This is a genomic window from Treponema sp. OMZ 805, from assembly GCF_050937395.1.
Lineage (GTDB): Bacteria > Spirochaetota > Spirochaetia > Treponematales > Treponemataceae > Treponema.
The window spans coordinates 1-57,671 of record NZ_JACCLP010000004.1; the positions used below are offsets into that span (position 1 = coordinate 1).

Below are 57,671 nucleotides of genomic sequence, written 5' to 3' on the forward strand. Positions count from 1 at the left end.
AGAGCGTCAGATTGCGGATCTGAAGGTCGGCGGTTCGAGCCCGCCTAGTCTCATGCTACTGGAGAGATGCGAGAGCGGTCGAATCGGGCGGTCTCGAAAACCGTTGTACCGCAAGGTACCGGGGGTTCGAATCCCCCTCTCTCCGTTTTTAACGGAGCAACGCAGCCAAGCATCTTCTTTATGCACTTTCCGAAACACCCTGAAAATTTCAATACTTTCAGGTGCTTTCAACACTTTGGAGAGATGTCCGAGTGGTCGAAGGTACACGATTGGAAGTCGTGTGTGCCCGAAAGGGTACCGAGGGTTCGAATCCCTCTCTCTCCGTACCGGGACCTATGCAAAGAAGGTTTTTCAAACCCCGTCAGATCCGGAAGGAAGCAGCGGTAGATTAATTCTTCTTGTGCCGTAGTGCTCCCGGTTTTTTTATGTCCGCTCTAAGTTTCCTCTCTCGGTAGATACAAATCGCACAATCAGGTGGTTGGGCAAGCATTTGAATTGCAGTCAGAACTGCCAAGGATGGCAGTGGTGCTAAACGGAAACCGGTTTTTAAAAAACCGGCAACCAAGGAATTGACACGGATGGCAATTCCTTGGCGTTACTCTGCTTGAACAGCCACCTGATTTTACGGGAAGATATAAACAAGCGTCTGATGCGTTTACCTTCCTTCCCGTAGCTTGTACATTTAGACCGATAACAGTATGATAGCGGCTGCTTCATAACACTTTTAATGATAGGAGTAATAATGAACGAACATAAATTATTTACCTCGGAATCGGTCGGAGAAGGCCATCCCGATAAACTTTGTGATCAAATTTCTGATGCAGTGTTGGATGCCTGTTTGCGCGACGACCCTAAAAGTCATGTTGCATGCGAAACGTTTGCTTCAACCGCGCTCATTCTTATCGGTGGAGAAATTACCACCAGTACCTTTGTTGATATACAGCAAACAGCCCGCAATATTGCACGGGAAATCGGCTATACCGATTCTGCATTCGGACTTGACTGCAATTCTATGGCTGTTTTAAGCATGATTCACGCTCAGTCCCCCGACATTGCACAGGGGGTCAACGGTACCGGCCTCAGCGAGTATCAGAACCAAATGGGCGCAGGGGACCAGGGGATGATGTTCGGCTATGCGTGTAAAGAAACGCCGGAATTGATGCCTGCCCCTATCATGTATGCGCATAAGCTGCTGCGCAAGGCTTCGCAGCTGCGTAAGTCAAAAGAGATCGATTGGCTGCGTCCCGATGCAAAGAGTCAGGTAACGGTAGAATATGAAGGCGATAAACCCGTGCGTATCGATACGGTCGTTATTTCTCATCAGCACGACCCTGCAATTTCTTATGCTTCACTAAAAGAAGCGATTATCGAAAATATCGTCAAACCCGTCCTTGAACCGACCGGTTTACTAGATGCAAAAACTAAATTCTTTATTAACCCTACCGGACGCTTTGTTATCGGTGGTCCGTTCGGCGACACCGGTTTAACGGGGCGGAAGATTATTGTAGATACCTATGGTGGTATGGGTAGGCACGGCGGGGGCGCCTTTTCCGGTAAAGACCCGACCAAGGTAGACCGCTCAGCTGCATATATGGCGCGCTATGTTGCAAAGAATATCGTTGCTGCCGATCTTGCCGAACGGTGCGAATTGCAGCTCGCTTACGCTATCGGTGTACCGTTCCCCGTGTCGATTCGGGTAGATTCATTCGGTACTGCAAAAGTGTCGGAAGGTGCAATCGAACAAGCCGTTCAGCAGGTATTCGACCTCAGTCCTGCCGGTATCATTAAAACACTCGATTTGTGCAAACCCATATATCAAGCGACTGCCGCCTACGGACACTTCGGCCGCCCTGAATTCAACTGGGAAAAAACCGATAAAGTTGACGCTTTAAAAGCTGCTATAAAATAGTAACAACATGCATATCCTGCTGCGGGGCGTTCTTGCTTTTGTTTTCACTTCTTTAATGTGTACTGCTTGCAGCGATACCCTGTCGTCGGTATCGCTTGCCTTGCCGACGGATATGCAGAAAGCTGCAACCTCACCGGTTGCTTCCGAGCAGCTTATCCGCGTTGTACCGCTCAAGGCGTTAAATAAAAATGCCCGTACCGGTATAATACGCAACCCTGAAAAATCCGATGTTATGTATTTCGCCTTTGAAAAAAGCCCCGAAATGCTCGGTTTAACCGGTTCCGGCTTGTATGCGCTTGAGCTGGAGTTTGAACCGCCCCTGCCCGCCGCAAAATTGAGCGGCACAGCGCCTATAAACACAAGCGCTATTCAACCGGATTCTGCCGAATTTGCCGTAGGTTTACTGTATGCAAGCGATTTTTCCGCCTCTGGAAAATTGAAAGGAACCGTCATGCCGCAACATCCCGTTACGGCGCAGATACTGCCGCACGGAACCTTTACCGTCAGCATCGGCTTTGCAGGTACAGCAATAGGAACAGCGAATATTAGGGGATTTATGGTTTCAGCACAATCGGCTTTGAAACTGAAAAGCGCGGCAATCGTCCCCGTTCGGTATGGCTGGTTAAAGAAAAGCAGTACCGGATTATGGTATGGCGCCACCGCTGACGGGGACAATATCCCGACTGAATTATGTACCGGTACGGGCATCCCCTTGCGCACGGAGTTGCCGAAACCGTCAGCCGTTATACATACCGAAAATACCGTTATAGAGGCGGGATATGCCGGAAAAGGCGGTAGGGACTCTATCGTTATCCATTTTGGCGAGGACTTACCGGCTACACCCGCGGCGGAACAAAAACAACCGCGCCTTTCGTTCCAATGCAGCGGCAAACGCATATCCGTATACCGTGCACCGAATATATCTCACCTTACGCTTGACGGCTGCCTCTTTCCCGATGCTGTTTTTAGCATTGAACAAACTGATGAACAACCCCGCGCGGAAAGGTTATCCAATACGGATATGCTTCCTGACACGAGTGGACAGGCAGATATGGATGAAGCCGATAATGAGGCAGACACGACACCGACAGTCTGCGGCATTACCGCCGAATATTACACACCGGCACTGCTCACCCCCATCACAGCCGATCCGGGGCTTATTTTGCATTGGCCGCAGGCACAATGGCGGCAACCGTCTTACGAACTGTTTGCATGGGAACAGTTTCCTTCGGTACTGATTTTCGACTTTACCGACTATGCAGTGCAGGATGCCTATCTTAAACGACTCTCGTTCTTTGCGGAAAAAAAAGGCTTTACGGGGAAACTCCTCTCCGATGAAATGAGTCATTCTCTTCACGGGTTTAATGCCCACGACTATCGGGCCGAAACGCTTGCAGCCTTTTTTCAAAAAGCCGAAGAGGAAACTTTCCCGTTAAATACATCGGAGCTGCATTTACGTAAAATTCTATTCCATAACGGCATTATTGTCCGCACGGAAACCGGCATTGAAGCAGGAAGCGGCGCAATCGTATCCATAAGCCGCCAATCTCCGGCTTATCTCCGCTACCGCTTCATTACCCACGAATGCCTGCATGGTATTTATTTTACGAAAGAAAGCTTCCGTGATACGGTAACGGAAGTTTTCCGGCAGACAGATCCGCGCGCTGTGCTTTTTTTGCGCCGTTATTTTGAAATATATCCGTCGCTGCAATATAACACTGATGATGACTACTTGCTTCAAAACGAATTTATGGCTTACATCCTCCAGCAAGGCAGTGATTCTCTTCAACAATATTTTATACAGCTTTCATGGTTCCATTTAATGAATGCGGCTGAACCGGTACTTTGCAGATACATCCGCAAAACCAAGGCAGCAGGTTTTATGCAGGCTGCTGCGCAAATGGACTCTTTTCTATATACAACATGGGGAATAAAAGGCGGGAGAATTCATTTAGTCAATATAGAATCTTTATAAAAAATAAAATATCAATGAAACGTTTTATACCTTTCATTGTTTATCTGTTTACTTTCATTCCTCTGAGGAGGGTACCATGAACTTTGAAGCGATCCTTAATCAATGGGAAATACAAACTCAGCATCCTTACGGGAAAAAAAGGATGCAAAGCGATGCAAAAAATCCGATAGCCATAGCATATACGGCTGAAAATACCCAAACTTTAAATCCGATGGATTATTGGTTGCGGCGCTACGGTGTCTATGATAAAGATTCTAATGGTTCTGAAGATAGTACTCAGACTGATACTCTTGCCGAAAAACGGCGGTTACGGGCAATGCGCCCGCAAGCAGAAATCGACTTACACGGCATGACACTTGAAGAAGCCTACAGTGCACTGGTTACTTTTTTCGAAGATTCCGTTCGCAGAGAGTATCAAAAAATTCTCATCATCCACGGGAAAGGGAATCATTCTCAAAATGGACCTGTATTAGCGCGGTTCGTACAAAAGTTTTTGGAAACAAATATCCATGCCGGTGAAACGGGACACCCCAAAGGACGCGACGGAGGGACAGGGTCGACGTGGGTAATACTAAAGTATTAACAGGATAAACGCATCAGGGCATTTATTTAACAACCCCGCGGAAAAAATTGATACTGTTCAACCAGAGTTGAACCTCTTCGCGGTTCAAATGGTCTCACAGTCTCAATTTTTCAGCGGTTTTTATCTACTATACCTGATGCGGTTGCCCGTCTGCCCCCAAAAAATGTGCGAAATTTTAAGCAAAATTTCGCACAGAAGGAAGGCAACCGCTGGAAATATTTTTAATGCGTTTGCCTTGAGTAGGCTTATTGCCATAATAGTTAAAAAGAATTACAATCAGCAATTATTATGGATACCCAGTCGGATATTGTAGCTAGGGAAAAGGACAATCCCCTCGCTCGGCATGCTTTAGTAATGCAGATAGCGCTCTATGCCGGAGAGCTTCTTATTCGGAACGGAGCAGAGATGTACCGCGCCGAGGAAACGATTGTGCGGATAAGCGAAGCGGGAGGCATCCACGATATTACTCCGTTTGTTACGCCCACCGTACTGTTTATTGCAAACGGTGACGGCGAAAACGTACTCTATACAAAAAATATAAAAAAACGGAGCAACAATATTGCTAAAATTACATTAGTGAGTGATTTTTCCCGTAATTTTGTGGAAGGTCGTATTGATATATCCGAAGCAATGGATTGCTTACGCAAAATAGATCAATACAAAGGTTATCCATACAGGTTTGTTCTCTTTGCTGCCGGTATCGGATGCGGTCTTTTTGCGGTCTTAGTAGGCGGAAAATTCGGAGATTTTGTCGCAGCATTTTTTGCCTCATATATTGCCGTTTTTATCAGCGATAAAATAATGGCTCGTTCCCGTACCGTTTTTACCGGTAATTTTGTTGCAAGTATGTTTGTGGGAATTATTTCCATTATATCCTTTGAAATTAAATTAGTTGATAATCTTGACAATATCATCGTCGGCGCCGCACTTGCCCTTGTTCCCGGCGTTGCATTTACCGCAGGAATTAGAGACTTTATTTCAGGCGATTTACTCTCCGGAATCGCACGTATCGGAGAGGCGGTTCTTGTTGCAATTGCCATTGCGTTCGGTGTCGGTAGTATTTTAATGCTCTACTCGATTCTAGGAGGACTGTGATGCCGATTTATGCCCATACCATACTCTCCTTTATCAGCTGTCTCGGTTTTGGCGTTCTTTTTAATGTCCAAAAGCGTACATTGTTGCTTGCTGCGGTAAACGGCGCAATCGGTTGGACAATATTATTAGTTCTTGATATCCCGCAAGTCAGCTATATTTTTGCAAATTTGCTTTCTGCGATAGTGGTCGGTCTCCTTGCGGAACTTTTTGCCGTTATTCAAAAAACTCCTGCAACCTCTTTTATTGTTGTCGGTATTATCCCTTTAGTACCCGGTTTCCGCGTTTACCGCTCAATGCTTTTTTTTGTGCGGGGCGATCTGGACAAGGGGCTTGCGGAGGGTGTCCATTCGTGCTTTATGGCAGTCGCGATAGCAGTTGGCATCATTCTTTCCACTTCTGTTGTTCGCATGATTCGGCGGCCTATCAAAAACTATATAAGGAAGAAAATATAGTAGAAAAACCTCTAAAAACCTTGAGTGTTCGAGAGATGCCCTAGTCTAAATAGTGCAGTACTAAAAAGCCGATTAAACGCAGTACGTGTTTAATCGGCTTTTTGCTTTTGACGGTTACAAGCTTTTTACTTTATCGCTTCCGCAAGGTTATCTGTCTTTAAAAGGCGAATATTGTTTGCCGTATCTTGTACGAGCAAGCCTTTTTCCGTAACGCTTATTGCCGTGTACGGAAGAACGGTTACCGTCGATTTTGCTTGCATTTCGAGATTATCGTTGAAGCGTGCAAGGTAATACTTCCCCGATTGCTCAATGACCGCATAGTAGCTGCCATCAACCTGTATTAAAAGACTCTGCTCTGCAACGGGAACGGTAGCCTGCTTGGTCATTTCAAGCGTGCGGGGGTTAATGCCAATCAGTGTAATCATCTGATTTCCGGATTTTGAACCGGCAATCGCGATAAGCGAATCTGCTCCTTCGATAAGAACACGTCCACGCACGGTATTGAGCGACGAGGTTTTCAGCGGTTTTTCCGTTTTAAGGTCGAGCAATACCACTTCCGAAAGCATCGAGCCGGAGTCAACTACTTTCAACACCGTGCAGGGTAATGCGGAAGCAAAGGCCGCTTCATCCTGAGCCTTTCGTTCAGCTCGTTTTTCTTCAATGATTTTCCGAGTATCTGCGGCAACATCCTTCCGATCGCTTTGTGCTTCCTGCTCTTTTGTATCGGCAAACTGCTTTTCAGAAGAAGCTTCCCGTTCTTTATCTTGGGCTTGCTTTAAGGCTTCATCAGAAGCTTTCTGTTTTGTGTCCGCTTCTTTCTGTTTTGCCGTTGCTTCCTGACCAGCTTTTTTGGCTGCATTTGCTTTTTCGGCGGCAGCTTTATCTTTATTGCTTGCTTCTTGTTTATTCTTTGCGGCTTCCTGCTGTTTTTTTGCGGCTTCTTCAGCAGCTTTACGGTCATTCGGATTCTTTTGAGCCTGCTTCTGTGCTGCTGTAGCCTCTTTTTCGGATTGAGCAGCTTTTTTCTTTGCCGTTTCCGCATCTTTTCGGGCTTTTTCCGCATCCTGTTTTGATTGAGCTGCAGCTGTTTTTGATTTATCGGCTTCTTTTTGTGCGGCCGCAGCTTCATTTCGTTTGGCGTCAGCGTCTTTCCGAGCTGCAGCAGCATTCTTCTGTGCGACATCTGCACGGTCGCGGGCAGCGCTGCTTTCTCGTTCTTTCAAATCGATCATGTCTTTGCGGGTAGCAATATCTTTACTATCCTGCTCACGCATTTTATTGACAACGTTTTTATCGGAAATGGAACCGGTATCGATCGCGCTTAACGTACCGCTGTATTTCTGATCGGAAAGCGGGATAACAATCTGCGTTTTTCCCGGCCATTCATCATAGCGCAGTGCAAGACCGGCTTTATCGGCAGTCAAATTCTTGACAACAACCGCTTTATACTTACTTTTGAACATATTCATATCACCGCGGTATACAGCGTTATAGATCGTTACAAAATGAGCAATTGTTTTTGCATCTTTTTCGGAATATCCGTAAGCGCGTCGTAAATAACCGGCGATAATAACTCGTAAGTTGTTGATATGATCGACTTTCGCTCCGCTTCCGATAATCATGATATCGGCATCGAGACCGGTTTTCACCGACGGATCAACTGCATGGATAACGGCGTAGCGGTTCATCTCGCCGGCGCGTCCGCGTTGAGCAGCTCCGCCGAGCGATTCTCCGATTTCGGCGATTGCCCGCAGCGTATCGATTTCGGCATGAGGCCCTGTGTAGTTGATAAATTCAATCGGCGTATTTTCGGCCTGCTTCAGTTCATTTTGATCGACCTCTATCGAAAAAGCCATGCTCATAAAGGCAAATGTACAGAGGCATACAAGCGCTATTCTTTTCATTGAACAACCCCTTTCTATGAAGATGATACGAAGAAATCCCAACACCTTAGGACGTATCCTGAAGGAAGAGAGCTTCTCGGTAAAACAAAGTTCGATTCTATTCTACTATAGTTTTTATTTTTTGTCTTGCGTACTGCTTAATATTTTCAGGGAACGCACTTGCCGCGATGCTAAAAAGCGCTTTAACGGCTGAACCGGCGGTCTGTTTATCGCCATATTTCGCTATTTCGGTAAGGGCATCGCAGGCAGCGTAGGCAGGTTCAAGAGCGCGCACTCCACAGCGTTGCAGCAGCAGTTGAATTGCTTCGATCGACCTTCCGTCAGGATCAGCGGCAATAAACCCTAATGCCCTGATGATTGCAACGGCTAAGGTTGGGTCGGACGTTTTTGATGCCTCGTCGAGCAGAATAGTTCGGTACTCCAACGATTCCAATAGACCGAGCAGTTCCGCAGCCCGTGCCCGTTCATAAACCGTAAAATTATAGGGGAAATACGCTGCCCGCTGATTGTTTGTTAAAATAGTTTGCAGGGTCAGTGCGTAGGCTGCTTCATCCGTACCGATTGTCCCTTTTGTAATGGCTTCATCGATACCGGTTAACAGCGCCGTGGTATCCCCGTAGGGAACGAAGAAGGGGAGCGTTTGCGTTTTTTCTTGTGTTTTTAAAATTTGATATTGCGGCGGCGCTTCCCGCTGGAGAGTACTTTGCATAATCTTTGTGTCCAGTCGCCAGCTGTTGATAACCCAATCATCGACGGCAATAAGGATACCATTCGGCATAATAACCGGCAGAAAAGCTGATGTGATGATCTTTTGTTCCCGCTTTACGGTTCCCTCGCCGCTGATAATTGCCGCTATACCCTTACAGGCGATGTAATATTCACCGTCCGTTTTGCTGTAATATAACGGAAGTGTAATGCGGCTGTTCAATTTTGCCGTCCAAGTAATTTTATTAGAGGTAATATTCCGTGCCGAAACGGTACCATCGGCATATATGCATACCAGTTCGTTGCCGGAGGTTTGCATAAAAAGCGGCGCTGTTTCTTGTGTTTGCCAGACTGCAAACCCGTCGGTTTCCCTTTGTTGTACACGTGATGACGTTTCTTTCTCTTCGGATGCGGCGCTGCGGTAATAGGCGAGGATGCCGTCACCGGTGCTCATAATATACCCGCCGGGAGCAGCTGAGAGTGCAGCAATTTCTTTTTTTAAGGTTTTTGTGTTTAACATCTGTCCGGTGAGTGAAACGGTTAAAAAATCTTTGTTCGTCAGCGTCAGCAACAATGATGCTATTCCCGTTTCGCACAGCTGCCGTGCCGGAGCAGCGGATAATGTGAGCTGCCACTTGAGCTTCCCTTTTATGGAAAAACAGTAAAGATTGGATTTCGTAAGTATGCATATTCTGCCGTCAGTGGTGCTGTAGGGAGCAAACAACGCCGGCTCCGGCAGCTGCACCGACCACAGATAAATCCCCTGTCCGGAAACCGCTTGCAGCATCCTCGACGCATCTGCAATAATCAATATCCCCGACTTTGATACGGTTAAAAACGGTTTTATTGTCCGCTCAATATTCCGCCGCCATACAAAGGAACCGGTATAATCGATACAGTTAAGCGCTTGATCCGAGCTTAATGTATAAAGATATTCTCCGTGTACAACCGGATCACAGAGCGTTTCGCCTGCCATAACCGCCGACCATTGTGTTTGTTCTATTTGCGCAGTCTGTGCGGTGAGTACCCTTGCCGGAATCAGCAAAAACATACATGAAAAGGCTGCGGTAAGTAAGGATGTTAAAAAGCGTTTCGGTTTTGTCATCGTATAAAAATTCCTAAAAGTTCACAGTGGTGTGTTTGCGGATAAAAGTCGAATAAACGGTATTCGATAAATCGATACCCCAATGCGGTTAGTTTTTTTGCATCGCGGACAAAGGTTGCAGGATTACAGGAAACATAATGAATGAGCGGTATTTTTGCTTGCCCCAGATAGGTAAGCGCCCGTTCATGGATCCCTTGCCGTGGCGGATCGATGATAGCGGCATCATAGACAAGCTGTGCGGCGGGGATGTCCGGCCAATCGGCGTCGGAAACGGTATGGAAAAAGCAGCGGCAAGAGCCGTTTTTTTCCGCAATAATCCGATCGAGGTTCTGCTGTGCCGCCCGCAGCGCCGGCTCGTTGTGTTCCACCAAATGAAGCTCGGTAGCTTTGTCCGTTAAAAAAGCGGAAAAGGTGCCGACGCCGGCATAAAAATCGAGTACCCGCGTACATGGTGGGATATCCGATACCGGTTCAATCATTTTTTCCAGCATTGTGATATTCGACTGAAAAAAGCCGAATACGCTAAAGTTCAAAACAGTGTTTTTTACTCGTGCCGAAGCGTCGGGATGAATAGGGCTGTATATGTCATCTTGTGCAAAAACATGGTAGCGGCCTTTATCGATTTTTGAGCTGCGGGGAAAAAGCTTTTGTAATCCGTTCTGCTGCAAAACGGTACGCAACGCAGGTACTGCAATAGGGCAATCATGGACGGGAACAACCGTGTTGCTCGCAAAACCGTGCATCCCGATTGTTCCGTTTTTATCCGTATGGAATTGAAACCGGTTTCGATATTCCCATCCGGTGCCCGCAATAAAAACCGGCGGACGTTCAGGTGCAATATGCGCTCTGTCGAAAAGCTCTGCAACCATTGCCTGCCGAAGTATTTGCTGATAGGTATCATCCGCCATTTGCAAATTACATCCGCCGCAGCGGCCGAAATACGGGCAGAGCGGTTCAATCCGATGAGGAGAAGCTGTGATGACTTTTTTTATAACGGCTTCGCTGTAATCGCGCTTGTTTGCCGTAACGGTAATATCGAGTTCTTCATCGGGGAGCGCAAAAGGGATAAACACTGTTTTGCCATCTATCCGCGCGAGCGCTTCCCCGCCGAATACGATCTTTTCCGTAGTAACCCGCATGGAATGCAGTATACAGGAAAGCGGATGTTTTATAAAGGCGCAGGGCGCTGCCGCCGCTACTTCAAATACACAAACGGGATATCGTCTATGCGCTGAAGATGAATAGCGCCGCATCCTTTTTCTGCGTACATGACGTTCAGCATCGCGGTGATGTTGCGTTCAAAATCAGGATTGCTTTTTTCTTCTACGGCCGCGATACCTCCGCCGTAAATGCAGTAGACCATGTCGGCGTATTGGAGCGCAAGCGCGGGATTATGGATGGAAACGAGCACTGTCTTGTGCGCTTTTGTGCAAAGCTTACGGGTAATCTGCATAATCTTATGCTCGTTGTAAAAGTCGAGATTGGCGGTCGGTTCATCCAAGAGGATGATGGGCGCATCCTGTACCATGCCGCGGGCAAGCATCACAAGCCGCGATTCCCCGGAGCTGAGCTGACTGTAATAGCGGTCTGCGAATTGCGTTAAACCGAATACATCGAGCGCATGGTCGACATATTCCCAATCTTTTTGCGACGGGGCTTGCAGCGCGGTTTGATGGGGATTACGCCCCATCACGACAAAGTCGCGTACCGTGTAGGTAAATACGCCGGAATGTCCCTGCGGAATGTAGCATACTTTTTGGGCGAACCGCTTCCGTGTAAGCTGCGCCGCATTTTCTCCTAATACGGAGAGCCTACCGGACGCGGGCGTATCCAATCCGGCGAGCAGCCGCAACAGCGTGGTCTTGCCCGCTCCATTCGAGCCTATCAGCGCAATAACCTGTTGCTGCGGGATATGCAGCCGGAGGTCTTTCAGAATAGGCTGAGTTCCCCGCACTGCCGTAACGCCGTCAAGCTCAAAAGCCGCGTTCATATTCCAATCCAAATATCGTTGTTCCGGCGGAGCATCAGCTGCGCAAGAATCGGCGCGCCGATAACAGCCGTGATAATACTGACCGGTATCTCATTGCCGGACAGGGAGCGGGCAACGGTATCCGAAAACAGCAGCAGAGCGGCGCCGCACATAAAGGAAAGCGGGGCAACCTTGTAATTGTTATTGCCGAACAGCAGCCGGATAACATGCGGCGCAATAAGCCCGATCCAGCTGATGATACCGGCGGCGGACACGACGCTTGCAACCAACAATGTCGAAGTGATAATAAACAGCAGCCGCATCTTTTTAACCGGCGTACCGAGCGACGCCGCTTCTTCATCGCCGAGCGAGAGAATATTGAGCTGCCTGCGGAACAGGATAATAAAGCCGCATCCCGCAACGGCAATCGGTAAAAAGGCGGCGAGTTTTTTCCACGTGATAACATTAAAACAGCCCATCAGCCAGAACTCCAGAGCAGGCAGCTCATTGAGCGGATCCGCCATGTATTTGATAAGGGATACGCCGGCTCCGGCAAGCGCATTGATGATGACGCCTGCAAGCACGAGGCGTATCAGGCTGTGTTCTCCGCCGATGTTCGAAAGCTGCAACACAAGCAACGTCGCCCCGATGCCGCCCGCAAAGGCACAGAGCTGGATGCCTGCCGCACTTGTATGGAGCAGCACGATACCGATTGCCGCGCCGAGGGAAGCGCCGGTAGAAACACCGATGATGTCGGGCGCTACCAGCGGATTGCGAAACAGACTTTGCAGACTTACCCCGCTCAACCCGATTGCGCCTCCCGAAAGAAAGACAAAGAGGGTGCGCGGCAGCCGGATGTTCATAAAGATATTGTAATCGGCTGTGGTTACCGGCGCAAATGCATCGGTGTGGAACAGTATCGAAAGTATCTTAATGAAAGAGAGCGGATAACGCCCCCAGCTCAGCGAGAATATCAGCGCCGCCAGAGGCATTATACAAGCTGCACATATCAGTTTAGTCCGGTACCGCATCTATATTGAAAGGTTTTATTTTCTTATTTTACATTAAGGGAAGCAAGGTCTTTTTCTTTACCGAAGAAGTCCCGATAAAAGGTCTTGGTCTTTTCCGCCAAATAATCGGCAGGGATTTTTCCCGGATGCAGTTTATCGGCAAGCCAGATAACACCGAGACATGAGCACGGAATGGGGGAATCCCACTCATCAACATTTGACGGGAATACATAGACCTTGCCGTTATCGACTGCGGGAATACCCTTCCATTCAGCTTTTCCTGAAAGTTCTGCCGGAGTTACCTTCGAGCCCGTTGCGGCAACGATAACCTGCGGGGCATATTTTTGCACCTGTTCCAGCGATACTTTTGTCCAATAGACATCGGTAATATCATCGCTTACCAATTTCCCACCCGCTGCCGCAACGAGTTCCGCTTGGAACATCTTGGGGCTGAGCGCGTTCAGAGGATCGGAGCGGCTGCTGACATAAACGGATACTGCCGGTTCTCCTTTTACGAAACCTGCGACATCATTTAAGATTGTCTTATAAAAAGTGAGCAGTTTTTGCGCTTGTTCGCGATTACCGGAAGCGGCGCCGAGCATTTCAACATAGCTGAAAAAATTCTTCATCGTTTCGGGTTCAATTACCAATGCGGGAACACCGAGCGCTTCGATTTGAGGAAGCTGTTGTGCGGCTTTAAACGGTACCAAAATGAGGTCGGGCGAAAGAGAAGCAAGCGCTTCGAGGTTCAAGTTCTTTGCGCCGCCGCATGCGGGTTTATCCGCCAATTCGGGAGCGAATTCTTTAATAAACGGCCGAGCGCTTTTTCCGCCGTCGCCCGACACGATATATTCCCGACAGCCGATTGCCAATGCCGTGTTGCTCAAAATATAAAACGGCGCGACAATCCGCTCCGGCTTTTTTGGGATAACAACGGTTCTGCCTTGATGATCGGTTACGGTTGCAAAACCTTCCGATGCTTTTTTGTCCTGCTTCCCGCCTGCCCATACCGGCAAAGCTGCGAGCATCACAACCAAGATTGCTAATGAACAGAGTTTTTTACACATAGAATCCTCCTTTATAGACTTAGATAGACGTTAGCATAATCTTCTGAATAAACGCAACCCCGTCTGCAAGCTCTTTATCGTCAGGGTGTCCTTTGCCTAAGCCGCCGAACAGCTTGAATGGACCGAAAGTATCAAATCCCTTGCATTCAAATTCACCCAATACGGTAAATCCGTTTGACTGTAAATAACCGGCAAATTTTTTCGCATACCGACCTTTTCCCATTCCGCTTGTACATACGACAAAGGCAGGGTTCGGAAGTTTATGCCGGTGATGTTTCAAAAATGCATATATCGATTTATGAAATCTTCCCGCATATATTCCCGAAGCAAAGCCTACACAATCATATTCCGAAAAATCGATATTTTGAGCTTGCTCTACTTTAAACAGCGTTACCGGCATATCTTGTGCCATTGCCGTAACTACTTTTTCCGTATTTCCATGATGAACCGATGCATAGATAATAGCCGCTTTTTTCATAAAATCTCCCGATAAAAATGTTAAAACTCCATGTCGAGCAATGTGTTCTCATTATCCGGCACTCGTGTGTTTTTAATGGAACGATTGTACTACTTTTCAGATACCGATGCAAATGATAAATCAGGGTAAACGCATCAGGTCGTTTTTTTAACATTCCCGCGGAAAAATCGATACTATTCGACCAGAACTGCCAAGGATGGCAGTGGTTCCATATAGTAGCGATGTTTTGTGCGTGCACAAAACTCGCCTTCAACTGATGTACATGGATGTACAACAGTTGAAGATGGTTCAAATGGTCTCACAGTCTCAATTTTTCCGCGGTTTTTATTTACTCTACCTGATGCGTTTACCCGCCTGTTGAAAAAAATGTGCGAAATTTTATTTCCTTAAAATGCAACAGTTGAACAAAATATGAATTTTGGAAACTGTTGCATTCGTGCGCGAAAAGCGCACACATCAATACGCAAGTTTTCGAAAGAAAACTTGACGGTTAAGGTGAGCGGCGTCATTGTAGACGCTCACCTTATACCTATGAAATTTCGCACAGAAGGAAGGCAACCGCTAAAAATATTTTTAATGCGGTTGCCCTGCCGATAAATATTCCGGTATGGAAAATAAGCTCTTGGCGTGATAAAATCAGCATAAGGAGAATTATGACACCAGAAGAAATAAAGAAACTCATTCAAAACGGTGAAAAAATAGATGTTGAATTTAAAGAATCAAAGAATGCTTTATCGAAAGACGTATATGATTCCGTTTGTTCTTTTAACAATAGAAACGGCGGTCATATAGTATTAGGAGTTAACGACAAAAGGGAAATTACCGGCGTTAATCCTGACAAGGTTGATAAAATAATAAAGGAATTTACAACAGCTATTAATAATTCGCAAAAAATATATCCGCCTTTATACTTAACACCTGTTTCAATAGATATGGAAGGCAAGAAGCTTATTTATATCAGAGTACCAAAAGGCTGTCAGGTGTGCAGGCACAATGGACGCATTTGGGATAGGTCTTACGAGGGTGATATAAATATTACCGATAATGCGGAACTGGTATATAAGCTTTATGCGCGGAAACAAAGCACCTATTTTGTAAATAAGGTCTATCCTAATTTGGGAATAGATTGTTTAAACTCAGCGGTAATTGAAAAAGCACGAAAAATGGCTATTGCAAGGAATCAAAATCATTTATGGAAGGGTATGAATGATGAAGAACTTCTGAGAACAGCTAATTTAATTTTAATTGATCCGGAAACAAACAAAGAAGGTATTACCTTAGCTGCAATTTTATTATTTGGAAAAGACAACGCCATTATGTCCGTTTTATCACAGCATAAAACGGATGCACTATTTAGAGTAGAGAACAAAGACCGATATGATGACAGAGATGTCGTCATTACCAATCTGATTGACAGTTATGATAGGCTTATCAACTTTGGCAGAAAGCATTTGAATGACTTGTTTGTTTTAGAGGGCATTGTTAATGTCAATGCAAGAGATAGGATACTCCGAGAAGTAGTTTCCAACACATTAGCCCACAGGGATTATTCAAGCGGCTTTCCTGCGAAAATGATTATTGATGATGAAAAAATTACTATCGAAAATAGCAATGTAGCACATAGAATAGGCGTATTGGATTTGCAAAAATTCGAACCGTTTCCTAAAAATCCGTCGATATCTAAAGTCTTTAGGGAAATTGGAATTGCCGATGAGCTTGGTTCCGGTATGCGTAACACCTATAAGTACACACAACTGTATTCGGGAAAAAATCCTATTTTTGAAGAAGGAGATATATTCAGAACGATTATTCCACTCAAGAAGATTGCAACAGAAAAAGTCGGCGAAAAAAATGTCCCTCAGAATGTCCCTCAGAATGTCCCTCAGAATGTCCCTCACAATAAGAAGGAGCTGATTGAATTTATAAAGGCAAAGGTGAGGTCAAATAATAAGATTACAAGACAAGCTATTGCAGATAGTGCCGGCGTAAGTGTAAAAACTATCCAGAGAACCATAAAAGAGATAGAGAATTTACGATATATCGGTACCGGAAATAACGGATATTGGGAATTGAATGAATAGTTGTGAATTACAAAAGCGAGAATTTGAAAAGGTATCAACAACCCCGACGCAAGCGTCGGGGCACAGTGCTCAATGTTTCGCACTGTGTGTTCTATAAGGTGGTTGCAGTCGGGTTTAATACCCTTTGTTACGACGCAGAGCGTCGGGGTATTAACCCCTCCGCACGAATAAAACGATCGGCGTATGGAATTAGATTTTAAGCATGCTTCATTACAGGAAATAATTGACTATGCACCCGATCTCCGTAGGGAGGCATATATAGATGCGACGCTGCGGATGCAGGCGGATGATAATATCGTTGGGCTGTTCGGCTCTGCGTATTCGGAAGCTCAGTCTCCCGTCATCGACGAGGCGCTCATCTACGGCTGCGGTCTTGTGCCGGTGCCGATTGTCGGAGTGGACGCCTTTATTTTTAAATATGGTGATTATCCTGCCTGCGATGCAATCAAGAGTACGGTGATATATTTAACGACGCAAAAGTGTCCGCTGCTGTATTCTTCCAAGATGTATGTACTTGACGGCTGTTGCCCTGCCGTCGAAACCGCATTCCGGCAGTGTACGCAAAAAACTGTGCATATATACAACGATGCGGAAACACTCAAGACAGTGCTGCAACAGGTGTACGGCTGCAAGTATTCCGCTGCCCGCTATCAAGAAGCGAAGTCTGCCTTTCTAATATTGAGCGGCTTGTTGCAGCAGCTTGAGCAAAGTGCACTTTCCGGCAATGACTTTGGGGTGCTCGCTTTTTATTCCCGTTTTATCTTTGAGCTTGAAGAACGAATCGCTTTCTTGACGCGGGTGTGCGAATTGCTTTCTTCCGCAGCAATCGGCGAACATTCATCTCATTCACCGGAAAAACGAGTGCCTGTTTCAATTCATTGTCCCGACGGCATCATACAAAAAATCAAACCGGCTTCCGGAAATTATTTTAAGCCGGTATGGGTGCAGGCAGGGTGTTCCGCCGATATTGCATGCGCAGGATGTATCTATCCGGCCGGTCAGTATGTGGGGTATTAAAGCCGATAACGTGAGGATATGGACTCTACAGAATCAACCCAACTCGAATCAGCTTCGATGAATACACTTGACGGGGACGTCCCAAGAGTTTGTTACTTTTTCGCTATTCCCGTCGAGCGTGTTCAAAATCGCACAGATAGCACGATTTTGAACATCGCATTTCAGGGTAACCTGCTCTGAAATGCGATGTTTTCGAACAGGTTAATTACCAATACAACGAATTTTGAGCGAAATACTCTCAAATCGTCGCTTCTACTGACAAGATGCCAACCTTTTCCGCCAGTCTTGCGATTACATTTACTTAATCGCCTGTGCGCCGAAGCCTTTGACTGCACCGAACAGTTTTACAGCATCATCTTGCGGATATCTGTTTGCAAACATCGACACATCAGTTTGAACTTTCATCGTTTGGTTCATTCCCATTGCGCGTCTGAACTCGTTAGCGGGGGAATTCGGATCATAGTCGGTTTTTTCTTTATAGGTAGCGTTTAAGAAACCTGCCAAATATGCTTGGTTTAAAACTTTTTTAAGCGGAGCTACGTCTTTCAGCTCCTCGTTGCCTTCGGCGCTGTTAAAGCGTTCAACGTCTTCAAAGTCTTTTACCCATACGTATTCAAATGTACCTAAGCCCGGCAGGGTTACATCCGCTTGTTTGTTCATAAAAAATCGATTGTTATCTACAAGTACCTTTCGTCCGTTTTCCATAGAAGCAGGGCTGTCGATACGGCAGCGATCGATTGCAGACAGTGTAGAAAGCCCGATAATGTTGTGGTGTATATTCACCTCAACCTTCGTCATAACGCGGAATCCGTACCCCATATCCTCAAAGGCATGCGTGCGTGGCCATGTAAACAAAACAGTATTATATGCGAACTCCAGCGTTATGGCGGTCGGTTTATTTTCTTTTCCCCAAATTTCGCAAGCAGACATCGCATTTGCAGTAAAAACATTATTCAAAATTTTAACATCGCCTGAACCGCCGAACTGGATGGCAAAATTGGAAGCGTTATTAAATACGCAGTTTTGAATAAGCACATCGCATTTCATAATGCTGCCGCCGAATATCGCCTTTTCTGTTGTAATGGATTTTTCACCGCCATTAACGCCTTCTCCCGGCGGCAGGATGAGCATACCGGTTTCCACACCGGCAGGTTTGCCTTTTGTCGGATGGTAACCGTTGGAAGCTCCTTTATCGAAGATGATACCGTCGATGACAAGTTTTTTTCCCTGACCGTCTTTAATATCAAACTCCATCGCCTTATTTGCGCGGCCTGTTCCGTTTGATGAGGCCGGCGGCATAACGAGCGTGCGGTATTTTAAAACGTCCCGTTTTGAAAAGTCTTTGGAATATCCTCCGTAGATTTCTACAGGGTTTTTTATCATGATAAAACCTTTGTCCCGTACGCCGTAATAATTGCCTTCCGCAACATATAACTTATCACCGGGTTGCACTTTTTCGGCAGCCTTTTCGATGTTTTTAAACGGAGCATCTTTTGTACCCGCGTTTCCATTCTTACCGGTCTCTTTTGAAACGTAGTACTCTGCAGCCATTACGTTTGCTAAAACGAGACAAACCGCTAAACACGTTGTAATTGCTTTTTTCATATACACCTCTCAATTTAAGGGAGAATGCTTGTGTGCTTCCCTTTATGTTTAATGTAGCATAATTACCATAGTTTTGTAAATTATTTTAAAGGCTGACAGATTATTGCCTTATAACATTTCTGCGATAAAAATGTTATCGTTATTTGCAGAATAGGGAGATGGAGCCGTGCAGCTGTGGAAATTTTACAAAAGAACGGATTTAAGAAACTGCTCAATGTGGATTGGGGCGGTAAGTATTTTCATGTCCCGCTTCATAATCCTTAAAATCCGCATTCAGCAAGGCTCTCATAGGCTATAATGCAATGACTTTTTATACTTAATCCAATCTTTTTATTTTGATAAACCGTACTTCTTGTCTGTAAGCGCTTACTATCGTAATAATTGAGGCCAGTATTAAAATTCCACCGTTTACCAATAAATCTCTTTTAACCAGCTTTGCGATGTCCGGTTCGGTGATTATAAGCTCCGGCGTTTCTTTTAAAACATCGAAAAAGCCGATATGCTCAATATCCGGACCCTCATTTACAGCATCGTATATACGCCAGCCGTATTCCAATACGGTTGCCGCTGCGAGCGCTATGCCCAGTACAATCAAAATCATAACGATGGCTTTTACGGTTAATTTTTTTCCCAGTCGTTTGTATACAGTATAGGATATTGCGCTGAGTAAGACTGGAATCGCCCAAACATAGAGGTTCATTTTTCCGACGATAACATACAGTAAGATTCCCGCTAATGCAACGCCGATAACGCCCAATGTACCGAGTAAAAAATTTTCTTGCGTGTTTTTGTCTTTTTCTTTTTGAGCGGTAAGATCGGCTTCTTTTTCCGCCCGCTCAGCTTCGGTTAGATACAGGTATTGTAGTCCTATTTGAAACAACCGTATCGTTCCATCATTTTTACCATAGATAAATCCGCCGGATTTATACTTATTTTCTATCAGGAATGGGATAACGGTATCATTCAGCAAATCAAATGTTTTCTTATAGTTCCCTAATGCCGGCGTAGGATATTCAAAGATTAATGTTGCGTTATCGATACGCGTTTTTACCTTTTTTATTTCACAAAGCCGCGACTGCAAGAGGGCGAACAAGTCTTCTCCATTTTCTGCCTTAGAAGCGCCGATGGTAAGGATACATTTCTTCGCATTGGCATCTACGTGAAAAATCGTATAAAACCCTTGCAGCATTCCTGCATATACATTCTTATATTTTTTAAATTGATAATCTTTAGATAAAAAGTCTAAACTTCCCATGAGTGTTCCTCTTTGAGTAAATGAGTTGCGCCGCAAATAATTCGACAGCTGTCGAGTTTATTCTTTTTTTATATAAAGATAAAGAGGCCGACTCAGAGTAAACGCATCAGGCTATTTATTCGTGCGGAGGGTTTAATACCCCGACGCTTGCGTCGTAACAAAGGGTATTAAAGCCGACTGCAACCACCTTATGAGAACAACAACCCCGCGGAAAAATTGGGGTTGCTACGTAGCCCCTCTTTTTTTGAAAATAACTTTTCCGTCAGCCTTTTGAAAATAGCCTGTCCGGAAGTGTACGTCCGTGTACACTTCCGGACGCGAGTTTTTGCATCGCAAAAACATCGCTTCTGTTTTGAACCACGGACATCCTTGTCCGTTCTGAAACTACAAGGCGCGAGCAAAAAACACCCGCAGGCATGTTGAAAAGTGTACATCCGTGTACACTTTTCAACGTCGAGTTTTGCTGCGCAAAAACGTCGCTGTTGCTTATAACCCCGGACATCCCTGTCCGTCCTGATACGTTGAGGCTTTTTCAGTAGCGGCACGGATGCCGCTGGTTATATCAGAAGCGATGGGGATGTCTCAAAAGTTGGTTACTTTTTCGACATCCCCGCGAGTTTAAAATCAAGTCTTTACACAGTAATGACTTAATTTTAAACATCGCATCTAAATCTAAGGAAACTGTCCAAAAACTGAAGTTTTTGGACAGCCCTTCGCTGCCAAAAGTGTACAAGGATGTACACTTTTGGCAAGGCAACGCCGTAGACGGTATGCATATTTTCAAAAGGAAATATTACGCGATAATGCCCATCTCTTTTCCGACTTTTTCGAAGATAGCGATAGCGCGGTCAAGCTGTTCGGTGGTGTGCCCTGCCGTTACCATACAGCGGACACGTCCGGTGCCTTTGGGTACGGTGGGAAATACAATCGGTCCGATGAATAAGCCGTTATCGAACAGCTTTTTGGAGAACTCGAGTGTTTTTGCCTCTTCTCCGATGATGACCGGCGTAATGGGTGTTTCGCTGTGTCCGGTGTTAAAGCCGAGGTGGGAGAGTTTCTCTTTGAAATAGCGGGCGTTTTTCCACAGCCGGTCGGTGTATTCGGTTGATTCCATCAGCATTTTGATAGCTTCGATACAAGCGCCGATAGCGGCGGGCGGGAGTCCGGTGGAGAACAGGAAGGGGCGTCCGCGGTTTTTCAGCCAGTCGATGGTAACCTGCTTACCGGCAACATAGCCGCCGACAACGCCGATTGCTTTGGACAGGGTACCGATTGCAAAGTCTACTCTGCCGTGCAGGTGGAAGTGGTCAACGGAGCCGCGTCCGCTTTCGCCTAATACACCGCTGGCATGGGCGTCATCCACGTAGGTTAAGCATTCGTACTTTTCCGCAAGTGCAACGATTTCCGGCAGCTTGGCAATGTCGCCGTCCATGGAGAACACGCCGTCAGTGATGATGAGGATGTTGCGGTAGTTGGGGCGCTTCTCTTTTAAAACCCGCTCCAAATCCGCCATATCGGAGTGTTTAAACACTGCCTTATCCGCTTTTGAAAGGCGCGAGCCGTCGATGATGGACGCATGGTTTAGTTCATCGGATAGGATGAGGTCTCCCTTATCGGTAACCGCTTGGATAACACCGGCGTTGCAGTTAAAGCCCGACTGGAAGGTGAGTACTGCTTCTTCCCGCTTGAATGTAGCAAGCAGGGTTTCAAGTTCATCGTGAATCTTCATGTTTCCGATGATGGGTCGGACAGCTCCGGCTCCCGCGCCGTAGGTTTCAATCGCTGCGATTGCCGCCTTCTTTAAGCGGGGATGGTTTGCAAAGCCCAGATAGTTATTTGATGAAAGGTTGATAACTTTCTTTCCATTAATAACGCATTCTGCTTCGTTCGGCCCGTCAAGAGTTACCGGTACCTTATACAAGCCTTGATCTTTTAATTCCTGTACTTTTTCTTGTAAAAAAGCCATTTCGTGAATATTGCTCATCGTTTTCTCCTCTTCAATGAAATTTAATACTCATTGCAACGTTTCTTTATTTTTGTGCCGAATGATAGGCAACGCCGAGCCGCTTGCTCAGTTTTTCCAGCATATCGACGGTCATGGTTTCCAGATCGTATTCGGGTTTCCAGTTCCATTCTTGCCGTGCGCAGGTGTCATCGATGGAGTTCGGCCATGAATCGGCGATTGCCTGCCGCATGGGGTCAACCTTGTAGGTCATCTGAAATTTAGGGATGTGCTTTTTAATTTCCGCTGCGATAATTTCCGGTGTAAAGCTCATGGAAGCGATGTTGAAGGCATTGCGGTGGACTAAGTTCGCCTCATCTGTTTCCAGAAGCTGCTGCACTGCTTTGAGGGCATCGGGCATATACATCATGTCCATATAGGTGCCTTCCTTAATAAAGCACTCGTATTTTTTGTTCTTGAGCGCTTCGTAATAAATGTCAACGGCATAGTCGGTAGTGCCGCCGCCCGGAGGAGTTGTATACGAAATAAGACCGGGGAACCGTACGCCGCGGGTATCGACGCCGAAGCGTTTGTGGTAGTAGTCGCAGAGCAGCTCGCCTGAAACCTTTGTTACGCCGTACATCGAGGTCGGCCGCTGGATGGTGTCCTGAGGCGTTTTGTCTTTCGGAGTTCCCGGCCCGAATGCCGCGATGGAGCTGGGAACAAAGAACCGGTACTTATTTTCCCGTGCGATTTCCAGCATATTGTATAATCCGTGGATGTTGATATTGAACGCCATTTGCGGATCGCGCTCTGCAACGGCGGAAAGGAGCGCTGCTAAGTGTATAACGGTATCGACCTTATATTTTTTACATACATCCGCAACCTTTTGCGGCTCCAATACGTTTAATTGCTCAAAAGGCCCGGACTCAAGCACTTCCGGCATGTCTTTTTTTACTACATCACTTGCAATAACATTACTGCCGCCATAGGTCTTGCGCAGGTGCATAACCAGCTCACTGCCGATTTGACCGAGGGCTCCTGTTACCAATATTGTTTTCATATTACCTCCTATAAAAACTTTTGCAGGAAATATCAATTTCCGAAAAAAGTTTTTAGCCGTGCGCAGTACGCGCACACATACAATAATCGAGTTTGCAACGCAAACTTGAGATAAAAAGTACCGGCGCAATTTTAGACGGTACTTTTTATCGTGCCTCCTCAGATAATACACTTTTACCTTCGCACGAAATTTTAAATAAAATTTCGTGCATTTTATTTTAAGGAAGGACAAATGCATCAGACAAATATGTAAAAACTCAGAATAAGAGTTTACCGCATAGAACCGACGCTTTTGAAAAGAGACTTTTCGTTAGCCTTTTGAAAAGGGAGCGGTAGATACAAGAAGATAGGCAAAAAAGCACCGTAGGCGTATTTTTAATACGTTGAGGATACTTTTTTGCCGTACGACACAGTAGATACCCCTCTATTTTCAAAAGAACAGGTTGAACAGCCCCAATTATTTTGCGGGGATATTAGGTAACTGTCTGATGCGGTTGCCCTAATATATTTAGTATATCACCGCTGTTCCGATTTTGCTATAATAAAATAATGAATGACACTATTTTGACGGATGAAGCCAAGGGCTTCATGAAGAAAAAGAATTTCTTGCCGGTTCTTTCCGGACTCTTTATCGGTGTATTGGTGCTGTCGAATATTTTGGCAGTAAAAATGGTGCAGATTGGTCCCTTCGTATTTGACGGCGGTACGCTGCTTTTTCCGTTTTCGTATATCTTCGGCGATGTGCTGACTGAGGTATACGGCTATCGGGATACGCGGAAAGTCATTTGGACAGGCTTTGTCGTCCTTATTTTTATGGCGTTCAATGTCTGGTTGGTGAGTATTCTGCCGGCAGAGGGCGGCTGGAATCTGCAAAGCGATTTTAATAATATTTTGCTGCAAATGCCCCGCATCACTGCAGGCAGTATCTGCGGTTACTTTATCGGCGAGTACAGCAATTCTACCGTTCTTTCTAAAATGAAGATACTTACCGACGGCAAACACCTGTGGATGCGCACCATCGGCTCAACTTTGGTTGGAGAGCTGCTGGACAGTATCATTTTTGTAGCGATTGCCTTTTCGGGAATGTACGCATCTTCCGTTTTAATTGTGATGGCTTTTTCAAATTATCTTTTTAAGACGATGATAGAGGTTGTCTGTACGCCCTTTACCTATTTGGTTGTCAACTTCTTTAAAAAATACGAACAGCTTGATACCTATGACTATGGAGAGCGGTATAGTCCGCTGCCGTAGTCCTTTTGGAAATATACGACGCATCTGCGTTGTCGCTTCATAAAAAACAGTCCTCAACGTACATCAAGTACGCCTGCGGGTGTTTTTTATACGCTCCTAGCATCTGCACCGTCTATTTCCAAAAGGCATTTCAGAACCGCCACGGACGGCGGTGGTTCCTCGCAGTAGCGACGTTTTTGCACAGCAAAAACTCGCCGTCAGCAAATGTACACGGATGTACGTTTGCTGACGATGTATCTACGCCGTCTCTTTGCAAAAGCGCTGGAGGTGTGTGCATCTGAGTTGTCGCTGATACAGTATCGAGTTTTGCCAAGGGCAAAACTCGAAGCTAACAAATAACTCTATATCAGAAAAAACGCTAAAAGACAGGATAAAACGCTCATTTTATGGCGTTTGTAGTACATATTTTTAATCAATTATCTTACACTTTATCTTTCAAAAGAACTGTGTATCTCTAACTATGTTTATACTAAGCTATGGACATATTTTTGTCAGTATCTCCCGCGTGTAAAAGCTCTTCCGCCTTTGAAGGTCGCGCCCTTTGCGTATTTTGCAATGTCCGAACCGCTCCGTCCAAGACCGCTTCCGCCTGATGTACAGAGTGTAACAAGTTTCTTTCCGCTCCAGTTTTGGCTTTCGACAAAGGTATACATGATCTTCGGCACATATCCCCACCAGATAGGATAGCACAAAACAACGGTGTCGTAACCGGATATGTCAATCTTGTTCGCGATTGACGGACGGGATTTCGGATCGTTACACTCGATTGTAGTGAGTGATTTTTTGTCATTCCAGTTCAGATCGGCAGCGGTGTATTTGTGGACAGGATCTATTTCAAAAAGATCCGCCCCCATCGCGCTTGCAGCATTTTTCGTCATTTCTTCCGTCGTACCGGTTGCGCTAAAATACACCAGTGCCGTTTTTGCTGAAAGTCATGCTGCCATACCTGCGCTCATTAAAACTGAAAGAATAAGTTTTTCCATCTCTTGTCTCCTATAAGTAAAAAATCTGAGGAAAATCTCCCTTCGTCAATCTTATCTATATCCTACTTATGAAGTAATCGCGCTTGCACGATTTTGACATCCTTGTTTTTCTTTGCAATATTCAAAACCGCTTCTTCAAGTTTACGTTTTTTCGCCGCTTTTTCCGATGCAAAAAGTTCAAGTTGGCTGTTGTCGCTGCCGACATCTACTCCAATCCCGATAAGCCGGACGGATAGCGCGGTGTCGAAACGGGAAAAAAATAGCCGTTGCGCCCGCTCGTATAAATCCGCAGAATCGTTAATCAAAGAGCCGCTCTGCTGCGCTGATACGGTAGTAAAATCAGCATACCGTATTTTAATATGTACGGTGCGGCTTTGAATGCGCTCATCAAGAATGCGGCACATCAACTCAGCGCTCAGCTGAAATAACACATCGGAAATTTCATCCTTTTCATGCAGATCGGTTTCAAACGTGCGTTCCGTACTGATAGAATGGCTTTTCCGCTCTTCATTAAAAACATGCGCCATATCTCCGCGGACGGCTTGATATAAAAACGTACCGGCGGCATTCCCGATAATCAGTTGTAAAACGGATTCCTGCTGTTTGAGAATTTCGGCAATAGTCGTCAGACCTGCCTCCGCAAGTCTCGCACGAGTTTTGCCGCCGATTCCCCATACATCGCTTAAACGCAGCGACTGCATAAACGCCGCTTCTTTGCCCGCCGGAATAACAAGCAAACCGTCCGGCTTCGATTGCCCCGACGCAATTTTTGCAATGTACTTATTGGAAGCTGCCCCTACGGAAACGCGCAAACCGGTTTGTTCAAAAATGGTAGTTTTCAGCCGCCGGGCAGCTGTTGTAGTATCGCCGAATATTTTTTCCGTACCGCTCATATCAAGAAAAGCTTCATCGATGGAAAGCTGCTGTATATCGGGACTGAAGTTTTTAAAAATATTCATAATCTCTTTCGATTTTTCATAGTAACGCTGCATTCGTGTTTTGATAAATATCCCCTGCGGACACAAGGCTCGTGCACGGGCTATCGGCATCGCAGAATGGACACCGAATTTTCGCGCTTCATACGACGCAGTTGAGACAACACCCCGCTTACCAAGCCCGCCGACAATAACCGGCTTCCCGCGATATGCCGGATTATCGAGCTGCTCTACCGAGGCAAAAAAAGCATCTAAATCAACATGAAAAAATACCGGATTATGAATCATTTTGAGCTAACCTTAACATCGCATAACTATTATATCATAACTTTGATAAAATCCAGCTGCCGGCATTCAGAATATTGAAGAACACCAAGATAGAATGATGCATGGTTTTATGCTATAATGATAGAGATGAAACGAAATAATGCTCCGCAGCAAACGCATTTTATCGGCGTTCTCCTCCCAGAGGATATAACCCTTACTCTGGAAGATTGCCGTCGTTATATGAACGAGGCTTACGGTTGCAAATCCGGACATGGAACTCCAATTCACGTTACACTTGTCCCACCGTTCAGACTGCCGGAAGATTATACAACCGATGATTTAATCAGCGCGATTGAAAAAGAAGTCTTGCCCAAATGCTTAGGTTTTACTGCTCATATTGATAACTTTGATGCGTTTGGAGATAGAACGCTGTTTGCAAATGTCATTACAGATGAAAATTGGACAAAGCTCCGTGATAAAACAGTACAAGCAATTATCAACGCCTGTCCGGGCTGCACTAAAAAAGACAAAAAGCCTTTCCAGCCTCACGCAACTGTTGCAAATCGGGATATTCCTACCGGAGTAATGACCAAGGCGATTCAGGTAATGAACGAGCTGAACCTTGAGGAAGACTTTCCGGTTGATAACATCACGATTTTTGAACGGAAAGGCAACAGGTGGGAAGCGGGGGTTACTTTAGAATTCAGAGTAAACGCATCAGGTCGTTTTTTTTAATCTCCCCGCGGAAAAATTGATACTATTCGACCAGAACTGCCAAGGATGGCAGTACCGTGAAATCTTATTAATCGGCGCTTATGCGAAAGGAGAATGAAAATGACAGCTGAGAAGATTTTTGAAATTCCACAAATGTCTGCGGATTGGATCAGGAATGAACTGAATAAGAAATTCCCACCGGATGAGGCGGAAAAGAAGTATCGGGAGATTATTGAAATCTACGAAAAGTTTGCACATGATGCACCGAGTATCGGAGGCAAAGACAATCCGATGTCGAAAAACTTTTACGGTGCGCTGTCGGCTTTTGCGTATTATGAATGTATGAACCGCAGTATGTCACCCGATGAAATTACGAATATGTGTTATGGTATGATGATCGGCGATAAAAAAGGCGGTCAGCTTTCTCGGTTCAATCTTAACAACAGGCTGGTGCAAGCGCTTTTCCACGGGCTTTTCTCACTCAGGGCAAAGAAGCTGAACAAGCACAAAGAAGACGGCTCATGGAACAATACATGGGGAATGAAAATAAATCCGCTGCATCACAAACAAGGAATCAGTATTCACCTGGTTGGGTGTCCCATCGCCGATTTTGCAAAAAAGAATGGATACGGTGAATTGATGCCGTATTTTTGCGAAACGGACAAGGCGGTGATGGAACATTTCGGCGGCACTCTTTACAGGGAACATACCGTTGCCGAAGGATATGAAGACTGCGACTATTGGATAAAGAACAAAGGAGAATAACCAAACAGCAATCCTATGATACTATTTGTGTCTGCCAAAATCATATCAAGCTTACCTCGCGTAGTTCGCTAACTACGTTCTGATCGAGGTACAGTTTTCCGGCTCATGCAAAAAAAGCTTGTTTGTTTTTAGGCTTTGCGTGACCGGCGAGGTTTTCAGTAAAATTGCATTGCGCAGCCTCAAGCAGTTTGATGAATGCCGAGACAGATGTTTAGGAGCGGGTCCGGTAGCATTTTTACTTGTTTGATAATTGTTTCGTAGGACATTGAGGGGATACTGTGTGTTAATATTGATATATAAACTTTTCCAGTTGTATATCTTTACTTTTCAGGCTTTTGTTTTTTATAAAACTACTCTTTTTTCGCATAACACTGACTTTTCTTAATCGATTCAAGATCGCAGTGGAACTGTTGTACAATTTATTTTAAGTATGCATCAGATTTCTTTTGCACATCACAATCAGTTTTCAGGATTAATTTTCTTATTGGAGTGCTCGCGTACTTTATTTTTACATCCCTAGTTTTTTACATTGCTCGACCCAGCGGATAACCGTACAGATATATACTTTAAACACCGGTGTCGCTTGCCCCACATTATATCCTTCCTTTACGTGCTGATTGCGCCCAGTTTTAAGTCTCTACTATATGCAATATTAGCCAGTATGATTGATTTTTATTGTTATTTCAAACCAATTAGCTATATATCATTAAATAAAGTTAATTGCATTTTATTGGTTTGTTCCTTTTCTGTTTTTTTCTTTTGTCTTGCAGATCTTTCCGTTATCATATCTCCAAGATGTTGCTCGATAACTTCATGAATTTTATCTTGTGAACTATCAACTTCTATTTTATCATCTTTATCATCGCCTTGAATAGGATTTTTGATTTCATCAGTTAAGTTTATCCTATCATGATCTTTTATTCCGTCATCACATTTATTTAAGATATACTCAGGTATGAGCTCATATTCAATTGGATTTATTTGAAATAAATAATCATTTTCTATATGAAATGTTTCATTTATGAATTTTTTAAACACATTATCAATTTCTTTGATCTGCTTATCTTCAAAATTACCATCTTCAGGATTTTCTAAATTTAACAAACGATAACATTGAAGTTTTTCATATCCTACAGAGGTATTATGATAAGCTTCAAGTAATTTAACATTACTCCTAATAATTCCTATTACACTCTTGTATGTAAAATCAGGTATGTAGCATTGAATTTCTTTCTCCCCTTTAGTTATTTCTCCTTCGGTCATTGGGATAAATAATTCGCCTTTGTTTATAATAGGTATATTTCTTTTGTGAAATAGGTTAGACAATAATTGATATCCCATATTTTTTTCATTTTCAAATTCAAATAACCGTCTTAAATATATAAGTGAAGTTAAAATCGATTTAGAAGAAATATTTTTCAAAGCTATTTGCTTATAAGATAGAATATCAGACTTTGTTATATCTTTCTCAAGAATACGTCCATTTTTATTTTCTAAAAAAAATGCTTTTGCGCCTATTTTATCATTAAGATTATAAATTGAATCAATAACTACACTGAAATCATGTGATAGCAAAAGTACTGTTTTATCATGAAAGTTCTTTTTGCCTATAAATAATTTGTTCAGTATTGCAAATTTTTTATTCCCATCAAATGAAGAAATAGGATCATCAAGAATTATTAAATCAGGCTTTTGTTTTATTGCATCATACATGAATAAAATTAACGCAAAAGCATTTCTTTCGCCATAACTCAAAGTCTCTGAACCTGAAGTAATAATTTCATTAAACTCATTATGGTACAATACCAGTCTAGATTCTTCATCTTTTTCTATCATGTCAACTTTATAGTTATAACCGGCGTATTCAAGAAAATCATTTATATCTTTTTTATAGAAATTCACTTTTTTTACTATGAGATTCTTTTGTTTTATTATCTTACCTTTTAAATTTCCAGCTTTCTTGATTAGTTCATCAATAGCAGCATTTATAGAACTTACTGATTCAGCCATTTTCGCAGAATTTAGATTTTTTAAAAGAGGAAGATCAATCTTCAATGAAGATATTGTCGCAACTATATCATCAATATCTTTAAAAGATTGATATCCTATATTTTGCATACTTAATATTTTACTATATAGTGTTTCTATTTCTCCATTTACTGCTATCAAATAATTCTTTTGCTCAGGTGAAATGCCATCAATATTTATCTTTATTTTATTGATTTGTGTTTTTGCATCATCAGACAAGAAGATGGATAGTTTTTCTAATAACTCAATCATTTTCAGTAAATGTTCAATATATTTTGGTTCATATTCTTTTTTTATTTTTTGAATTATTTCCTTTTTAGCTTCTATATTATCAGAAGAACAAAACGGACAACACTTACCAATAGATAAATAATCATTTCCAGTTATATGCCACTGTAACCATTTTACAGTATTTTCACTCTTTAAAAACGGCTCATATACCTCTAATCCCGTAGGTATGTTCTCTAATTTATTACCCTTTGCTAATCCCTTACCCATGGTTCCATTTGCAGCCCATCCAGTTTTTGTAGCTTTAAAATCATCTATAAAATTTTGCAATAGTTTACCAATTTCCTTTATTGTTTCATTCTGTGTAAATAAATTTTTAACTTCATTAACAAGTTCTTCTATTTTCTCTTGATTCTTTATATAGTTTTCGTCTTTTATAAAAATTTCGAAACTGTTTTTAATTAATTCTATTTTCTGAAAAAGAATTGTATTTACGTATTCCTCATTAAATATTAAAACTTTCGACAATTTATCAATACCGCTTATGGAAGGAGTTATATTTTGATTATCCTTATACTTAAATGGTCTTAAAATATCTAAAGTAGCACCTTTGATAGCCAAAGAAATCGCTTTTGCAATGGTAGATTTTCCTGTACCATTTAATGCATATTTTATATTCAAACGATTTTCAGCTATCTCTATTGAAGCTTCATTTATATTATTGCAATGTTTTATATTAATTTGCATATAAGATAACCTCTATAATTATATATAATAACTTTGATACACACAGAAAGTATATCATCCTATTGGTTATTGTATAGGCACAGATTATTTTATCCTCTATAAAATATGCTACCATGTTAAATTAAAATTTTAGTAATCACCTACTCCCCCTCCACAACCTTCACTTCATCAGCCGTCAACCCATACAGCCCATATACAACAGTATTTATCTGCTTATCTAAAATGTCAACCCGCTGCTGCAAGAATTTTTTATCAGAATCGGATATTGCACTGTTCAGTTGTTCCTGTGCATCAAGCATAGATTTTGCAAGCCGTGTAAGCATTTCGATGTGTTCTGTATTCAATTCCGGTAGAGGGAAAGGTTCAAGATATTTTGTTTTAAATCGGAAATAACCGCCACGTAGTGAAGCACCTGTCTTTTGTAGAAAATACCATGTTACCTTTGAGTTCAATATCGCAAGATAAGCATAATATCTATCATCATTGCTATCATTAAGAATTAAGCCATACGAAGTATCGTTGTAGTAATATTTACCTTCTGAATCAAAACACATTGAAGTTCCAAAGCAAATATCGGGTGTCAGTATTTTTTTACTGGACAATATATGCATATTTCTTGCATTCCATAAAGCGTACCATATCGGATACTTCATAGAGGCAGTTCCTCGTTTTGAAAGACGTGCTTTTATTGATTTGAAATATTCATAGCATTTTGGAAAATTCGTTTTCATTTCATTTTCTGTATAGAAAATAGTTTTCCCATTCGCACTATGATAAGGATAAATCATATACTCCTTTTTATTTATAAAGCTATATCTATTAATAGTTTTACCCGTAAGAATAGGCATGCAAACACTTTTCTCGATTTGAATATATGTTTCAGTTATAGAATTATAACCAGTAATATATTGCTCGTCTAATCTACAATCGGAGAGATAAAATGCTTTATTATCACCGCTTACAATTCCTTGAAATATACCATGAAAAATATCCTTAACGGTGAACTTTTGCAATCTCAGTTTATCGATAAGGGCATTATCAACTGAAGATGCTAACTGCCAAGGGGCACTGTCTTTCAAGACATCCAACGGTAAAACATCAAAATGTAATTCTTCAGCTATCTTTTCAGGTTTAGTCTTAATAAACCTAAATGTATCATTATTATGTGAAAGCGCAATAATACAGGTATACACAGAAGCGGCATTAAACACGAGATGCGATTCAAAGTGAACAATGCTCTTTAGAGCACGATTATCATAAATAAATTGTCTTATACCGGTTCCAAAATCACTATTGATAAATTTATGAGGAAGAATAAAAGACTGTATACCATCTTTATTCAACAAATTAAATCCTTTTTCAATGAAAAGAATGTAAAAATCAAATCGCCCCGTTGCTGCCTTATATTCCTTTTCGTAGAATTTTGCTTCCTCTTCATAATTTTCACGAAGTCCCTGCACTCTCAAATACGGCGGATTCCCAATCACGCAATCAAAACCACCGTCTGCAAATATGCCCGGGAACTGAGCATCCCAGTCAAAGGCGTTCACCTTGCGTTGTTCCTCGATGCCGAACAGTGTTAAATCCTTGCCCGTGTAGTAATCCGTTCCGATAAGGCTGTTCCCGCATTTAATATTGTGTGACATATCCGGTAAAATTTTTTTGTGTTTCTGTATTTCGCTCGGTTTGAATAGTGTAGACTGCCCCCCTGGAGAAAGAGCCTTGCCTTCATTTTCCAAAAGCTTCAAAAAGAGCGAAAGCTTTGTTACCTCCACCGCCTGTGCGTCGATATCCACACCGTAGATATTGTTCAGCAAGATGCGTTTTTTCTCTTCGACACTCAGCTTATACTCCTTTGTTGCTGCATCCTTGTAAATAAGCCCCTTCTTCTCCGCCTGCTCCCGCCGCGCTTCCGCATAATACCAATCCAAGTGCCAGTCCAGCAAATACTGATACGCCCCAACAAGAAAACTCCCCGAACCGCATGCAGGATCAACAAAACGCAAACGGCTTACCTCATCAGGTGTTTTGCCTGCAAGCTTTTTACCGATTGTGTTTTCAACAATGTATTTAACGATATAAGGCGGCGTATAATACACACCCCCTGCTTTTTGTACTTCCGGCTTTTCAAGAATTTCTATGCTGTGCCCGTTCTTTGTTTTGCGCGTAAAGCGGATAATCTTTCCCAAAAAGCGTTCATAAATGGAACCGAGTATTTCAACCGGCAGCACGCTGAACTCATACTGACATTCAGGATAATAGAGCGCATTGATAATACTGATAAGCGTTCTATCCGCAACAGCAAGTTCGTCAAGCCATTGGTCGGAAGCAAACAACCCTGCATTGAATTTAGCATTCGCATTTTCAAAAAGCCGCTGTACATTTTTATAAATAGCCGTTTTTTGCTCCGCGATTTTTTTAAGCTGATTACCTTCTTCAATTTCTTTATCTTCACAAATCCGTAAGAAAAGCAGCCGGTCAATAATTTTCTGCACAGCACCTGTCAAATTGAATGCATCGATTCCGTCATTATGCAGCGCAATATCTTCGGCAAGCACCATCCGCCATTTTTCGATCATATTCAAAATATCATCATCGACGGTCGCCGTTCCCCGCTTATCCTTCGTCCCTTCGTAATAGGTATCGAACTTACCAAGATCGACGGCATCCCAACTGATTTTATCATACAGCGATTCAAATTTTTCAGAGAGCTGATCGTAAGTCAGATAGTCAATGCGGGCAGTGGCAGCCGTGTCTTTTTCCGACGGCTTAATTCGCGTATCATAAATCGCCAATTCCTGAAAGTCCGTCAGCACCGCAATCGGCATCTTTGAGGTATAGGCATACCGCCGCACCTGCAGCGCCGGTTCGGGATTTGTTCTAAGGTCAACACTCGGCTGCTTTGCTTCCACATACATCTTCCGCTCGCCGCCGTAACAAAGCGTATAGTCAGGATGCTTCACCTGCCCGTCCATCACTACGCGGTCTTCGGTAATAACCTCTTGCCGGTCATGCCGCGCTCCTTTCTCGTTTTTGACATCCTTATCAATTCGGCAACGAAGAAATTTTCAAATTTCGAGGCTGCTGAATTGTTATGCTTTTACAACGCAGTGAAAAAGCATAATTAATTTTGCGATGTTTTACGTAAGTAAAACTCGACGTTTAACTTCGGATGCGCTATATTAGCAGCCGAAGTTAAACATCCCATTTCAGACATTCAAGCAGCGGATCGATAAACTTATTGCGTACTTCGCTTTCAACAAAATTCTTGGAAAGATAAAACGCCTCATTCGCCTTAAATTGATTTACCAGCTGCGCCACACGTTCCTTGCGTTCCGCCATCGTCATGTCTTTTGCCTTAATAGACATCGTTTACCCATCCTTCGCTTTCGTATTTGAATATGCCACACATTATAACACACTCGGACGAGTTTGTAAAAACGATACAGTAAAACTTGATTAATAAACCTGTTCGGAATCTTCCGTTTCATAAACAGGTTACCTTGAAATGCGATGTTCTAAATCGTACTATTTGTGCGATTTAGAACTCGTCGACCTATTCGAAAACGCAGTTATCGAATAGGTCTAATATACTCAAAAAGAATGAATCTAAAAAAGGATGCCATTAAAATTTCTTTTCTGAAACTTGACAATCTTCCAGCAAACCCCGAGTTTTCCGGATTCTGTTTCCGACGGTTCAAGCGCCCCCGCTCCTCCTTGAAACATCAGTCTAAATATGGCAATATAAAAAGACTGGAGGCTTGTATGAGCACAAATGTTCAGGAATGTATAAAACCGATTTCATACATAAAGACAAATGCCGCTGATATGATGAATTTTGTGAATGACAGAAAAGAACCGCTTATCATTACACAAAATGGGGAATCACGGGCAGTTTTGATTGATGTTGAATCGTATCAGGAAATGAAGAATGCATTTACTTTGGTGAAAATAATGCAACTTTCTGAAAAGGATGTAAAAGCCGGAAAAACTAAACCGGCTTCGGAAGTTTTTGCAAATTTGAGAAGGCAGTACAAGCTTGGAAATTAAAGAAGTTATTGTTTCTCAATTTGCAGAAGATGATTTGAGTGAAATTGTCGAGTATTATTTTTCTTTAAATCCAAATTATGTAGAGAATATCGTTTCAGAATTTGAAACAAATGTATTGTCTTTACAGCAGTATCCGAAGCGAGGAAGAATAGTTCCTGAATTGGATCGGCAGGGCATTTCACAATATAGAGAATTAATTCAAGGGTACTATAGAATTGTGTATGAAATTTCGGAAGACAAAGTAATAGTTCATACAATTATTGATGGTCGAAGAAATTTTGAAGATATAATCATTTCAAAATTGTCTCGTTATTATGGAAACAACAGCTAACCGCCGCTTAACATCCTTATGGTACCGCAGTTTCGTACACGAATCAAAAAAAAGCATAACGGGGACGTTACAATTCAGCTTGCAGGTGAATATTCTATCGGTATGGAACCATTAGCCTTGTTCCAAACGTTCGTCCTTGACAAACTTTTCCGTTTAATATATACCACTGATATATATCAGTGATATAAAATACTAAAAACAGGAAAGGGGGCGGCAATGGAACAAAAAAAATTACAAACAAAAGACTTTATTTCGATAGGAATTTTTTCGCTGATTTATTCGGTTGTCGCTTTTGTTGTCGGCGGCATAGCGCAGATGACGCCGCTCACGTTTCCTTTAATGCCTGCATGTATTGCGCTGTTTACGGGTACCGTCTTTATGCTCTATGTTGCAAAAATTCCGAAGCGCGGCGCATTAACCTGCCTCGGTGTTATCGGCGGCATTTTGCTTTTTATCACCGGTATGTTTTGGATGATGAGCCTTTTTTTTGTGCTGTTCGGTATTGCGGCCGACTGTATTTGCGCGTCGGGGCATTTTCAGTCGTTTAAAAAAAATCTTACCGCATATTGCATAATGGCGCTTGCTCCCTTCGGCGCATACGTTCCCATGGCGCTGCTTCCCGCACAATTTGACGCTTTTATGAAAAAAAAGGGGAACACAGCCGCCTTTGAGCAAATCATTCACACAATCGGTACGAGCGTATGGGTGCTTCCGGCAATGATTGCAATTACACTGCTGTGCGCCATCCTCGGCGGTTTAATCGGCAAACGCATTTTGCGCAAGCATTTTGAAAAAGCGGGTATTGTGTAGTTGTATGAAACTCGATCCGAGAACAAAATTGTTTATTTTGGCGATTACCGGCATAACGGTATTTTTGAACGACAATCTGTTCATTGAATGTTTGTTTGCGGTTTTTCCGTTTGTTTTGCTGTGTACGGCAAAACGGCTGAAAATTGCATTTTCCTACGGACTTTTGTTCAGTGCTCTTGTTGCGCTGCAGTACATGTTGGTGCCGCTTATGTCGGCGACGGTGGGAAGTATTGTCTATGTGTTTTCGGTATACATCAGAAAACTCATTCCCTGCCTTATGCTTGGGAATTTTTTGATTGCAACAACGCAGGTAAGCCGCTTTATGGCGGCTCTGTATAAAATGCATATTCCCAAAGGTTTTGCCGTTGCCTTGAGCATTACGCTCAGATACTTTCCGACGATGAAGGAAGAGTGGACGTTTATAAAAGAAGCGATGGCGCTTCGCGGATTGTCGACGTCTTTTCCGGCCGTACTGCGCCGGCCGATAAAGACGATGGAATACATTTACGTACCGATGTTGGTTTCCGCTTCAAAAATTTCCGATGAAATTACACAAGCTGCTGTCACGAGGGGTATCGATCACGTGCAGCGCAGAACGTGTATCGAAACCGTGCGGTTTTCCGTTTTCGATGTGCTTGTGCTGGCGGTTTACGCCGGTATTGTGCTGTTGTTTTTACGCTCAAATGGGGTACTGCCGGTATGATGGTGGAATTCAATTCGGTTTCATTTTCATATACCGAAAACGGAACGGGCGCCGTGCACGATATTTCGTTTGCAATACCGGAAGGACAATTCGTCCTTGTGTGCGGTGCAAGCGGGTGCGGCAAAACGACAATAACAAGGCTTATAAACGGACTTATACCGCATTTTTTTTCAGGCAATCTTTCGGGAAGCGTCCGCGTTGCCGGCAGGGAAACGTCCGCCACACCCATAGCGGATATATCGGATACGGTCGGATCGGTGTTCCAAAATCCGCGCACGCAGTTTTTTAATGCGGACACCGACAGCGAAATCGTATTCGGTATGGAAAATCGAGGGATGCCCGTAAACGACATTTTGGAACGCTTGGAAGCCGTAACCGCCGAGTTGAATTTGCAGCGCTTGCGCTGTAAAAATATTTTTGAACTGTCCGGCGGCGAAAAACAAAAAATCGCTTTTGCATCTGCGTATGCCGCTTTTCCGAAAGTACTGGTGTTAGACGAGCCGTCATCCAATTTGGATTATCACTCCATATTGGAGTTGGCGCGTCTTTTAAAAAAAGCAAAAAATGGGGGATTGACGGTTATCGTATCCGAGCACCGGCTGTGGTATGTAACGGATATTATCGACAGGGTGCTTTTTATGAAAAACGGCAGGATTGAAAAAGATTTGAGCGCACGCGAATTTAACGATCTTGCAGAGAAGCCGTACAGCGAGTTCGGTTTGCGGACACGCACATGCATTGTACCGGAATCCAGCCAAGAGTGTAATATGCGTTGCGAAATGGCTGGCGGAACGGACGGCTCAACCGTTTTAACAGCGGAAAACCTGTCGGTGCAAATCGGAAAACACACAATCCTTAACGGCGTTTCGTTTGAAGTTCGTGCAGGAGAAATCCTTGCAATTACCGGTAAAAACGGGTCGGGGAAAACGACGCTGGCACGAGTGCTGTGCGGACTTCAAAAATCTTGCGGTACGGTAAGGTTAAACGCTCGCCGTTTGAACAACCGGGAGCGAAAGAATATTTCGTATATGGTTATGCAGGATGTCGGACATCAACTTTTTACCGACAGCGTACAAGCCGAATGCTCGCTCGGAATCAAAGAAGCGAATGCAGCACAAATAGAACATGCACTGCGCGCTATGGGGTTAAATGAATACAAAGACAGACACCCGCTTGCTTTATCAGGCGGACAGCGCCAACGGCTTGCGGTGGCGGTCAGTATGATTTGCGGCAAACAATTACTTGTCTTTGACGAGCCTACCAGCGGTTTGGATTTACACAGTATGCACCAAGTTGCCCGTTTGCTTAAAGAACTTGCACGGCAAAATAAATTAGTAATCGTTATTACCCACGATTATGAACTCATAGAAACAGCCTGCACGCGCGTGATGAATATTGATTATATCAATAAAACCGGACAAGGAGCGAAAATGCAAAAACAAAAATTATTGCTGTACGGCACCCAAATGAAAAGTCTGGTTGATACGCTGTCGAACAAATCGGCGGAGAAAAACGCAGCGCTTGTACTGCGTATGGAAAGCGAATATAAACACCTTTTAAGCGAACAATCTTTTGCAAACGCAATGCTGGCGCGCCACTTAAAAAAATCAATACTGCCTGCCGTCGCCGCATACAAAATGCTCCTTGCAGCCGGAAAAACAAAAGAGCAAGCGTTTGAAGCCGTGCGCGCTTCCGTGCTGTCGGATTCGGAAAAACAAAAAAGAGCGTTTCAAAAAATCGGTACACTGCCGTTCGGGTTTTCGCTTATGCGTCTTATGACTCCCCTATCGTTAAAAACGACTTTCGGTCCGAGCGGCTGGGATTTTACATGGAAACAAAACGACCGCCGCGCGCTCAAATGGGATTGCAGTCGCTGCTTTTATGCCGATATTTTTACGCAGCACAAAGTAAGCGAACTGACCGCGATTTTTTGCGAAAGCGACGATGTCGTATACGGAAGCATTCCGACAATACGCTGGGCGCGCACGCGCACTATCGGCAACGGCGATGATATTTGCGATTTTGTTTTTTACAATAAACGTACCAAAAATGCACACATCGAAAACAAACGCGGCAAAGACAAGGGCAAAAAGGCGGGAAATCATGTATAAAACGTTACGGTCGCTTAGTGATGTTTTCCGCCGTTTATGTCGTGCAGCAGTATTTTTTCTTTGCCTCTGTGCCGCCGCGCAAGATGTACAACCGGTAAAAAGCGGATACGAAAGCATCGTCGACGGCGTAGCTGCATCCTATGTTGGAAAGAGCGTTCCGGGAGCATGCATTATTATCGCCGAACACGGTACTGCCGTTTTTTCAAAATGCTACGGATACGCAAACCTCGACACACAACAGCGCATACGGCCCGATACCGATTTTTTTGAGTGGGGTTCCATTACCAAAACGCTCGTATGGGTAAGCGCACTGCAACTTGAAGAAAAAGGCTTGCTTGACCTTAACGCGGACATACGGCGCTATCTTCCCGAGAACTTTTTGCGCAACATACGATACGATGCGTCCATTACCATACTCGACTTAATGAACCATACGGCAGGTTTTGAAGAATATTTAATCGATTTTCGTTATTTGAACGAACAGCCGGTAAAGCCGCTCGCCGACATATTGTCCGCACATCAGCCGGCGCAAGTGTTTGAGCCGGGAAGCGTGTCGGCGTACTCAAACTGGGGCGCGGCACTTGCGGGTTTTATCGTAGAACGGGTAAGCGGTCAAAGTTTTGACGAGTACGTTTCCGAACACATCTTTGCGCCGCTCGGCATACAAGACGCAGAGTTAAAACCGCAGTGGAGCGCCGAAACGCTCAAAAGAAAAATAAACGGGTACTCGTATTCGAAAAAAGGATTTCGCAAAGAAGATTTTATGCGCTTGCGGCTGTACCCCGCAGGTTCATTAAACGGAACGCCGAACGCGCTCATAAAATACGCATCCGAATTGGCAAAAAAAAGCGGCGAGCCTTCGCTTTTATTTTCGGATCCTGCGACGAAGGACAAGCTGTTCGGCGAAACATACCGTTCTTTCGGAGCCGCTTCGGGGCTTGCGCACGGCTTTTGGGAGCATGCGGCAGACAACGGCATATTCGGGCACGAGGGCGGAACTTACGGTTTTCAAACCCAGCTGTGGGTTCAGCCGGAGCGGGAGCGCGCAATCCTCATTGCAACGAATGTTATGGAATCCGATTTTTGCCGCAGTCTTATGAATGAACTTATTCAAAGCGATCGGACGCAAGCCGGCAAGGAAACGAGCGCAAATACAAATGGAAATGCCGGCACAAATGCCGCTGCCGGTACCGATACGGCGGACTTTGCACAGTTTTCGGGCGAATATTTTCCGGCGCGTTCCATATGGACTCACGCGGGAAAACTGAACGGTTATATGCAAATGATTTCCATACAACAAAATACGGACGGTATTGTACTGAAAAAAAGAAGCGACGGTAAAAGCCTCGCGTATCGGTCAATCGGAAACAACCGCTTTTATTGCAAAGAAGCGCTGCCGGAAGAACAATACGTTGCTTTTAAAACCGAAAACGGAGATGTCCTTTCCATGAGTTTTTTTCTTGCGCACGATTATGTTCCGGCAAAAGGAATGTATACCACCGGTTTTTTGCTGTCGTGTGTAACAACTTTTGTACTAGCCTTTGTATTTTGGCTTGGATCCGGTATAGCCCTTGCAGTGTCGGGCATTCGCTCGCTGCGCCAGACGATTAAAGCCGCACCTACTATACGTGCCGACTTCGACCGGCTGCCAAAAGTTCTATGCACCGCATGCGGCTTAATTGCGGATGTGAGCATAATTGCGGGAATGCGCAATTGGTTTGCAATTTATACGATAGATTCGGTTCAGATGAATCTCATAGTTGCGATAAATGCCGCATGCGCACTGTGCACAGTGTGCAGCTGTGTGTACTTGCTTTATAAAAAACGTTTCGCTGCGGCAGTGATGTTTTCCGCCGTCTGTGCGGTACAGCTGTACTCGTCGGTTTGTTTGGGCTTTTTTCATGCCGTGTAATTTTTATATATAAGGGGTATGTATGAGTGAGGTAAGGGAAGAATTATTAAACAAAAATCCGTGGAGTTTAATGATTAAGTTAAGTCTTCCGGCAATTTTGGGACAGTTTGTAGTCGGCTTATATGCCTTTGTCGATTCGATTTATGTCGGGCAAATGGTGGGAACGGATGCGATGAGCGCGGTTTCTGCAGCGTCTCCCTTTGTGCTGATTAACAACGGCATTGCGGTGTTGCTCGGTATCGGATCGGGTTCCATACTGTCGCGTGCAATCGGCGCAAAGGATTGGCAAACGGTTGATAAAATTATGGGTAACTTAAGCGTTTTAGTACTTTTAATGTCCGCCTGTGTTATGGTAGCCGGCATTCCGCTTGCCCCCGTATTTTTGCGTTTGTCCGGAGCGCAAGGTACCGTCCTCGATATGGGCGTTTCGTATTTACGTACGGTGTATATCGGTTCCGTGTTTGTTAATTTTATGCAAGGCGCCAATATGGTGCTGCGCGCCGAAGGACGTATGGGAATTGCTATGGGCATTATGGCAGGCGGTGCCATTTTGAATATCATACTCGATCCGGTTTTTATCATCTTGCTGCCCGGATTCGGACCGCAAGCGGTTGCAATCGCTACGGTTGTGTCGCAACTGCTGCAAGCCGCCGTTACCCTGTGGTACTTTTTGCGCAAAAGTCCGGTCGTTAAATTTCACGCCCTCCGCCTTGAAAAAAAGCTCACCGGAGAAACCTTTGCCGTCGGTGTAAGCGCCATGCTCATGCAAGTGATGATGCTCATTCAAATGACGGTCGTGTACAATACGGCGGTTAAATACGGCGGCGCCGATCAAATCGCTTTAATGGGAGCCGCTTTGCGCGTTATGCAGCTTGCCTTTGTGCCCGTGTGGGGCATGAGTCAAGGTTTGCAGCCTGCCGTCGGAACGAACTACGGGGCAAAAAATTATGACCGCGTAAAAAAACTGACAAACGTTTTTATCGCAGGCTCTACGTGTTTGTCGCTTGTATTTTGGCTCGTTATAGAATGTTTTGCGCGCGGGATTTTGTCGGCATTTATTACACAAGCGGACATCGTTGCTAAAGGAATAACGAACTTCCGTCTTATGTTCGCCGTTTTTCCCACCTACGGTCTTCTTATTATGACACTCACGTATTTGCAATCGTTGGGAAAAGCAAAGCAGGCGGGCTTACTTGTCGTGTTCAGACAGCTTGCACTTATCGTTCCCTTGGTACTTTTAGTTCCCGTATTGCTGGGCGGAAACGTCGTCGGCGTGTGGGTGGCGCTCCCCTTAAACGACATCGTCATTTTGGTATTTTCGCTCGTTTTGCTTATAAAGGAATACAAAGTACTGGAAAGGATTTGATCCGGAATGGAGCAATTTTACCAAATTCTTTGCACAGAACTTTGCAGCATTCGGATTAAAAAAACTCATCAGCACCAGCTACGCCGTCGAAAGTAAAACGTATAAGCACTATCAGCCGAGCTTATTCGAGACGGAGAGCCCGTCTCCCATTAGAAAATCAAACAAATTAATCGTAACAATTCCTTTTTCATCGGTTGAAGAATTCAAATTATTTTTGGTTATTACAAATTTCTTAAACGAATCGTCAATATTATAAAGAGATTTTTTTTCCTGCATTTCTTTTTCACTTGAGTCCATATTCAACACCGACTGAATGTAAAATTTTTGACTTCCTGAACTTGCAACAAAATCAACTTCAAGCTGTTTTTGTGCGTAAATATTTTTTCCATTTACATCACGTTTTTCTGTCTTCTCGTTTACATGCACCTCTCCAACATCGACTAAAAATCCACGGTAGCGAAGTTCATTGTACAAAATATTTTCCATAATATGACTTTCTTCAATCTGGCGGAAGTTAAGACGAGCATTACGAACGCCAATGTCTTCAAAATAAATTTTGAATGGCGAAGATATGTACTTTTTCCCCTTGATGTTAAATTTTTTTATCTTCGAAATTAAAAATGCGTCTTCAAAATAATCAATAAAGGTCGTAATTGTACAGTCGGTAATATCTTTTTTTGTGAGTGTCTTAAAAGTGTTTGCAAGTTTTAAGGAATTTACAGGAGAGCCAATCATAGAAGCAATTATATCAAAAGTTTCAGCAAGCGCTGACTGCTTTCTGATTCTATTGTGTTCGATGATGTCTTTTAAGTAGGTTTCTTCGCAAAGATTTTTTAGATACGAAAAACGCTCCTCATCAGTCTTCATCAATGCCACAAGAGGAATTCCGCCTGTTACAATATATGATTTCCACGCTTCTTCGGGCTTTAATTTTAAACCTTCGCAATATTCAGAAAAGCTTAAGGGCAAAATATGAACTTCACTTCCACGTCCTTTAAATTCCGTAACAATATCAGAGGAAAGAAATTTCGAATTTGAACCGGTTACATACACATCAAAATTGGAATGTCTCAAGAGGCTGTTTAAAGTTCCTACAAAATTTTCAAGCAGCTGCACTTCATCAAGAAGAAGATAAAAATTTGCTTCATCGCTTGTTTTATCTTTTATGAAAGCTCTAAACTTTTTTGCGTTTACAAGATACGTTCCATTTTTCTGCAAAATACGTGACGATTCTTCCGGAAAATATGAATCGAGGAAATCAAGATATTCATCCGAATCAAAGGCAAATTTTATAATCTGATTTTCTCGTATTCCTTTATCTCTAAGATACGAATAAAAAATCTCGTTCAGTAAATAGGATTTTCCGGCACGGCGGCTTCCTGTGATGATTTTTATAAGCCCATTTTTCTCTCTTGCTTTGAGACGATCTAGATACACATTCCGCTTAAAAGCCATTTTTCTTATTCCTATTACGACTTTTTCAAAGTCTATGGATAATTTCTAATAGAAATATACCCATTATTTTGTTTTTTTGCAAGCTCCTTAATTTTTTGGTAATAGATGAGGATGCCCCCCTTCCCTCTAAAAACTAAACTCTTTCAAAAAGAATTCGGGATTTACCGCTTCCATATTTAAACGTATCTCCCAGTGCAGATGCGGACCTGTTGCAAGTCCCGTTGCACCTGAAAGGCCAAGCTTTTCCCCTTGTTTGACATATTGACCTTCTTGCACGTTCAGCGAATCCATGTGGTAATAGAGGCTATAAAGCCCCGGCAAATGTTCTATCACCACACTCCAGCCGGTAGAAATACGGTTTTCCGCCAGCACAACCTTTCCCTCGGCACAGGAATGAACGGGAGTTCCTGTCGACACTCCATAATCTATTCCGTAATGCAGCGAAGTGCTTGTCTTTTTGTCAGTGTACTCAAAGACACGGCGATCCCCAAAACCGGACGTTATACGTTTTGAATCTACCGGAATCGTAAACGGCTTCAGGGTGTACACATCCTGAGGTGTAATCGTTGCAAGAATCGCATTAAGTTTTTCAATTTGTGCACGGCGCTCCGGACTCGCATCTTTTCTAATCCCCGTATTTCTTGCATCAAGCACAATACGCTCGGAAACAAATTGTTTTTTCTGAATACTGAAGGGTAGCATTATTTCTTTTTTCTGTGCATTCTCAGTTGAAATAATCACTTTAAGTGAATACGTCTCCTCACCGGAAAGCCATGTCGAAAGCGGAATACCCGCAAGCATATCCGCCGTTTTCGCACTGCGATTTTGGGGATTTGTAAAGAAGAACTGCGCGGAAGCAGCCTGCTCTTTTCCCTTAAAGAGCTGCAAAACAGCAGCAGGATTTTTCAAAGTTTCCTTGCGCACAGCACCGGTAAACTTCAGCGAAAGCCGTACAAATACTGCGTCTCCCGGCTGAGCCGTTTCATTATAGGTTACGGAGCCGCTATACGTTTGTTCCTGAAAATGTATCATCTCAACCGCAAATACCTGTGCAGCAGCGTACAAAATAATACAAACGAAGCAAATAATAAAACGCAAAAAAAATCTTCTATTCATGTTTATGTTCCTATTCACTTTCTGATGGTATCGCAGTTTTATATATCAAGCAATATCGCGCATAGTTCCTTACTATAAGCGTATTTTTTCGGTATAATAAAAGTACTATGAACGAACATGATTTTTTGAAACTGCAAAATGGAAGCGATATCCGCGGCGTTGCGCTGGAAGGCGTTGACGGCGAACACGTAAATTTAACAACCGAAGTCTGCCGGAACATCGGTACGGCGTTTGCGCTCTGGCTTTCCGCTAAAACAGGACGAGGTACGGAATCGCTGGTAATCGGTATCGGGCGGGACTCCCGGCTTTCCGGTGAAGCGCTTGAAAATGCACTCATCGAAGGGCTTGCGGCGCAGCAGGTTACTATCGTGCGCTGCTCGCTTGCTACCACACCGGCAATGTTTATGGGGACTGTCTTTGATGAGACAAACTTTGACGGCGCAATTATGATTACCGCAAGCCACCTCCCCTTCAACAGGAACGGGTTCAAGTTCTTCGATAAATCCGGCGGACTTGAACGCGCCGACATCACGGAAATTTTACGCAGCGCCGCCGCTCTGGATGCTGCCGCCGCACAACATAATACTACAACTACAGCGCGGCAAAGTTCTGTCGTTTCGCCGGATAGTACCGCTCAACAGACCGCAGAAACTCAGCACCCCAATATCAAAAGTGCCCATGCTCATACCGAAGACAACGGCGCCCCGAAATGCCGGCCATTCGATTTAATTGCGCGGTATTCGGAACACCTGCAAGACGCCATCCGGAAAGGTTTGAACTTCCATGCCGAAAAGCCGCTTGCAAACTTAAAAATCGCGGTCGATGCAGGGAACGGTGCGGGCGGCTTTTTCGCAAAGCAGGTATTAAAAGCACTTGGAGCCGATATCAGCGGCAGCCGCTTCCTTGAACCGGACGGCACCTTTCCCAATCATATTCCCAATCCCGAAAACAAGGCGGCGATGGAAGCGGCAAAAAACGCTACCGTTCAAAGCCATTCCGATTTGGGGCTGATTTTCGACACGGATGTTGACCGCATGTCGGCAGTGCTGTCCGACGGAACGGAAGTCAACCGCGATGCGATCATCGCAATGACGGCGGCAATCCTTGCGCCCGAATACCCGCACAGCACCATCGTTACCGATTCGGTAACTTCCGACCGGCTGACCTTCTTCCTTGAACAGGAGCTAGGACTTATCCATCTGCGGTATATGCGCGGCTACAAAAACGTGATCAACAAATGCCGCGAATTGAATGAACAGGGGATTACCAGCCCGCTGGCGATGGAAACGTCCGGACACGGCGCGCTGAAAGACAATTACTACCTCGATGACGGCGCCTTTCTTGCGGTAAAGCTGGTAACGGCGCTTGCGAACGCAAAATATGCAGGAAAAAATATCGAAAGTCTGATTGAAAAGCTCCCGCCGATGGTAGAAGAAACGGAATTGCGTTTTAAGATACGCGGCGAAGATTTTAAAGAATACGGCACGTCAATCCTACAAGCATTTAAAGAGCGTGCCGAAAAAGCAGGCTTTGAACTGCCGCCATCGTATGAAGGGGTGCGTATTTCGTTTAAAAGCGCGGAAGCACAGGGCTGGATGCTGCTCCGTTTGTCCCTGCACGACCCCGTTATGCCGCTGAACATCGAAAGCACCCGAAAAGGCGATCTCGTAAAGTTGAAAGACATCGCCCGCACATTACTGGAAGGTTTTGACCGACTCGATATAAGCGCGCTGGAGTAAGTAAAGCTCGAAGAAAGGGAGGAATGCGCAGGGAAACGAAACGGTAGATACGTCAACCATGATGGTGTCCATGGCAATTTCGACCTAATTGTTTCTCTCCGCTTTTATGGTATCTCTACCAAAAGCGCATGCGTTTTTTTATCCCGCTGATGAAGCCTCACCGACTCTTCCGGCAGGATAAGCAGCGTTCCCGATACGGCAGTGTTTAACACAGATTCTTTGTACGCATGGCCGGTAATAAACATAAAGCCTTTTTCCGAACAGACATATCTGCCGATAGTCTGCGGATCCGGCTTGATGATATCCGAACATATACGCACCGGTATACCGGTTGTATCCGCGGCAGCCGCTGTGCTCCTTGCCGTATCTGCGCTTTTGCTGTCAGTATGGTGCGTTTCTTTCCGTGTGCCGTATAAAAAGCTTAAACTCGCCCGCTCTTTTCCCAAATGTGAAGCGTCTGAAAGACGGAGAAGATTTTCAGGTGAATCGTGCGTTTCAAAAGTAAAATGACACCATTTATGAAAAGCTATCGGAGTTTTTGCTGTTCCGGTTTGCAGAACTCGATTTGGAAAACAGCATGTCCCCTGATGAGGACACGGTGCAGATAGAGAAAAACCGGACTCTAAAAACTGCGTCCGTAACAGGCTCAAAAATTCACCGGCAAGCGGTATCCCCGGTTCAATAAAAAGAACCGAACCGAAGGGCTTGAGATAATGCATAACAGTACGGTGCGTTTTTTCGGCTTGCTCATCAAGGGAAAGCGGGGTATTCCAAAATATCTCATTGAACATATTTGCTTCCGTTACCAGCGATACTTTTTCGGATAATACCGTACCGAATGCTCCGCACACTTTTTTAATCGTCCACGGACTTTCTCCGTTGCCGTTTGTTTTACCGGTGTATGCACAGAGCGCTAAAAAAAGCTCTTCACCGAAGCTGAGCGCTTTATTGGAAATATCCACGCAATACCATGTCAGCCGTTTTTTCCGCAGCTCCGGTTTTGCAATCCATAAAGCACAGACAAAAGTAAGCGGCCCCGAACCAAAGTCTGCCACATAATCGCGATCATCAAGCCGGATATCAAGATTCTGCAGAAGCTTCGTAAGCCGCACTAAATTCCACCAGACATAATAGTGCGCGTATGCCGACAGCTTTACCGGATCATTTAAATAGTGCGTCTTTCTACTGCTTCGTTCGTCCGTCAGCTCATGGAAGAGCGTATGAATGTGCTGCGGTAACAGTTGTTTCTTTTTTGCATCAAGCGACAAAACCTGATCCAACAACATAGGAAAATGCTCTAAGATATTTTTTGCTTCTGATGTCAGTTCGGAAAAAACCGGCTTTCCGAAGATATAAGGCGTACCGCTTTGCTTTTTGCGATGTTGCTCATTTTTTCGGTTAGAATTCCGTCTGGAAGGTTGCTGATATTGTGTTTTTTCTTTTGATTGCTGATTCCGGCGATTTTCTTCTGTCTGAATCTGATTGGCTTTATCTTGTGTACGAGATGAAGATTGCTTTTTAACGAATTTTTCGTAGAACGGTTTTTGCATACTCATTGTTGTTATAGTATAGAAGAAATAAGCTTGTTTTGCAAACGGCGGCACTTTTATACTGGAATCAACAATCCTGATACAGAGCGTTGCCGGAATGGCGGGTATTAAACCCTCGCTAAACCTCTTTTAAAATAGAAAATGCAGCGCCAAAGGCGCTGCATTTTCTTTAGAACACATCAAGGCGGAGACCGACCGATATACGCGGAAGCACACTCTTTATTACTGAGGCTGAACCGCTGACATCAGTTGGGATAAACCAAAGCTGACCTTCCGTATACACAGCAAAGCTTCTAAAATACTTGACTTTCTTTTTAGGCAATTTAACACGGGGGAACTCTATCTGCGCAAGCATAGCTGCAAGAACTTGCGCTGTCCCTTTCTGTGTTTTAGTAAACACTGAAAAGTCTGCCCCTAAAGCGCCGGTCATATATAACCACGCCCAATCAGGTCCTGCAAAAGATTCAAAAGGCAGTTCAAATACGTTTGCAAGAATCTTCATACTGACGACATGGCCACCGTACCGCATCTTTTTGCCCTTAAAGAATAGATCCCATTGCGATGGCAAGAATTGCCCGTAATGAAGTTGTAATTTCACATTGCTGCCGAAGAAGCTTAACCCAACTCCGGTGTTCCACAATGTAGCGCCCCAGAACCCGACATCAAAATGCAACCCTTGTACGACCTTTGGTATGCCATAAAGGTACTTATCACCCTTTCGTAAAGATAAAGCAACGTTAGTAACTGCAACATTATCGGTTGCTAATCCTGCATACGTCAAAGATTGATTATACGTTCCGCCTTCATCCGGAGTAAGCAAGGTAACAACAGGAGCAGTCTTATCAATACTTACAACCATACGGCAAACAGCAGTTTCATTATTCGCCATTCGGGCACGCACGAGCAAGAAATGTTCACCTTCTGCCATATCTCCGGTTTCAAGCCGATATTTCCAGTTAGCTTTCGAACCGAGGGGGATAAATGTTCTACCATTATTAAAACTAAGCTCTACTGCAACTAATTTTTTTGCAGCAAGCGCTTCGCGAACACCGACTGCCGTAGATTTATCCTTGAGTAACAGCTCCTCTTCTTCGGAAAGAGTGTATCCTGCCTTGCCTTTCAAATACGGCCGATCAACGGCAAAATCACCCATCGCAAAATTATCAATCGTAATCCACGGACCGGTAGCCTTATAAACTATCGAATGTACGGCAGAAGTTTCCGGTTTATTTTTTACGATTTCCGCTTTAACTGATATTTTATGCTCTCCTTCGGTCATACCTTCAGGCGTTATTCTAAAATTAAAATAACCGGTCGGAGAAATAGTGGCAGTATCGCGTTCCGCACCATCGATATATAAAGTAGCGGATTCAGGGAAAATCGTACTGGAGATCTTTCCATATATATTAAACTCGCCTACCAATGTTTCTCCCATAAGCGGAGCGAGAAGTTCGATCTTTCCTTTATCATTACTGCGATCAATAACAAAGTTGCGGGCAATATTGGTGACATTTCCTGCTTCATCCGAACCGACAATTTCGAGGTTATAAGATCCTTCAGGAAGATCTGCAACATTGATATTTTGGGAGACGACAAGCTTCGGCTCCAGTACCGTATTTGCAAGCTTTGCCGGTACCGATTGCCCTTGTAATCCTTTGATATGAACAACGACTTCTTTTAAAGCGATTTCGTCATATACCTGCCCTGACACAAAAAGGTCATTATCGTACTTTCCGCCCGGGATTGGGTATTCAAACTTGAGCTCCGGCGCCGTATTATCAATGTTTACCAAAGTAGAGGTTCGAGATTCTTCGCCGTACTGGTCTATAGCTTTTATGAACACTACATGAGTACCATCGGCAATCACAGCGGTATTAAAATCGTAGTGCCAGTTTTCGCCTCCTTCTGCCTTAGAATACGTATTCCCATTGTCAAGCGACACCTCAATTGACTTGATGCCGTTTTTATCGGCTGCAGTTCCTTTGATAGAAATAATATCTTTTACTACGGATGTACTTGCAGGTGATTGAACCGCAAGTGACGGAGGCTCAAGAGAAACCCGAACCTTCCGCTTAAATACATTGCTCTTAACGCCGTAAATATCTTCGGCATAGATCGAAATAGTGTGTTCATTATCCGTGAAATCGGTTAAAGCAAGCGGAACCGTAAAGGTATTCTTTACTTCAAGAGATTTTATTGCACCGTTGTCAATCTGATAAAAGACTTTTGAAACGCCGTCATCATCATTTATAATGCCGGAAAGAACAAAATCTTTTACCACAACAGCATCTTCTTCCGGCAAGTGGACTTCAATAATCGGCTTATCCGCCTCAGTGTCTATTTCAAAAGGATAGTCATTATATGTCGAGACATTCCCCGCTTTATCTGTAAATCGGAATAGCATTCCTTTACCGATCGGTGCGGATGCCGTACCGATGATTCTATGGGGAAGCGGAGAAATTTCCATCGGCTCCCATGGCTGGTTGGAACCTTCCGGTTTATACTCGACTTTTTCAAGCACAGCATAATTATCCGGTTTAAAGGCCACCAAAATAGAACCGTTCACCTTATCTCCTTCACGAGGGAGGATAAGCGACACCTTCGGTCCCTGTGCGTTTTTATAGAAGGTTCGATACGCAGAGCTTTTCTGTCCAAGCACATCGACTGCATGTACGCCCACGACGATAACTCCGTCAGGATAATTTCCCAGCGCAATTTGCTGAGAGAACTTAGCGGAAGGAAGCGGTTGGGCTTCGGAATCGCCGACCGTGTATGTTATCGACTGTAATGTGGAAATATCGGAAATTGTACCGGCTAATTCCAGCGATTCCTTTATAAATCGCGGTTCTTCGGCAAGCGCAAGGTTAATAACCGGAGCAGTTTTGTCAATCAGAACATTAATACCTGAAGAGGTAAAGGTACGACCTTCCGTATCGGTAACAGTAATTCGTACATTTTTATATAGTCCTTCTTCAGTGATTGCGAGAGTAATGATATGACCTGAAAAAGATAACTCGCAAGGTATCGTAGAACCGGCTAATTCGACGGAAGCAATTTCCGCCCCACCTGCGGGGCGATACACACCCGTTAGAATATTGTTATCAGATAAAATAAAAGTTCCATCAGAAGATTTATTCCCTTCCGCCCATGTAAAAGCTTCTTCTTCCGCCGTTGCTTGAGAGTCTATTAAAATAGTTTGAGCAATCGCTCTGCCATATACATCGGAAGCTTGTACCGCAACAGGTACCACCTTGCCGGTGAATGAAGAATCAATCGGAATACGGATAAGCGTATTTGCAGCCCCTTTCTTAATAGAAACGGAACTTTCAGCATTATCCGCGATAGCATACGAAACAGAATCGAGTCCCGCCCCTGCACTGACATTTATTGTAACAGAAGTCCGGCTATTAGGCGCTACCGACTGTACAACACCGGAGGAACCCTCAAGTCCGATAACGGGCTTGGTACCTAGTACCGAGAAAGATACGGTTTCGGTATTACCTTTTACACCTTGCGGATTAACGGCATAAGCCGAAACCGTATGCGTCCCGCTCGTTATATCGGTAATAGGCACACCGAAAGCGCTCATGTTGACAGGCACGGTGATTTCCTCACCTCGATCAATTCTATAGCGTATCTCGGAAACACCGGAAGCGCTTTCAATTGAACCTGCAAGATACATACTATTATCGATAACGGCATTGGCAACCGGCTGTACTATTGTAAGACGCGGAGCATCCGCCGATTTATCAATAGTAATTGTCCGCATTACCTTCGTAATATTACCGGCAATATCTTCGGCGGTAATTTCAATTGTCTCGGTTTTATTTGAAAGACCGCTCACATCAAATTCTTTGACCCAATAAGGATTCCCTTTAACCAGTTCAAAATCCCCTGTTTGGTTTCCCATTCGCCATGACAAAGACTTGAGATTTACCGAATCGTTTGCAAATCCTGCTATTCCAAAAACGCTGCTCACTATTTCTGAGGGGGCAGGATAAAAGAAATCAACCACGGGAGGCGTATTATCGATAAAGAATAAGAACGTAGAAATCCCTTCGGCTCCTAATTTATCAATAGCCTTAAACCAACATACGGTCGGACCCTCAGGCATTTTCTGTGTATCAATGTCAAGTTTAAAGGAAAAGCCGTCCGCTTTTTTATCATATTTAAGAGAAAGCGGTGTATAGGTCTGCCCTGCGTCAAACGAATAAAACAGCTTACTCACGCCGTTTCCATCCCGTACGATTCCTCCTAATACCTGTTTACCGGAAATTAAAGCGCCGTCATCCATACTTGTTATGAGAGTTTCAGGCGTATGCAAATTCAAGTTAAACGCAACCGAAACACCATCGCTCTTTAATCCGTTAATGTCGGTACCCCATGCAGTAATACGGTGTACACCTTCTTGCAAATCAGCTGTATTAAAAGTTTGAGTCCAAAACTGCTTGCCTTTTGCACGAATAGGCTCATTGTCATCCAACGCTACTTCGATAAAATCAATACCGTCATCATCAAAACATGTCCCGGAGGCACTAAAAGTACCCGTGATATTCATATTTTTGAAGGGGTTTGTAATAGACACAACCGGCTGATCGGAGCGGGGATCAATATATATATTAAAGGGTCCTGACTCTCCGATATTACCCGCCGAATCTTCAGCCGTAACAAGTACATTATACTTACCCGGCTTTTTTTCAGTGAGATCAAAAGATTCGTCCCAGCTTTCGGGATTTTCAACAGTACGGGTTTCTACTTTACCGCCTGCAGACAAAAATGCGGCCATAGAGAGACACATACAGAGACACAGTAGTAGCTTTTTCATAGAAGCTCCTTATTATAAAATTATAAAATAAATAGGCTCTCGCATAATACGGAAGCTTTTTCCGGCAAACCTGTAGAAAGTACCGGCACGCTACAACTTTATAGTATTTTAGATTAAGAAGAAGGGCAGTATGATAAGAACACCCTCCTAGGGTATCGATACAATATACCGAAAACTTGAGTATATCAAGACCGGGACAATGCAAAAATATTTGAGCATCTCTAAAAACTCGGTTAGTTTCTTAGAGGTTCCCATTAAACGGAGACAACTTTTTTTACATCAGGATAGGATTCTTTTAATTGAGCTTCGATGCCGGACTTTAACGTCATCAAAGCCATTGGGCAAGAACCGCAAGCCCCTTTTAATCGGACGGAAACGACACCATCATCAGACATTGAGACAAATTCCACATCGCCCCCGTCAGCCTGCAAATGAGGACGAATAACGCCTAAAGCTTCCTGAATTTGTTCGACTGTAGTCATATTTTCTCCTTTGTTGCGCTCGCAGAATGCGCTTATCATATTATATAATAGAAATCTTTATAGAGTAAACATCTCTAAAACATCCGATTGTTAAAAGAGTCCTAATACGCTATAACCGTATCTAGCGGCAATAGTTACAGATTAAGCAGCTTTTATACTATAAGTGCGGTTAATAGTTAATAAGAGAAGCAATCTATCGTAAAAGCTGCGCGGGCGAGCGTTAAGAAATAGCTACGGCAGCCTTCATCCTTATCCTATAATCACAAGCGAGTTCACTTAGCAGCTCATCATGGGTGATAATGACAACGGTTTTTCCCGCCTGTGCCAGCGCATCAACCCACTGTGCCATACTCAAAAGACCTTCGCCGTCCATGCCGCTGGTCGGCTCATCGAACACAAAGAGCTGTGCTTCCGAGCAATACGCCGCGGCAATTACCACCCGCTGCTTTTCTCCGCCGGAGAGCGATGCAGGATGCCGGTTCCGTACCGCCTGCAAGCGGAACAGCTCAAGCGCTTCTTCTGCCCGGTTCTTTATGTTTTGAGACGGTTTCCACCCCAACAGCAGCTCATTGATGACGCTGTCGGAGTACAGCTGATAATCGGTATCCTGCATCACAAAATAGCTCATTCGCCGCCGCTGTGCACACGAGAGCTTCTGTCCGTTCAGGGTAATACTACCGTTTTGTTGCCGCAGGAGTCCGCACAGTACCTTGCACAGGGTAGTTTTACCGGCGCCGTTTTCTCCGGTCAGTGCAGTAACACTCCCCTGCGGAAACGTAAGACTGATATTCCGTATACCGCATTCCATTGTCCGTCCGGAACCGTCTCTACCAAGACATCCCCATCCAACATCTCGTCTGTTCCGGTACAGATACGTTACATTCGACACACATAAAGCAGCTCGCGATACATCCGGCTCTATTTTTGCCGCTTCCGGTAATTTTACAGCCGGATCCGGTGTTGACGTTTCTACTGCTGCGGCTCTTTTCGGTGTTTCTTTTAGTGCGGCGCTTTCAGGTTGTCCTATCGCTTCCGTTGTACGAATGTGATTTGTTCGCAAAGATAACTCCGCCATACCGGGATAGCGAAATCCGAATTGCCGTAGCTCACCTTCCTGCAAACGGCAAAACTCATCTGCTGTCCACCGGTGTGCAGCCCTGCCGTTTTCGATATGCAAAAATGAGTCTGCAATTCCTAAAAATGTGTGCAGCCGGTGCTCACTGATGATAATCGTTGTTCCCCGCTTTTTAATCTCCGCCAAAAGACCGGTAAGAATTTCAATACCATCCGAATCCAAATTGGAAATAGGCTCATCCAAAATCAGGATTTGAGGCGATAAAATGAGCGCTGCTGCAATCGCTACCCGTTGTTTTTGCCCTGCCGATAGGGTATCAACGGTTCGGCATAACAGCGGCTCTATGTTAAGAAGTACAGCCGCTTCTCGTACCTTTTCTTCCACGTACATCGGCTCCATGCCGATATTTTCTGCGGAAAACGCAATTTCATCCTGCACACTGTTCATAAAAAATTGACTGCGCGGGTCTTGAAACACAACCCCGAATGTTTGCACTCGCTGCTCAGGCGGCATAGACGCAGGTTCTCTCCCGGCAACCAGCACCGAACCATGCAGTGTTCCCTCGTAAAATGCCGGAGCTAAACCGTTGATCAGCCTCAACACAGTACTTTTCCCCGCCCCTGATCTTCCGCACAAAATAACGCATTCCCCGTCCCGTATATCAAAGGACATTCCCTCAATGCAAGCATCCTGCCGATTCCCTGCCGCAAGCTCCGCTTCCCCATAACAAAACGATACATCACAAAACGTAATCATAGACATCGCAACCGTATTTTACACAATGACAATGAGAACCATTGCGGTACCGTATAGTCCAACCGTAAGGTAGTTGTAGACAGACAGCGGAGCGGCATACATGCTGCTTCGTTTTTGAGGAGCGTCCAAACCGCGCAGTTCCGCCGTTGCACCCAATTCTGCCGACAGCTTTAAACAGCGAACGGTAAACGGAACAAAAAAACTTTCATACACAACAACCGGATGACGGACATAATCATGCCAATGCGGAAACAAGCTCCGTGCTTTGATTCCCTCTCGAATCGATGCCATCTCTTTTCGCAGTACCGGAAAAAAGCGCATCATCATACAGAGCATAATCGTCACGGACTTAGGAATATGCAGGCTTTGCCAGCTTGCCATCAGCCTGCTCGGATTGCTTTTTACAATGGCGGCAGCGAACATCACGAGCGGAATTGATCGGGCAAGGGTATGCAGGATCACATAGAGCAGCGCTGTATGCGGCGCACAGATCCGGGCAAGTACTTGGAGAATAGTATAGAAAAAGCACAAACGCCCTGCCGTCCGCCCCTCCTTCACCTGCAGCAGATAACAGCCTGCCAGCAGGCACAGGCAATGCATTTGTCCAATCCGCTCGTAGAAAAACCAAACAGACGTGGCGCACAGCATAACAACAAGGTGTGTTCGAGGGTCGAGATTCCGCACTGACTTTACGCTAACTTTGCTTTTTTAATATGTTTTTTGAAAAACAGCATACCGATCCAAAATCCTGCGGCCGCAAGCGCCGCCGAAATCAAACCGATAAGCAGCATCATATCGAGCGAACCGTAAAAACGAATCAACACCTGTTTCCCTTCTTCGGTATATGAATCTCCTAAGCTCTTCAAATACCGCTCCTTAAAAAAGAACAGCGGAATTGAACTGCCCCATGCGTACAGCGTCCAATATACCACATAGCCGATACCGTTCCGCACCGGATTTTTGTAGGTATTATTACCAAGCATCAAAAGCTCGCAGATGAGACCTACTACAAGCATCACTGCAGAAAACCATGCCGAGCCGAATGCAGCCATCATCAATCCGCAAAAAATTGCCGTTACAAGGAATGTTCCGTGTTTCGCCGTTTTGTTTGACATAACAATGTAGAGCGGTGCGCAGAAAAAAGCCATCACGCCGACGTAAAAAAGGTAATCGAGTGCGGGCGTTGCCGCTATTGTCATCACCATCTTAACGATAACCATAATCACCAGCATCGCGATATTAAAAATCGAAAGTGTGATAATATCCTTTAACCGCAGCCGTGCTGAACCGTCTGTTTTTACTTCCATATTAGTTCCTCCTCTTGAGTTAACATCTGCTAACTCAAGAGAATACTATAGCGGCAATGAACAGCTGTTTTCCACTCCATTCAGTCAAAACCTATCCGAAAAGCCGTGAAAATTGGCCAGGCAAACGCATCAGGCTGTTTTTTTAATATCCCCGCAGAAAGATTGAGACTATTCGACCAGAGTTGAACCTCTTTGCGGTTCAAATGGTCTCACAGTCTCAATTTTTCCGCGATTTATATCTATTCTGCCTGATGCGTTTACCCCTTTGATGGAAAAATGTGCGAAATTTTATGCAAAATTTCGCACAGAAGAGAGGCTTGAGGATAGACCTTCCGTTAGCCTTTTGAAATAGATGGTACAGATGCTAGGAGTGCACAAAAAACACCCGCAGGCACGACAAAGAATGAACATCCGTGTACATTCTTTGTCTGCGAGTTCGCAGTGCGAACTCGATTCCGTTTGAAACCACTGCCATCCTTGGCAGTTTTGATACGTCGAGGATTTTCAAAAGCGGCACGGATGCCGCCGGTATTAGACAGACGCGATGTTTTGACGTAAGGCAAAACTCGCAGTCAAAAATGTACAAGGATGTACATTTTTGACGTTGCGTTAGGGATTGCAGCGATAGCCTTTTTGCTGCCGAAAGAAGTCAAATGCAGTTTTCGACGTGAGGAGAAACACTGCTGAAATGATACAAACGCAGCAAAAAGCTATAAGCGTAAAGCCCGACGGGAACCGGAACGCCCAAAATAATTATCCATTACAAATTATCAATTATAAATTATTCCGGCGGTATTCCCGCGGAGAACATCCGAATGTATTCTTAAAAGCGGAAGAAAACTTATTTGGATTTTCGTATCCGATTAGGGAGGCGATTTCCGTAATCGATTTTTCCGTAGTGTGTAATAGCTGCGCCGCTTTTTGCATTTTGTATTCTTTTTGAAAAGCATA

The 57,671-nt window shown here is 44.1% G+C and carries 43 protein-coding genes, 2 tRNA genes and 1 other RNA gene (1 of these 46 running past the window's edge); 21 read left to right on the plus strand and 25 right to left on the minus strand.

All coding sequences use genetic code 11. The annotated features are described in order from the left end of the window. Positions 1 to 60: 60 nt before the first annotated feature. The 8 genes from HGH47_RS04455 to HGH47_RS04490 all read left to right on the plus strand — a co-directional run bounded on the left by HGH47_RS04455 (position 61) and on the right by HGH47_RS04490 (position 6,014). Positions 61 to 145, plus strand: a tRNA-Ser gene (locus HGH47_RS04455). A 92-nt stretch (positions 146 to 237) separates the two neighbouring features. Next, positions 238 to 324: transfer RNA gene (locus tag HGH47_RS04460), tRNA-Ser, on the plus strand. Next, positions 325 to 423: signal recognition particle sRNA small type (gene ffs, locus HGH47_RS04465), an RNA gene on the plus strand. Positions 424 to 742: 319 nt separating this feature from the next. Further along, positions 743 to 1,909, plus strand: a complete 1,167-nt coding sequence (gene metK, locus HGH47_RS04470; RefSeq protein WP_212565900.1) for a methionine adenosyltransferase — start codon at positions 743 to 745, stop codon at positions 1,907 to 1,909. 7 nt (positions 1,910 to 1,916) lie between these two features. After that, positions 1,917 to 3,884, plus strand: a complete 1,968-nt coding sequence (locus HGH47_RS04475) for a hypothetical protein (RefSeq protein ID WP_432910628.1) — start codon at positions 1,917 to 1,919, stop codon at positions 3,882 to 3,884. 76 nt (positions 3,885 to 3,960) lie between these two features. Next, positions 3,961 to 4,467, plus strand: a complete 507-nt coding sequence (locus HGH47_RS04480; RefSeq protein ID WP_212565898.1) for a Smr/MutS family protein — start codon at positions 3,961 to 3,963, stop codon at positions 4,465 to 4,467. A gap of 288 nt (positions 4,468 to 4,755) precedes the next feature. Beyond that, entirely contained in the window at positions 4,756 to 5,562 is an 807-nt protein-coding gene (locus HGH47_RS04485) for a threonine/serine exporter family protein (protein ID WP_212565897.1), read from the plus strand. Beyond that, the gene (locus HGH47_RS04490) at positions 5,562 to 6,014 is read left to right on the plus strand and encodes a threonine/serine exporter family protein (RefSeq protein WP_432910632.1); all 453 of its coding nucleotides are present in this window, start codon (positions 5,562 to 5,564) and stop codon (positions 6,012 to 6,014) included. The genes HGH47_RS04485 and HGH47_RS04490 overlap by 1 nt, the downstream gene beginning before the upstream one ends. Positions 6,015 to 6,139: 125 nt before the next feature. Here HGH47_RS04490 and HGH47_RS04495 read toward each other — a convergent pair whose 3' ends face one another. From HGH47_RS04495 to HGH47_RS04525, 7 genes are all read right to left on the minus strand, one after another. Further along, positions 6,140 to 7,918: a P83/100 family protein gene (locus tag HGH47_RS04495; protein ID WP_432910635.1), complete on the minus strand. Its 1,779-nt coding sequence runs from the start codon at positions 7,916 to 7,918 to the stop codon at positions 6,140 to 6,142. A 97-nt stretch (positions 7,919 to 8,015) separates the two neighbouring features. After that, on the minus strand, positions 8,016 to 9,728 hold the full coding sequence (locus HGH47_RS04500) for a PQQ-binding-like beta-propeller repeat protein (RefSeq protein WP_432910638.1): 1,713 nt from the start codon (positions 9,726 to 9,728) through the stop codon (positions 8,016 to 8,018). Then, on the minus strand, positions 9,725 to 10,981 hold the full coding sequence (locus HGH47_RS04505; protein ID WP_432910641.1) for a class I SAM-dependent RNA methyltransferase: 1,257 nt from the start codon (positions 10,979 to 10,981) through the stop codon (positions 9,725 to 9,727). The genes HGH47_RS04500 and HGH47_RS04505 overlap by 4 nt, the downstream gene beginning before the upstream one ends. Next, the gene (locus HGH47_RS04510; protein ID WP_432910644.1) at positions 10,924 to 11,718 is read right to left on the minus strand and encodes an ABC transporter ATP-binding protein; all 795 of its coding nucleotides are present in this window, start codon (positions 11,716 to 11,718) and stop codon (positions 10,924 to 10,926) included. Before HGH47_RS04510 ends, HGH47_RS04505 begins: the two co-directional genes overlap by 58 nt. Then, on the minus strand, positions 11,715 to 12,689 hold the full coding sequence (locus HGH47_RS04515) for a FecCD family ABC transporter permease (RefSeq protein ID WP_432910646.1): 975 nt from the start codon (positions 12,687 to 12,689) through the stop codon (positions 11,715 to 11,717). Before HGH47_RS04515 ends, HGH47_RS04510 begins: the two co-directional genes overlap by 4 nt. Before the next feature lie 62 nt (positions 12,690 to 12,751). After that, positions 12,752 to 13,774 carry an ABC transporter substrate-binding protein gene (locus tag HGH47_RS04520; RefSeq protein WP_432910649.1) on the minus strand — a complete coding sequence of 341 codons (1,023 nt, stop codon included), beginning with the start codon at positions 13,772 to 13,774 and terminating at the stop codon, positions 12,752 to 12,754. A gap of 19 nt (positions 13,775 to 13,793) precedes the next feature. After that, positions 13,794 to 14,252, minus strand: coding sequence for a flavodoxin domain-containing protein (locus HGH47_RS04525; RefSeq protein ID WP_212565892.1), 459 nt, complete (start codon positions 14,250 to 14,252; stop codon positions 13,794 to 13,796). A 653-nt stretch (positions 14,253 to 14,905) separates the two neighbouring features. Between HGH47_RS04525 and HGH47_RS04530 the strand changes: the two genes are divergently transcribed. Both HGH47_RS04530 and HGH47_RS04535 read left to right on the plus strand, forming a co-directional pair. After that, a complete protein-coding gene (locus HGH47_RS04530; RefSeq protein ID WP_212565891.1) occupies positions 14,906 to 16,333 on the plus strand; it encodes an AlbA family DNA-binding domain-containing protein in 1,428 nt (475 codons plus the stop codon). Positions 16,334 to 16,516: 183 nt separating this feature from the next. Then, positions 16,517 to 17,350 (plus strand): hypothetical protein, encoded by an 834-nt coding sequence (locus tag HGH47_RS04535; RefSeq protein ID WP_212565890.1) that lies wholly within the window; start codon positions 16,517 to 16,519, stop codon positions 17,348 to 17,350. Positions 17,351 to 17,647: 297 nt separating this feature from the next. On the opposite strand, the gene HGH47_RS04540 is transcribed toward HGH47_RS04535, so the two are convergent. The 4 genes from HGH47_RS04540 to HGH47_RS04555 all read right to left on the minus strand — a co-directional run bounded on the left by HGH47_RS04540 (position 17,648) and on the right by HGH47_RS04555 (position 23,215). Further along, the gene (locus HGH47_RS04540; protein WP_016522840.1) at positions 17,648 to 18,955 is read right to left on the minus strand and encodes a right-handed parallel beta-helix repeat-containing protein; all 1,308 of its coding nucleotides are present in this window, start codon (positions 18,953 to 18,955) and stop codon (positions 17,648 to 17,650) included. Between the two features lie 316 nt (positions 18,956 to 19,271). Next, positions 19,272 to 20,210: a hypothetical protein gene (locus HGH47_RS04545; RefSeq protein WP_016522841.1), complete on the minus strand. Its 939-nt coding sequence runs from the start codon at positions 20,208 to 20,210 to the stop codon at positions 19,272 to 19,274. 793 nt (positions 20,211 to 21,003) lie between these two features. After that, positions 21,004 to 22,194 (minus strand): glycine C-acetyltransferase, encoded by a 1,191-nt coding sequence (locus HGH47_RS04550; RefSeq protein ID WP_212565889.1) that lies wholly within the window; start codon positions 22,192 to 22,194, stop codon positions 21,004 to 21,006. 46 nt (positions 22,195 to 22,240) lie between these two features. Continuing rightward, a complete protein-coding gene (locus HGH47_RS04555) occupies positions 22,241 to 23,215 on the minus strand; it encodes an L-threonine 3-dehydrogenase (RefSeq protein WP_212565888.1) in 975 nt (324 codons plus the stop codon). Positions 23,216 to 23,763: 548 nt separating this feature from the next. On the opposite strand from HGH47_RS04555, the gene HGH47_RS04560 reads away from it, so the two are divergent. Then, the gene (locus tag HGH47_RS04560; RefSeq protein ID WP_212565887.1) at positions 23,764 to 24,465 is read left to right on the plus strand and encodes a queuosine precursor transporter; all 702 of its coding nucleotides are present in this window, start codon (positions 23,764 to 23,766) and stop codon (positions 24,463 to 24,465) included. 491 nt (positions 24,466 to 24,956) lie between these two features. Here HGH47_RS04560 and HGH47_RS04565 read toward each other — a convergent pair whose 3' ends face one another. Further along, complete coding sequence (locus HGH47_RS04565; protein ID WP_414162756.1) at positions 24,957 to 25,376, minus strand: flavodoxin; 420 nt, start codon at positions 25,374 to 25,376, stop codon at positions 24,957 to 24,959. A gap of 134 nt (positions 25,377 to 25,510) precedes the next feature. Continuing rightward, positions 25,511 to 26,671, minus strand: coding sequence for a DNA polymerase IV (gene dinB, locus HGH47_RS04570; protein WP_212565886.1), 1,161 nt, complete (start codon positions 26,669 to 26,671; stop codon positions 25,511 to 25,513). Between the two features lie 126 nt (positions 26,672 to 26,797). Here dinB and HGH47_RS04575 point away from each other — a divergent pair, with 126 nt between their 5' ends. Continuing rightward, entirely contained in the window at positions 26,798 to 27,385 is a 588-nt protein-coding gene (locus tag HGH47_RS04575; protein ID WP_432910657.1) for a 2'-5' RNA ligase family protein, read from the plus strand. A 99-nt stretch (positions 27,386 to 27,484) separates the two neighbouring features. Then, positions 27,485 to 28,129, plus strand: a complete 645-nt coding sequence (locus tag HGH47_RS04580) for an L-2-amino-thiazoline-4-carboxylic acid hydrolase (protein WP_212565884.1) — start codon at positions 27,485 to 27,487, stop codon at positions 28,127 to 28,129. A gap of 696 nt (positions 28,130 to 28,825) precedes the next feature. Here HGH47_RS04580 and HGH47_RS04585 read toward each other — a convergent pair. From HGH47_RS04585 to HGH47_RS04595, 3 genes are all read right to left on the minus strand, one after another. Next, complete coding sequence (locus HGH47_RS04585; protein ID WP_432910660.1) at positions 28,826 to 31,132, minus strand: AAA family ATPase; 2,307 nt, start codon at positions 31,130 to 31,132, stop codon at positions 28,826 to 28,828. A 140-nt stretch (positions 31,133 to 31,272) separates the two neighbouring features. Further along, entirely contained in the window at positions 31,273 to 34,107 is a 2,835-nt protein-coding gene (locus tag HGH47_RS04590; RefSeq protein ID WP_212565881.1) for an Eco57I restriction-modification methylase domain-containing protein, read from the minus strand. A 220-nt stretch (positions 34,108 to 34,327) separates the two neighbouring features. Next, the gene (locus HGH47_RS04595; protein WP_212565880.1) at positions 34,328 to 34,501 is read right to left on the minus strand and encodes a hypothetical protein; all 174 of its coding nucleotides are present in this window, start codon (positions 34,499 to 34,501) and stop codon (positions 34,328 to 34,330) included. A 396-nt stretch (positions 34,502 to 34,897) separates the two neighbouring features. Between HGH47_RS04595 and HGH47_RS04600 the strand changes: the two genes are divergently transcribed. The 7 genes from HGH47_RS04600 (at position 34,898) to HGH47_RS04630 (ending at position 42,415) form a co-directional block, all read left to right on the plus strand. Beyond that, positions 34,898 to 35,182, plus strand: a complete 285-nt coding sequence (locus HGH47_RS04600; protein ID WP_212565879.1) for a type II toxin-antitoxin system Phd/YefM family antitoxin — start codon at positions 34,898 to 34,900, stop codon at positions 35,180 to 35,182. After that, positions 35,172 to 35,513 (plus strand): type II toxin-antitoxin system RelE/ParE family toxin, encoded by a 342-nt coding sequence (locus HGH47_RS04605; protein ID WP_212565878.1) that lies wholly within the window; start codon positions 35,172 to 35,174, stop codon positions 35,511 to 35,513. The genes HGH47_RS04600 and HGH47_RS04605 overlap by 11 nt, the downstream gene beginning before the upstream one ends. 216 nt (positions 35,514 to 35,729) lie before the next feature. Then, positions 35,730 to 36,323, plus strand: coding sequence for an MptD family putative ECF transporter S component (locus tag HGH47_RS04610; RefSeq protein WP_253824127.1), 594 nt, complete (start codon positions 35,730 to 35,732; stop codon positions 36,321 to 36,323). 4 nt (positions 36,324 to 36,327) lie between these two features. After that, positions 36,328 to 37,026, plus strand: coding sequence for an energy-coupling factor transporter transmembrane component T (locus HGH47_RS04615; protein ID WP_432910667.1), 699 nt, complete (start codon positions 36,328 to 36,330; stop codon positions 37,024 to 37,026). After that, on the plus strand, positions 37,023 to 39,137 hold the full coding sequence (locus tag HGH47_RS04620) for an ATP-binding cassette domain-containing protein (protein ID WP_212565876.1): 2,115 nt from the start codon (positions 37,023 to 37,025) through the stop codon (positions 39,135 to 39,137). Before HGH47_RS04615 ends, HGH47_RS04620 begins: the two co-directional genes overlap by 4 nt. Continuing rightward, positions 39,130 to 41,049 carry a serine hydrolase domain-containing protein gene (locus HGH47_RS04625; protein ID WP_432910671.1) on the plus strand — a complete coding sequence of 640 codons (1,920 nt, stop codon included), beginning with the start codon at positions 39,130 to 39,132 and terminating at the stop codon, positions 41,047 to 41,049. The genes HGH47_RS04620 and HGH47_RS04625 overlap by 8 nt, the downstream gene beginning before the upstream one ends. A gap of 22 nt (positions 41,050 to 41,071) precedes the next feature. After that, complete coding sequence (locus tag HGH47_RS04630) at positions 41,072 to 42,415, plus strand: MATE family efflux transporter (RefSeq protein ID WP_432910673.1); 1,344 nt, start codon at positions 41,072 to 41,074, stop codon at positions 42,413 to 42,415. A gap of 111 nt (positions 42,416 to 42,526) precedes the next feature. Here HGH47_RS04630 and HGH47_RS04635 read toward each other — a convergent pair whose 3' ends face one another. Together HGH47_RS04635 and HGH47_RS04640 are read right to left on the minus strand one after the other, a co-directional pair. After that, positions 42,527 to 43,870 (minus strand): ATP-binding protein, encoded by a 1,344-nt coding sequence (locus HGH47_RS04635; RefSeq protein ID WP_432910676.1) that lies wholly within the window; start codon positions 43,868 to 43,870, stop codon positions 42,527 to 42,529. 126 nt (positions 43,871 to 43,996) lie between these two features. Beyond that, positions 43,997 to 44,986 carry a M23 family metallopeptidase gene (locus tag HGH47_RS04640; protein ID WP_432910679.1) on the minus strand — a complete coding sequence of 330 codons (990 nt, stop codon included), beginning with the start codon at positions 44,984 to 44,986 and terminating at the stop codon, positions 43,997 to 43,999. 107 nt (positions 44,987 to 45,093) lie between these two features. Here HGH47_RS04640 and HGH47_RS04645 point away from each other — a divergent pair, with 107 nt between their 5' ends. Beyond that, a complete protein-coding gene (locus HGH47_RS04645) occupies positions 45,094 to 46,725 on the plus strand; it encodes a phosphomannomutase/phosphoglucomutase (RefSeq protein ID WP_432910682.1) in 1,632 nt (543 codons plus the stop codon). A 104-nt stretch (positions 46,726 to 46,829) separates the two neighbouring features. On the opposite strand, the gene HGH47_RS04650 is transcribed toward HGH47_RS04645, so the two are convergent. The 7 genes from HGH47_RS04650 to HGH47_RS04680 form a co-directional block, all read right to left on the minus strand. Next, positions 46,830 to 48,275: a small ribosomal subunit Rsm22 family protein gene (locus HGH47_RS04650; protein WP_432910685.1), complete on the minus strand. Its 1,446-nt coding sequence runs from the start codon at positions 48,273 to 48,275 to the stop codon at positions 46,830 to 46,832. Between the two features lie 169 nt (positions 48,276 to 48,444). Next, complete coding sequence (locus HGH47_RS04655) at positions 48,445 to 53,100, minus strand: Ig-like domain-containing protein (RefSeq protein WP_432910688.1); 4,656 nt, start codon at positions 53,098 to 53,100, stop codon at positions 48,445 to 48,447. 254 nt (positions 53,101 to 53,354) lie between these two features. After that, positions 53,355 to 53,582: a NifU family protein gene (locus tag HGH47_RS04660; protein WP_432910691.1), complete on the minus strand. Its 228-nt coding sequence runs from the start codon at positions 53,580 to 53,582 to the stop codon at positions 53,355 to 53,357. A 220-nt stretch (positions 53,583 to 53,802) separates the two neighbouring features. Further along, positions 53,803 to 55,413: an ABC transporter ATP-binding protein gene (locus HGH47_RS04665; RefSeq protein WP_432910694.1), complete on the minus strand. Its 1,611-nt coding sequence runs from the start codon at positions 55,411 to 55,413 to the stop codon at positions 53,803 to 53,805. Between the two features lie 18 nt (positions 55,414 to 55,431). After that, positions 55,432 to 56,097: an energy-coupling factor transporter transmembrane component T family protein gene (locus HGH47_RS04670; protein ID WP_212565868.1), complete on the minus strand. Its 666-nt coding sequence runs from the start codon at positions 56,095 to 56,097 to the stop codon at positions 55,432 to 55,434. A 5-nt stretch (positions 56,098 to 56,102) separates the two neighbouring features. Further along, positions 56,103 to 56,720 carry an MptD family putative ECF transporter S component gene (locus tag HGH47_RS04675; RefSeq protein ID WP_212565867.1) on the minus strand — a complete coding sequence of 206 codons (618 nt, stop codon included), beginning with the start codon at positions 56,718 to 56,720 and terminating at the stop codon, positions 56,103 to 56,105. A gap of 774 nt (positions 56,721 to 57,494) precedes the next feature. Continuing rightward, on the minus strand, positions 57,495 to 57,671 hold the 3' portion of the coding sequence (locus tag HGH47_RS04680) for a helix-turn-helix domain-containing protein (protein ID WP_212565866.1). The gene runs 801 nt beyond the window's last position; the window shows 177 of its 978 coding nt (coding positions 802-978); the start codon falls outside the window, past its right edge; the stop codon is at positions 57,495 to 57,497.

Coding starts and splice junctions, on each gene's coding strand:
- metK (WP_212565900.1), top strand. CDS start 743: ATGAACGAACATAAATTATTTACCTCGGAATCGGTCGGAGAAGGCCAT.
- HGH47_RS04475 (WP_432910628.1), top strand. CDS start 1,917: ATGCATATCCTGCTGCGGGGCGTTCTTGCTTTTGTTTTCACTTCTTTA.
- HGH47_RS04480 (WP_212565898.1), top strand. CDS start 3,961: ATGAACTTTGAAGCGATCCTTAATCAATGGGAAATACAAACTCAGCAT.
- HGH47_RS04485 (WP_212565897.1), top strand. CDS start 4,756: ATGGATACCCAGTCGGATATTGTAGCTAGGGAAAAGGACAATCCCCTC.
- HGH47_RS04490 (WP_432910632.1), top strand. CDS start 5,562: ATGCCGATTTATGCCCATACCATACTCTCCTTTATCAGCTGTCTCGGT.
- HGH47_RS04495 (WP_432910635.1), bottom strand. CDS start 7,918: ATGAAAAGAATAGCGCTTGTATGCCTCTGTACATTTGCCTTTATGAGC.
- HGH47_RS04500 (WP_432910638.1), bottom strand. CDS start 9,728: ATGACAAAACCGAAACGCTTTTTAACATCCTTACTTACCGCAGCCTTT.
- HGH47_RS04505 (WP_432910641.1), bottom strand. CDS start 10,981: ATGCGGCGCTATTCATCTTCAGCGCATAGACGATATCCCGTTTGTGTA.
- HGH47_RS04510 (WP_432910644.1), bottom strand. CDS start 11,718: ATGAACGCGGCTTTTGAGCTTGACGGCGTTACGGCAGTGCGGGGAACT.
- HGH47_RS04515 (WP_432910646.1), bottom strand. CDS start 12,689: ATGCCTCTGGCGGCGCTGATATTCTCGCTGAGCTGGGGGCGTTATCCG.
- HGH47_RS04520 (WP_432910649.1), bottom strand. CDS start 13,774: ATGTGTAAAAAACTCTGTTCATTAGCAATCTTGGTTGTGATGCTCGCA.
- HGH47_RS04525 (WP_212565892.1), bottom strand. CDS start 14,252: ATGAAAAAAGCGGCTATTATCTATGCATCGGTTCATCATGGAAATACG.
- HGH47_RS04530 (WP_212565891.1), top strand. CDS start 14,906: ATGACACCAGAAGAAATAAAGAAACTCATTCAAAACGGTGAAAAAATA.
- HGH47_RS04535 (WP_212565890.1), top strand. CDS start 16,517: ATGGAATTAGATTTTAAGCATGCTTCATTACAGGAAATAATTGACTAT.
- HGH47_RS04540 (WP_016522840.1), bottom strand. CDS start 18,955: ATGAAAAAAGCAATTACAACGTGTTTAGCGGTTTGTCTCGTTTTAGCA.
- HGH47_RS04545 (WP_016522841.1), bottom strand. CDS start 20,210: ATGGGAAGTTTAGACTTTTTATCTAAAGATTATCAATTTAAAAAATAT.
- HGH47_RS04550 (WP_212565889.1), bottom strand. CDS start 22,194: ATGAGCAATATTCACGAAATGGCTTTTTTACAAGAAAAAGTACAGGAA.
- HGH47_RS04555 (WP_212565888.1), bottom strand. CDS start 23,215: ATGAAAACAATATTGGTAACAGGAGCCCTCGGTCAAATCGGCAGTGAG.
- HGH47_RS04560 (WP_212565887.1), top strand. CDS start 23,764: ATGAATGACACTATTTTGACGGATGAAGCCAAGGGCTTCATGAAGAAA.
- dinB (WP_212565886.1), bottom strand. CDS start 26,671: ATGATTCATAATCCGGTATTTTTTCATGTTGATTTAGATGCTTTTTTT.
- HGH47_RS04575 (WP_432910657.1), top strand. CDS start 26,798: ATGAAACGAAATAATGCTCCGCAGCAAACGCATTTTATCGGCGTTCTC.
- HGH47_RS04580 (WP_212565884.1), top strand. CDS start 27,485: ATGACAGCTGAGAAGATTTTTGAAATTCCACAAATGTCTGCGGATTGG.
- HGH47_RS04585 (WP_432910660.1), bottom strand. CDS start 31,132: ATGCAAATTAATATAAAACATTGCAATAATATAAATGAAGCTTCAATA.
- HGH47_RS04590 (WP_212565881.1), bottom strand. CDS start 34,107: ATGGACGGGCAGGTGAAGCATCCTGACTATACGCTTTGTTACGGCGGC.
- HGH47_RS04595 (WP_212565880.1), bottom strand. CDS start 34,501: ATGTCTATTAAGGCAAAAGACATGACGATGGCGGAACGCAAGGAACGT.
- HGH47_RS04600 (WP_212565879.1), top strand. CDS start 34,898: ATGAGCACAAATGTTCAGGAATGTATAAAACCGATTTCATACATAAAG.
- HGH47_RS04610 (WP_253824127.1), top strand. CDS start 35,730: ATGGAACAAAAAAAATTACAAACAAAAGACTTTATTTCGATAGGAATT.
- HGH47_RS04615 (WP_432910667.1), top strand. CDS start 36,328: ATGAAACTCGATCCGAGAACAAAATTGTTTATTTTGGCGATTACCGGC.
- HGH47_RS04620 (WP_212565876.1), top strand. CDS start 37,023: ATGATGGTGGAATTCAATTCGGTTTCATTTTCATATACCGAAAACGGA.
- HGH47_RS04625 (WP_432910671.1), top strand. CDS start 39,130: ATGTATAAAACGTTACGGTCGCTTAGTGATGTTTTCCGCCGTTTATGT.
- HGH47_RS04630 (WP_432910673.1), top strand. CDS start 41,072: ATGAGTGAGGTAAGGGAAGAATTATTAAACAAAAATCCGTGGAGTTTA.
- HGH47_RS04635 (WP_432910676.1), bottom strand. CDS start 43,870: ATGGCTTTTAAGCGGAATGTGTATCTAGATCGTCTCAAAGCAAGAGAG.
- HGH47_RS04640 (WP_432910679.1), bottom strand. CDS start 44,986: ATGAATAGAAGATTTTTTTTGCGTTTTATTATTTGCTTCGTTTGTATT.
- HGH47_RS04645 (WP_432910682.1), top strand. CDS start 45,094: ATGAACGAACATGATTTTTTGAAACTGCAAAATGGAAGCGATATCCGC.
- HGH47_RS04650 (WP_432910685.1), bottom strand. CDS start 48,275: ATGCAAAAACCGTTCTACGAAAAATTCGTTAAAAAGCAATCTTCATCT.
- HGH47_RS04655 (WP_432910688.1), bottom strand. CDS start 53,100: ATGAAAAAGCTACTACTGTGTCTCTGTATGTGTCTCTCTATGGCCGCA.
- HGH47_RS04660 (WP_432910691.1), bottom strand. CDS start 53,582: ATGACTACAGTCGAACAAATTCAGGAAGCTTTAGGCGTTATTCGTCCT.
- HGH47_RS04665 (WP_432910694.1), bottom strand. CDS start 55,413: ATGATTACGTTTTGTGATGTATCGTTTTGTTATGGGGAAGCGGAGCTT.
- HGH47_RS04675 (WP_212565867.1), bottom strand. CDS start 56,720: ATGGAAGTAAAAACAGACGGTTCAGCACGGCTGCGGTTAAAGGATATT.